Below are 57,671 nucleotides of genomic sequence, written 5' to 3'. Positions count from 1 at the left end.
GACTTTTGCCTAATAATGCAGTTTATAGTCAAGAAAGTAGAGTAAATATTAATAGAGAAGATTTATTAGCTCTTCCGGAACAGCAAATGCGGCAATTGCGTGGACAAGAGATAGCAATTGTTTTTCAAGAGCCAATGATTGCTTTAAATCCTGTTTTACGCATTGGTGATCAATTAGCTGAAGCACTATTGCAGCATCAAAAATTGCCTAAGGCCAAGCTTAAAGAGCAAATGCTTGATTTATTAAGAAAGGTTGAAATAGTTGATCCAGAATTGCGTTTAAAACAGTATCCTCATCAACTTTCTGGTGGGCAGAAACAACGGGTTATTATTGCTATGGCTTTAGCTAATAAACCAAAAATACTAATTGCTGATGAACCAACAACAGCATTAGATGTAATAACACAAGCACAAATTCTGACTTTACTTAAAAAATTACAACAAGAAAATCAAATGAGTGTTTTACTTATTACTCATGATTTGACAGTAGTCAAAGCAGTAGCAGATAGAGTTTGTGTTATGTATGCAGGTCAAATTGTTGAAGAAGCAGCTATTGTTGATTTCTTTCGGCAAGTTAAGCATCCTTATTCTCAGCAATTATTAGCTTCATTACCACATTATCAAAAGCGAAATCAGGCTTTATTAAGTATCGCAGGCAATGTTCCATCTATGGATAATTTGCCTTCTGGTTGTCGTTTTCACCCGCGTTGCGCGCACGCTTTTTCACGTTGTTCCTATGACACACCGTTATTACAACAGTCAGACACGAGTCTTGTGCGCTGTCATCTTTATCCTAAGCATCATAAAGTTCCACCTTTGCCGCAAAAAAATAAAACTAATTTTTCACTACCAATTGAGAATGAACTGCTACTAGAAGTTAAAAATCTTAAAGTCTATTTTCAAGCTGAAAAAGCGTTATTAAAGCGGAAACGTAAATGGATTAAAGCGGTAGATGATTTATCTTTTAATTTATACAAAGGTAAAACACTGGCCTTAGTCGGTGAATCAGGTTGTGGTAAAACTACTGTAAGTCGAGCGCTGCTGCATTTATTACCTATTACTGCGGGTGAAATTATCTATCGCGGTCAGTCTTTAAAAACTCTACATAGAAAAGCATTAAAGGAATACCGTAAAAGAGTACAAATTATCTTTCAAGATCCTTATTCCTCGATGAACCCTCGATTAACTATAAGCGAGATTTTAGCGGAAGGTATGGTGGCTCAAGGTATAAATAAAACAATAATTAAGCGCAAACTTTTACAATTGCTTGAGTATGTTAATCTACCTCAAACCAGCCTTGAGCGTTATCCACATCAGTTTTCTGGTGGGCAACGTCAACGTATTTGTATCGCACGTGCGCTAGCGACTGAACCTGAAATTTTGGTTTGTGATGAACCTACTAGCGCTTTAGATGTTTCGGTACAAGCACAATTATTAAATCTACTAAAAAACTTGCAAGCTGATTTAGGAATAGCTTATTTGTTTATCACTCATAATATGAGTGTTGTTTCTTATTTTGCAGATGATGTTATAGTGATGAAAGCAGGAAAAGCGCTTGAACAGGGTTCCTGTGAAGCTGTTTTCAAGCATCCAAAAGAGAATTATACTCGTCAGTTATTAGATAGTGCTTTTGTTGAACTCCTTTGATTTTAATGCTCTTTTAAGCAGGAGTTACCTTTAAATTTATAACGCTAGAAGTTTCAAATATTGTTTATCTAATCTCAATTTTTTTATTGACAATAATTTTGCTTTTAGTTTCAAAAGTTCAAAAATAAAACAAATTGTTAACGTTTAAGGCTGCTTTAAGCTTTAGAATGTTATAATAAGATTTTAATTCTTAATTAAGTTTTACTATATGAAAAAGCAAAAGTTAATAAAAGCCCTGGAAGAATTAAAAGAATTATTAAATAGATTAAAAATCATTAATATTGAACCTTTTCTAATTGAAATCAAGAAGATTCAGCAAGAAAACATAAAAGATAGTAAAATTTTAAAGGAAGTAGCTAATTTACTTAAAGGAATTATAAAAAAAAGTCAGACGCAAGCCAATTCACAAGATTTTCAAGCGCTTCAAACTAATATAGCTAGTTTACAAAGAAAATTAATCAAACAGCAAATTGATATATTAGATGATCCTCTATATGCCCAAGAGAAAGCTCTCACGTTGAGTTTATCAAAATTTGCGAAGCCTACTCCAGATACTAAGGAAGAAGCGAATACTATTTTGCAAAATTCACCTGCTTATACATACTTCCTTAAATATAAAAAGTTTCTAGAAGATTTGGAAGAAAAGTATTCAAAACAAGTTACTAACCCAGATTTAAAATTAATTTTGGAGCAACAAGGAATTTTAGATAAATTATGTAGTAATAAAATGAAAAATAGGGTTGCTAAGGTTGAGGTTGGAGTTAAGACGTTAGTTTCTGATCTTAATAATCTATTTGATGCAAAAAGAAAGATATTAATCCAAGAATATACAGAGATTATTGAATTTTTACAGGAAATAGGTTTTTTGGGTAGAAAAGATGCAGAAAAAAGGATTAGTGAGTTAAATTATTTACAAAGCTTACCTAAAATTGAAGACTTTCTTGCTAAATCTAAATTAAAAACAGAAGTAGCAAGCGTAAGTAATGATTTAAAAGAGCTCGATGAGGAATACTGTAAAACATTCATAACTTTTAAATGTCCTGTGATTAGTAATAATTATTTAAAACAAGAATTAGAGTATAGATATAAACAAATTGATTTAAAAATTAATGAAGCAATAAACGAGTTTGAATTAGTAAGAGCCATTACTTATCTCTCACTATTGGTAGATCCAGAATCTGCCAATTTCAAACCTTATTTAGCCTGTAGAGAAAAATTAAAAGATCTTAAAGAAGAACGAGATGCTTTTTGTAAAAAATTAGAAACTATAAATGAACCGACAAAATGGGAATCTCCAAAATTTAAAGCTACTCTAAAATTTATGGAAATAATAAAGACAGAGTATCAACGAATTATAGTTAAATATGGTAAAGACATCATTCCTGATATTGATGAAAATTTTAATTGCAGACGATGCCATCATGAAAAACCAAAGCCACAATTACAAACTTTAAAAGATGTAATGATGTTAGATATAGTAGATGTAGAAGATAGGCTTCAGGCAAAAGCACTTGAAAATATTGCTAAAATAGACCCAAGGCTCGTTCATTTAAGAAATACATATATAGCACTTAAAAGCGTTAATGATACCTATTTTAAAGATACCAGAGTAGATGCTCACCATAATTATACCTTGCGATTAAACGATATTATTAATAATGAAGTGGCAGAAAATATCAATGAACTTATTAACTGTACTAGCTCTAAAATTACTAAAGCTCTTAAGGCAGCATTTAACGTATTTAAGATTCATTTAGGTATAAAAACCAAGCCGCCAATTGTGGGGCAAGTCCGGGTAGGGGAACATCCTTATTCCTCTTTTACGAAGCCTCTTGGCAGTTCAAAAACAGTAGAGGCAGTTGTTAATAGCGCCAATCAATTAATTACGACGCTTAGCAAGCCTTAATAAAAAGCCTTTCAGTACGAAGGGTTAAGCTATTAAACTTAATAAGTTTACCGAAAATACAGTTAATAGCCAAATCTCTCACCAAGATTCAAGCATAATCTGTAAACAGTTACGTTTAACCTAGCCACCTGAGCTATTAAATTAAAATTTGCTAAACTTCTTTGTTTATTTTTTATCAAGCGGTTTAAAAAATTTAGTTAAATCATTCAAGTCAATTAATTCTACTTCCTCTTTGTTTCGCGCTTTATATTCAACGACTTGTTGTTGTAAATGACGTTCACTAACCACAATACGATGAGGAATACCAATTAAATCGCAATCAGCAAATAAAACACCTGGTCGTTCATTCCTGTCATCTAATAATATTTCAAAGCCTAAATTGGTTAGTTCTTGATAAATTTTTTCTGTCATTTCGGCAACAGTGGGCGCGCGATGGGCATTAATAGGGATAATAGCAATTTGAAATGGGGCAATTGGTTCAGGCCAAATTATTCCTCGCTCATCATGATGTTGCTCAATAGCTGCAGCAACAACGCGGCTAATACCAAGTCCATAACAACCCATTGTCATGGTTTCTAATTCGCCTTCTTCATTAAGTACGGAAGCATTCATGGTTTTAGCATATTTATCACCTAATTGAAAAATATGACCTACTTCTATACCGCGACAAGCATGCAATTTACCGTGGCCATCAGGGCTTGGATCACCTTCTTTAACTTGCCTTAAATCATAAGCAACTTGATAAGAAGCATCACGATTCCAAGCTGCATTAATAAAATGTTTATCAGCTTGGTTTGCGCCACAAACAAAGGATTCAAGTGCTAAGGCATTATGATCAGCAATAATTGGAATTGATAAATTAACTGGACCTAATGAGCCGACTGGAGCGCCTAGGGTTGATTCGATCATTTTATCATCTGCAAATTGCAGTGGTGATTTAATAATTGGATTTTTACTGGCTTTTATTTCATTTAATTCATCATCGCCACGTAAGATTAAAGCAACTAAAGGATGAGTGCTGCCTTCAACAATTAATGTTTTGATAGTTTGCTCTGGTTGTATATTCAAATACTCTGCAACCTCTTTAATTGTTTTTTTACCAGTAGTATCTACAATAGCCATCATTTGTTCAGGTAGAGTGGTGGCAGGTGGTGGCGTTAAGCTGGTTGCTTGTTCTATATTGGCAGCATAACTACTTTCATCGCTATGGAAAATAATATCTTCACCTGAGTCAGCCAAAACTTGAAATTCATGCGAAACAGAGCCACCAATAGCCCCAGTGTCTGCTTCAACGGCACGGTATTCTAAACCTAGGCGATCAAAAATCCGACAATAAGCAGCATACATAGCGTTATAAGTTTCTTGTAATGACCCTTGAGTTAAATGAAAAGAATAGGCATCTTTCATAATAAATTCTCTTGCGCGCATTACACCAAAGCGTGGGCGTATTTCATCACGAAACTTAGTTTGAATTTGATAAAAATTAACGGGTAATTGTTTATAAGAGCGTAACTCATTTCTCATTAAATCAGTAATGACTTCTTCATGTGTAGGGCCGAAACAATAATCACGGCAACTACTATCTTTCATCGTTAACAATTGTCCACCGAAAGTTTCCCAACGGCCTGTTTCTTGCCATAATTCAGCAGGTTGTACTGCAGGCATTAAAACTTCTATAGCATGGGCACGGTTCATTTCTTCTCTAACAATTTGCTCAACTTTTTGTAAAACGCGTAGCCCAAGGGGCAGCCAGGTATACAAGCCTGCACCTAGCTTGCGAATCATTCCTGCTCGTAGCATGAGTTGATGTGACACAATTTCAGCATCACTTGGTGTTTCGCGGAGGGTAGCTAAAAACCATTGAGATGTGCGCATATCCGTTCCTAATTCCAATCAAATTGCTCATTATATATGTATTATTAATAATTTGCGAAGACGTCTATTTTTATTCTTTTTACAGAACCAGTTAAAATAAAAGTAAGCTACTTAATTAGAGATAAAGTGAATACTCTTAATTTAATCCAAACCTTTTGTAAGGTTGCACAACATTGTAATTTTACTAAAGCTGCAAAAGAGTTAAGTATTTCAGCCGCCGCTATTAGTAAACAAATTTCTTTATTAGAAAAAGAATTAGGGGTTGCTTTATTTGAGCGGACTACGCGTAAAGTGACACTAACTGCAATAGGTGAAGTCTATTATCAGGAAGTACAAAATGTATTAATCTCTTTAGAACAAGCGACCAATAAAGTCGGACAATTTAAAACGCAACCAGCAGGTTTAATTCGTGTTAAGAGTGCGCGCTTTTTTGCTGAAAAAATAATAATACCGCGAATGGTGGATTTTCAAAAACACTATCCTAATATTACGCTTGACTTGCAAATTGCAGAACAAGTTCCTCATTTACCTGCAGAAGATTTAGACGTTGTTTTTGGTATGTCTATGTCAGTTGCTTCTAACTCTATTCAAAAGAAAATTGGTACTACGCGCTACATTTTTTGTGCTGCAGAAAGTTATTTTAAGCGAGCTGGAATACCTAAAAAGCCTACAGATTTAATTAACCATTCATACATAACACACAGTATGCGTGTACCGAATGATACTTGGACTTTTGCCAATGGGGAGACTATTTTTTTACAGCCAAGCTTTTATTTAAATGATGCATCAGCTATGGTTGACTGTGCTTGTCGCGGGCTAGGTATTGTTGCTCTTCATTCTTATCAAGTAAAAGAGGCCTTAGAAAAAAATTTACTAAAAGAGGTATTAACTGACTATCCAATGCCTCCCATACCTGTTTTTATTTTCTATCATCCAGCCCGTTACATTCAGCCCAAAGTTAAAGTTTGGGTTGAGGCTATGACTAAGTCAATTAATTTCTAATACAGAGTTAGTTTGACTTATAGCTGGAACGCGCAAATAGAGTGCAAAATTCCAGCAAGTTAAAAGATTTCTTATTTCTGTTTTATACAACGAACAAGTATCAACAACTTTTAGCTAGAAATATTAATTTTCTTAGCTTGTTCGATAATGGGTCGTGCCTTATCTACTAGTTTGTCATCATTTAATTCATCTAGATGCGCAATATAATTTGAATAATCCTCAAAATGAACCTGACCGCTTTCAACATTATAAATTGCACCAACTATAGCGATATTTTCTTGATTAATTAGTAATTTAATAATTTCACTATCTTGATAAATCTGATGCATAGTATTAGCGATATTTAAGGCAGTAACATTACTAATAAACTTTTTATTCGTACTATTACGATCTAATTTGGTTTCTACTTCAGCATTTATAGCAGGTTTAATTTTTGCTAAGAGCTGGGTAATATGTCCTTTTTCAAAATTATCACATGCAGCTTGAATAGCACCACAACGCGTATGCCCTAATACAACAATTAGTTTCGCACCTACTACATGGCAAGCATATTCAATACTTGCTAACACATCTTCATTGACTACATTCCCTGCTACTCGAATGCAGAACAAATCACCAAAACTCATATCAAAAATGGTCTCAACAGGCACACGCGAATCAATACAGCCTAGAACCACTGCCATAGGATGTTGAGTCTGTGCGGTATGCTTAATATCAATTTTAGGACTACGATGGATACGAGTATCATTTAAAAAGCGCTGATTACCTTCTTTTAAAAGCTTTAATACTTCAACAGGTGTCAAAGTAGTTTGCACATCATAGGTCGTTACAGTAATAAAATCGATATAATTGTGAATATCATAATAATCTTTAAATCCGATTAGATTTAAAGAAATACGCTTATGAGGTGCTTTTTCTTGCTTAAATTCTTTAATAAGCTCGACAATTTCTTTATCAATAAAATGAGTATAACGAGCATCAATAATTAGTTGAGAATTATCTGGTATTGAATCAAGTTCAGCAACCAACGAAGCTTTATTAAGAAAGGTAATTTGTTGCGGCAAGACTAAGCGATTAGTAATACCATTTGGATAAACTTCTTTGATGATATCTAAACGTGCTTGGCTATTAGTTTTTAAAATATAAAATAAACTAATGGCTAAGCCAATTAAAATACCAGCTAAAAGATTAAAGATAACAATACTAACTACGGTTGCAATAAAGGGGAAGAATCGATCAAAGCCTTGAGCGTACATGGATTTGTAGATTGCAGGCTTAGTTAGTTTATATCCTGTAAAAATTAAAATTGCCGCAAGCGAAGATAAAGGAATTTTATTAAGCCAACCTGGGATTAATACTACTGCAAAAAATAATAATAACCCATGCAAGACGGTTGCTATTTTAGTTTTTGCACCAGCTTGTATATTAACTGAAGTACGTACAATAACTGAGGTAACTGGTAACCCTCCAATCAGACCTGCGATAAAATTACCAGTACCTTGAGCCAATAGCTCTTGATCTTTCGAGGCCATACGCCTTTTTTTATCTAATTTTTCTGCCGCTTTTACGTTTAATAAACTTTCTAAAGAAGCAACAATCGCAATAATAAAAGCATATAAGTAAACTTTTGGATTAGTCCAAGCTAACCAATTAGGTACTTGAAATTGATTAAAAAAGTCACTAAAGCCATCATTCTCAGGAATATTAACTAAATGTGAATCATTTTGTGCTAGAAGAGAGTCGGTCATAAGAAATATTTCATTAATTATGATACCGGCTATAACGACAATAATCGGCGCTGGAATGCTTTGTAAAAGTTTAATTCTGGTTTTTTCAAAATAAATTAAGATGGCAAAAGAAATTAGGGAAATAATAGTAGCCCCGGTATTAATATGATGTGATAGTCCATATAGTGGACTTAATGTTAAGCCTTCTGTTGTTTCTAGTAAGTGCGTCTGCAACTCTTTAAAATCTTTTGATATAGTAAATGCTAGAGGAATTTGTTTAATAATCAGTAAGATACCAATAGCGCATAATAAGCCTTGCACAACATTAGAAGGAACATATTCAATAATAAAGCCAGCGCGAAATACGCCTATAAGGCCTTGAATTAATCCTGCTAGCGCTAAAGCTAGAAGAAATGTTTGAAAATCACCTAATTGAGTGATTGCTGTTAATACCACAGCAGCCATACCTGCTGCCGGACCGCTAACACTTACCTGAGATCCACTTAATAAGCCGACCACCACGCCACCAACAATACCACTGACTATGCCAGAGAAAAGTGGTGCTCCAGAGGCAAGTGCGATTCCCAAACACAGTGGAATAGCTACTAAAAAAACTACAATTGCTGCAACAAAGTCAAATTTAAAATGACGTTGCTGGTATATTTTGGCTTTACGAAAAGAGGTCAACACAGCATCATTCATGATTATTTTGTAAATTAATTACCCTAAGGTGGATACTAGCTTATATTATTCAATTTGTGAATCTTTACACGAAAGAAATATTTCTTTACTTTATCGATAAGCTTAAATTATAAGAAATTCAGAGCTGATTTAAAAAAAAACAAAATAGCGAAATACAAAAGGTAATGAGTTATTGCAGCGACTATTTAAGTAACGTGTAAAATGTTTAATGGGTTGCTAACTGTATTTAGAAATGTATCCTATTAATAATAGGTTAAAGAGTCTGAATTAAATTTAAGATAATTATTTTTAATAAATGATTATTTTATAAATTATTCTAATTCTAAGTTTTCAAGCTCTTTTTCTATAAAGACGGGGGCAGTGTCTATTTCTTTCTTAGTTAATAATTGCGTTTCTAAATTTTTAAATGGCCATAAATCTTGATCCATTAATTGACTTGGTTTAATGCTTTGTAAAGCGTGAAGGATATTACTGGGGATTTTTGGATTTTCTTCTGCCAGCTTATCAATTAATTTACCAATTCGTTTGCGAGCTAAATTTTCTTGAGAGCCACATAGAGTACAAGGAATTATAGGATAATTTTGCTCATTAGCGTAGGTAATTATATCGCGTTCTTGTACATAACATAACGGTCGAATAACAATGTGTTTTTTATTATCGCTAAGTAATTTAGGCGGCATAGAACGAATATCGCCGTTGTAGAGAATGGACATCATTAGAGTTCGAATTAAATCATCGCGATGATGGCCTAGGGCAATTTTATTAAACCCATTTTCCTCAGCATAGCGATAAATAATACCTCTACGCAGTCTTGAGCATAGTGAGCAATAAGTTTTACCTTCAGGAATTTTCTCTTTAACAATACTATAGGTGTCACGTGTTAAAATTTCGTAAGGAATTTTTTTATCTTTTAACCATGCATGAACCTTACTATCATCCCAACCTGGCTGAGCTTGATCAAGAGTAAATGAAAATAGCTCAAATTTATTATTTGAACGCTGTTTTAATAAATGAAGTAATGTTAGCAGCGTGAAAGAATCTTTACCCCCTGATAGGCACACCATAACCCGATCACCACGTTGGATCATGTTAAAATCAGCAATAGCTTTGCCCGTATAATGAAGTAACTTTCTTTCAACAGCTGTAGGATTAAATGCCATACTAACAACCTAAAAATGGTAAAGACTTTATGTTTTAATACCGTTTAATACATTTACTAATAAATAAGCGTTATAAATTTATTGTCTGTTTTATTAGAAGTCTATTATAAAAAGTAGGGGATTATAAATAGTTTCGATTTAAAATGCATTAGCTAGGGTGGTTTAATTATGAAAGGACTTAAAAGAGGAAAATAGAAAGCAGCTTTTTAACCTTTGTCTAGGTCGGTCTCCAATTGATTTGCGAGCTCTAGATTGTTTAGTTATAGCATTAAATCTCATAAACAAACTGCAGTACGTCAGCTTTTTACAACAAACAGCCTTTCAACAGATGGCAATTTTGTTATGTATAAAGGCTAAAATAGTCTATTACTTAGTTACCGTTACCGTAGTTTTTATTGTTTTCTTAACAATGCGTTTGCTTTTTATTTTGCCTTTATGCGGTAAGGGTGGAGGAAAACGACTAATACGGGTAGTTGCTAACCAAGAATTAATTTCTTCAAGATCCGTAACGCTTAAAGTACCAGCTAGGTATTTAAGGTTTAAATCAGCATTAATTAAATCATACTGATCGGCGGCTAATTGACGTTGTGCCTCAAATAAGCGTTCCTGGGCATTAACAACGTCAACCATTGTACGAGTCCCCACTTGAAATTGCGCCTCCGTACTTTCCAACGTATTTCGTTGAGAAATGACAGTTTGTCTATCTGCTTGGACTTTACTAATCCCATCAATAATTGTATTGAAGGCAATACGACTATTAACAACGACATCGCGATAAGCGCGTTCCAGACGCTCGCTTGCTGATTGAAAATTAAATTGTGCCTGTCTTGTTTGTGCAACGACTAATCCACCTTGAAATACTGGAAAGTTTAATGCAAGAGCAATATTAGCATTAGTTTGTTTTGAAGGTGCAAAAAAATTCCCACCACTACTACCACCAATGCCATTAACATCACTATTAACTTGATTACCATTCGCTTGGATAGCCAATGTTGGCCAGCCGGCGGCAGCCTGGACACGTATGTTTTCTCTAGCAGCTTGTAAGCTGTATTTAGCTGAATATAAATTATAATTTTGTTTAAGGCCTGTATCGACCCATTCATTGACATCATTAGGTTCAGGCCGGATAAGGGGAATTCTACTATCTCTTAAAGGTGCAAGGTATTCGTAAACATGATTGGTTAGTTTACGTAGATTTTCACTTTGATTAATTAAATCATTACGAGCTGTTATAACTTGTGCTACGGATTGATCATAAGCTGAGCGAGCTTCATAAACAGAAGTAATAGCATCCAATCCGACTCGAAAACGCTCTTCAGCTTGTTCAAGTTGCCGCCTATTAGCGCGTCTTTTAGCTTCAGCGAAAGTTAAAGTATCTCTAGCAAGTAAGATATTAAAATAAGCTCTTGCGGTGCGTAACATTAAATCTTGCGCTGCATTATTAAAAGTTGCCTGAGCTGCTTTAACAGTAGCTTTGGCCTGTTGTACCTGTGACCATGCTCGGTAATTAAAGACAGCTTGAGAGGCGGTAATTTGCCATTTATTGCTATTATAAGTTGTTTCAAAATTAACATTGGCTGTTTTTGTTTGTATAATATTTCTGCTAACTTGAGCATTGACATTTAGCTGAGGATAAAGTGCTGAGCGTGCAATTGGTATAGACTCACTAGTAGCCATGTAGGTGCTATAAGCTTCTTTAAAAGTTGGGTCATTTTCTAATGCTTGTTGGTAAATATCCATTAAATCTGTCGCATGCAATTGACCAGCAAAGCAAATAGCAAATAACAGAAACAGCATTTTTTTCATGCGAACGCGTCCTAGAAAATAAATTCTTTAGGCTTAAATTTATTAATTAACGGCGAAACACTAGTTTCAAAAAGTAATTCTTGAGTCCAAGTGCCATCTAAGCTTAAAGTAAAAAGCATTGCCTGCATGACAGGCTCTTTACCAATAATTGCAAAAATTCTACCACCGGGTAAAATTTGTAAGCGCAAAGCATCTGTTACCGAATCAATTGCTCCTGTCATAATAATAACGTTATAAGGTGCATTATCAATCCAACCATTATAGCCATCGCCGGTGATTAATTCGATATTATTACACTGATGACGTTTTAAATTAACAGCAGCCATATCTGTAAATTCTTTAAAGTAATCAATACTAATTACTTTTTTACACAAGCCACTTAACAAAGCCGTAAGATAACCTGTTCCTGTACCAACTTCTAAAACAGTTTCGTCTTTTTTAAGTTGTATAGCTTGTAAAATTTTTCCTTCTTCTAAAGGATTTAACATCCGTTGTTCGTGAGCTAAAGGTATTTGCATATCAGAATAAGCAAATTGCTGCATAGCTCTAGGAACAAATTCATCCCGAGGAAATTTATCATACAGCGCTAAGATATTCTCATCAAGGACATCACCAGTTCTTAACTGCTGCTTAATCATATTAATACGTGCATTTTGACTAATCATTTGCGAAATACCATTACACGAGTCATATATATACTAATTACTTCAAAGGTAAGAAGTATAGGTTAAAAGGTTGTGGCCATTTTAGCAAGATTTGATGAAAGGTGCGATTGATTCAGAAAAAGATTTGTTAAGCATTTATCATTTAATAGTGCAACTGTGTAAAATTTGTTATTATTATGCCAATTTCCGATTTTAAGTTTAGGAGTGCATAATGCAAGAGCGATTTCTTGACCACTTACATAGTGAGTTAGAAACACTAAAAAGTGAAGGCTTATATAAATCAGAACGAGTTATTAAAAGCCAACAACAAGCAAGTGTGCAAGTACAGGATAAAACCGTTATTAATTTATGTGCTAATAATTATTTAGGCCTAGCTAACAATCCAGCTTTAATTCACAAAGGCCAAGAAGCACTACAAAAATACGGTTATGGTATGGCGTCTGTACGCTTTATTTGCGGCACTCAAACACCACATAAAACTTTAGAAAGTAAAATTAGTCAATTTTTGAGTAAGGAAGATACCATTCTTTATTCTTCTTGCTTTGATGCCAATACTGGTTTGTTTGAAACGTTATTGGGTCCTGAGGATGCTATCATTAGTGATGCTTTAAATCATGCTAGTATTATCGATGGTGTTCGTTTATGCAAAGCAGCGCGTTTTCGTTATGCTAATAATGATATGCGTGATCTTGAAGCACAATTAATTGCTGCTAAAGATGCGCGTTTTCGCCTAATCGCTACGGATGGTGTTTTTTCAATGGATGGTGTTATCGCTAATTTACCGGCTATTTGTGAATTAGCTGATAAATATGATGCTATGGTTATGGTAGATGATTCGCACGCAGTAGGATTTATGGGTGAAACAGGTAGAGGTACGCCGCAATACTGTGGTGTTACAGATAGAGTTGATATTATTACAGGTACTTTAGGCAAAGCATTAGGTGGTGCTTCAGGTGGTTATACAGCTAGCCACTCACTTATTATTGATTGGCTTCGTCAGCGCTCACGACCTTATTTATTTTCTAATACATTAGCACCGGTCATTGCAGAAACCTCTATTGCTGTTCTTAACTTATTGGAAGAATCTAATGAATTATTAGTAAAGCTAAGACGCAATAGTAATTATTTTCGCCAAGGTATGACTGAGCTTGGATTCGATTTAATTCCAGGTGAACATCCAATTATTCCAGTTATGCTGGGTGATGCAAGTTTAGCTGCAAAAATGGCAGATCTATTATTAAAAGAAGGTATTTATGTTGTAGGCTTCTCTTACCCAGTCGTTCCTAAAGGAAAAGCTCGTATTCGCACGCAAATGTCAGCAGCTCATGAACTGGAGCATTTAGATCAAGCGTTAAAAGCATTCTCTAAGGTAGGAAAATTACTTAATATAATATAGGTATAAGCTTATCTGGTTTAGTTAGTGAGATTTATAAATTTTTCTATATAAGGTTAACAATACTTAGGAGGCTCATGAAATCATTAGTAAAAGCTAAACGTGAACCTGGAATTTGGATGCAGGATGTGCCGATTCCTGAGTATGGCGTAAATGATGTTTTAATTAAAATAAAGAAAACTGCTATTTGTGGTACAGATATTCATATTTATACTTGGGATGATTGGGCAGAGGCGACAATTCCTGTGCCTATGACGGTAGGACATGAATTTTATGGAGAAATCGTTGCTTTAGGTCGCGAAGTTACAGGGTTAGAAATAGGACAGCGCGTTTCAGGCGAAGGTCATATTACTTGCGGTATGTGTAGAAATTGCCGTGCTGGTAAACGCCACCTTTGTCGTAATACATTTGGCGTTGGTGTTAATCGACCAGGCTGCTTTGGTGAGTATTTAGCATTACCGGCAACGAATGTTTTAGCTTTACCCGACAATATTACTGATGAACAAGCTTCCATTCTCGACCCGTTTGGTAATGCTACCCATTGCGCGTTAGCGTTTGATGTGGTGGGTGAAGATGTTTTAATTACCGGAGCAGGTCCAATTGGTATTATGGCTGTTGCTATAGTAAAGCATATAGGCGCACGTCATGTGGTTATTACCGATGTTAATGATCACCGTTTAGAATTAGCTCGCAAAATGGGCGCCACGCGTGCTGTTAACATAAAGTATCAAACGATTGATGATGTGGCTAAAGAACTAGGAATGTTAGAGGGATTTGATGTAGGCCTCGAGATGTCAGGTAACCCCATAGCGTTAAATGATATGATAAAAGCTATGAATAATGGTGGTCATATTGCTATGTTAGGGATTCCACCACAAGAAACGGCAGTTGATTGGAATCAAGTTATTTTTAAAGGACTAACTATTAAAGGTATTTACGGGCGAGAAATGTTTGAAACGTGGTATAAAATGATTGCGATGCTACAAAGTGGCTTAGATATATCGCCAGTTATTACCCATCAATTTCATGTTGATAAGTATCAAGATGCTTTCCAAATTATGGCATCTGGTCAATCTGGTAAAGTAATACTTGATTGGACTTAACCAGTTATTAACTGCTAAGTAATTCAGAAGATTTATCTAGAGTATAGGTTGGGCCACTCGGCCCACCTCTATTTATTTATCTGCTGAGTTAGGGTCTGTGTGATAGACACCATCAAGAATAAATTTGCTTTCAGATAAATAGGCCATTCAATCTAAAGAGGGTTGAGCTTTCAAGTTAGCAATAAACCATAGGCTTTTTCCGAAAAAGTCTCTTGTATAGCATTCAGCTTTAGTTTATTTTCTGCACCAATTTCGTTAAAGAATGGAGTATTCATGTCGCAATATATTTTCACAATGAATAGAGTAAGTAAAATAGTTGATAATCAACGAGTAATCCTTAAAGACATTTCTTTAAGTTTTTATCCAGGCGCAAAAATTGGAGTTTTAGGGCTAAATGGTTCAGGTAAATCAACTTTGCTAAAAATCATGGCTGGAATTGATCAGCAATTTAATGGTGAGGCAAGACCTCAGCCAGGTATTAAAATAGGTTACTTAGCTCAGGAACCTAAATTAGATTCAACTAAAACAGTTCGCGAAGTAGTTGAGGAAGGTGTTGCTGATATTAAACATAAATTAAAAGAATTTGATGAGATTAGTATGCGTTTTGCTGAACCTATGAGTGATGACGAAATGACGGCATTACTTGATAAGCAAGGACAACTACAAACAGAGATTGAAGCGTGTAACGGTTGGGATTTAGATCGCCAACTAAATATTGCAGCTGATGCCCTAAGGCTACCTGATTGGGATGCAAAAATTAGTCAGTTATCAGGCGGTGAATTACGCCGAGTAGCGCTTTGTCGATTGCTCTTATCTAATCCAGACATGCTTTTATTAGATGAACCTACAAACCATCTAGATGCGGAAAGTGTTGCTTGGCTTGAGCGTTACCTTGAAGAATTTCCTGGTACAGTCGTTGCTGTAACGCACGATCGCTATTTTCTTGATAATGCAGCAGAATGGATCTTAGAATTAGATCGAGGCGAAGGAATTCCTTATAAAGGTAATTATACCTCTTGGCTTGAGCAGAAAGAAGCGCGTCTTGCTATGGAGGAAAAACAGCAAGCTGCACATCAACGTGCGATTAAAGCAGAATTAGAGTGGGTTCGTACTTCACCTAAAGGACGACATGCTAAAAATAAAGCGCGCCTTGCCCGTTTTGAAGAAATGAACTCTAAAGAATTTCAAAAAAGAAATGAAACTAATGAGCTTTATATTCCCCCTGGTGAACGTTTAGGTGATTTGGTCATCGAATCTAACCATCTTCGTAAATCATTTGGAACACGCTTATTAATTGAAGATTTAAGTTTTAAATTACCTAAAGGCGGCGTATTAGGGATTATTGGGCCTAATGGTGCAGGAAAATCAACGTTTCTTAAAATGTTAACTAATCAAGAACAGCCTGATGATGGCGAAATTCGTATTGGTGAAACGGTTGACCTAGCTTATGTCAATCAAACTCGTGATCACTTAGATGATGATAAAACTGTCTGGCAAGAAATATCAGATGGGCAAGATATAATTCAAGTAGGCTCATTTCAAATGCCTTCTCGTGCTTATGTTAGTCGGTTTAATTTTAAAGGCGCAGATCAACAAAAGAAAATGGCGCAACTTTCTGGAGGTGAGCGTAACCGAGTGCATTTAGCAAAGCTATTAAGACGTGGCGCTAATGTCATATTATTGGATGAGCCGAGTAATGATTTAGACGTAGAAACGTTACGATCACTGGAAGAGGCTATATTAAATTTTCCAGGTTGTGTTATTGTTGTTTCTCATGATAGATGGTTTTTAGATAGAATTTGCACCCACCTTATGGCCTTTGAAGGCGATTCACAGGTAGCCTTTATTGAGGGGAATTATAGTGATTATGAAGCAGATAGAAAAAGACGATTAGGTGATGAGGCAAATCGGCCGTCACGAATTAAGTATCGTCGATTAAATACTTAATTAAATAAAGCAATATTTATTAAAGCTTTTAGCTGATTAATATAGTTTGATATTTAAAAGTGCTTTATTTTTTGTTATGGAGCTAGTTTATTTTAAATCGATCTCGTATAAATGTGCTGCATTGATGGGATAACGTTCATTTACTAAAGCTAAAAAATTTAGGTTTGATGAAGTTAAATTCACGTTAATTAAGATGTCTTAATAATTTGTCCGATAGCGGAGATTATCATGAATAAGTTGTTCTGGGTTGGTCTAGCTGTTAGTGCTGGGCTTTCAAGTTGCGTTGAGTATGATGAATCAACGTTAATTACGGATGATAATGGTTATGTGCATAGGACGACACATTATTTACGTGATAAACGAGGACGTGATTATTTTCCATTGCAAGTACCTGCTGTTGGCAGAAAACAGTTTATCTTTGACCCAACAGCGTATGCTTGGGCAGCTTATGATGCTGAAGGCCATCGTGTAATGACTGGGAGTGCTTCAGGTGGCAAAGACTTTTGTGAGGATGTTGGGCAGCGCTGTCGTACAGTTACAGGTACTTTTCGTGTCTATAATAAACGTGGCGTTGATTGTCTTTCCGGTGAATATCCTGTAGAAACGACTGGTGGTGCTAAAATGCCTTATTGTATGTATTTTCATCAAGGCTATACCATTCATGCGGCCTATGAAGTACCTTATGCTAACTCAAGTCATGGCTGTGTTCGGGTCTTACCTAGTGCAGCAAAATGGTTAAATGAAGAATTTATGACAATTGGTACGCAAGTAACGGTGCTACCCTATGCTGATGCAGCCCGATAAATGTGAGATTATCTCCTTACCGAAAAGCTGTATTTTGCGCAGTTTGAACTAAAATAACGCATTCAAAATGCGCATGTATTTCATATACACTGCGCTTTTTCAGCCTGATTTTAGTCCAAACTGCACTCAAATCCATCCTTTCACCGAATTTCAGGATATTCACCTGAGCTAATACTTAACTAATGGTGTCAACTGAAAAAATCTGTCATTTCCGCATAAGCGGAAATCTATTCTAATAATGGTATTGGACTAGATAGAAATAGATTCTCACCGGCTGGTTAAACAAGTAGCCTGGGTGAAACGAAGTGAAACCCGGGTTTCGGCCCGCAGGCCTACACCCAGGCTACATCTACTGAAGTTATACCCTTTAGGTTCGTAACGCCACCTTTTTTTATCTATTCTTTGTTTTAACTTAACCTCATATACATGCAACAAAGCCGGCCTGACCGAGGTGACAGAAATAAAATGTTATTAGACTTGCACCAGCAATCTTAAGTCAACGACATCAGCATTAATTTGTACTCTACCTGTTGTAAAGGGAATGCTGTTTCCACGAAAATTTGTTCGGTTTCCAATAATAGTGTTAGAAATAACATGGGCATATAAAAGTTGCAGTGACGTTGTTGCGGTAGCTTTATAGTCAGCTACGAACCCAAGTAAATATTGTTTATCTGAGGGAAAGTTCAGCGGGCGATATTGCGGTTGCTCAGGACCATCATCATAAGCACTTATAAGCGCTAAGCCAGTTTTTTCACTAATTTGATGCCGTACTAATCCTACAAAGGCCCAAGAAACATCATATTTCATGTTGAAAGCGAAATCCTTAGGCGTAGGTGGCGGTGCTGCAGTATCACGTACACGAGCTATTTGATTGGCATTCCACTCACTACGATAAGCTAGCAAGTTAATTAGCCAATCTTTAGAAAATAAATGGGTATAGCTAAGAATAGTGGTTGCGGGCATGCGAAAGTAAAATTTATGATTAGTGTTAATATTAAGACCAAATAAACTTTCCCCGCGTGCTTTTTGCTTAATAGAAGAATAGTAGGCTGCGCCAAAAAAATTAGTTTTATTAAACATATAATAAAGACCTATATCAGCGCCTAAACCAAATCCATAAGACCGATTAATTAACGTATTATAAGTGGTCTCGCCAGAAGGTAGGGCCCAATTAGCTTCATTATTTTTTAAAAAATTAAAATTTAAACCACCGCCAATATAAACGCTTTGACTTAAACTAACTGACGCTCGCGGACTTACATCTATATCTGTCATTAGTGTTTCAGTTGACGCATAACGCGTAACGGCATTAGGGCCCCACTTCAAATTTGAATGAAAGGGTTCAGTCACATCGACACCAAAAACCAATTTATCATTAAGTCGATTAGCTATACGGCCATAAGGTAACAAACTAGTTTGTTTACTATCACTAGAACCTACGTCATAGTCTGAAGTATTAAAGTTAAACTGACGTCCTTTAAAATCTATGTCGGCATACATTACTGTGCCGCCAATAATAAAATCATTCTTCTTAACTTTGAATAGCTCAGCAGGGTTGCTATAGCTTAGCCCGGTAAAATACTGCAGTACATTGGCATGAACATTAATACTAGCTACACATAAAAAAGTTGCAATTGAATAACGCATAATCATCCTGAAAATTAAATAACCGCAGTTTTACCTGCGGTAAAAATAAAACATTTACTAAAGCCAACAGTTTGTTATTTATGGTGCTTGCTTTATTATAACTGTGGTTGGCTTGGTAGTTGTCGTAGTGGGAACAGTAGTGGTAACTGCTTGTCTAGGTGATGCAATCATTTGCATGATTCCCAAATCACCTGAAATCTTACGGCCTATAACTAAGTCTACAGTAAGTAGCTGGGTTAATTTCTGTTTTTCATTTTGATAAATAACTTGTAAGGGAACACTTACTCGCCATTGATTTTCTTTGATATCTGTTACAGCAATATTCCCATCAATAGTGCTTGTCACCATAAGTCTTTGTGTTTTAATAGCACTTAAGTTTCCAGATTTATTAAGAGCATCATTAAAGCTTTGCCAGCCCTGGTCAGTATAACAAGGTCTTAGAGTAGTTAATTGTTGGGCAATATTAACATGATCAAAATCAAATGATTGCCGAGTAGCATTATTTGCCCATTCGGTAATGATTGAGTGATCAACGTGGGTATTTTCAGCTGGAATATGATAATTACAATTTATGGGCTGCGCTACTGAGGTTGTTCCATTTGTTGTAGGTACAGTAGCTGTAGTGGTAGTTGTAGTTGGCTGAGGCTGCGTGACAACAGTAGTTGTAGTTGGCGCCGTGGTTGTAGTGGGCACGGTTGTAGTGGTTGGCACAGTTGTAGTGGTTGTAGTTGGTACGGTGGTGGTAGTTGGTACAGTTGTAGTAGTTGGTGCAGTTGTGGTAGTAGTTGGTGCCGTAGTAGTAACGGTATTGGAGGTAGTTGTTGCAGCAGAGGCATATACTATTGCCGTATCATTTTGAGCAAGATTAATTTGTTTAGCAAGAGAATTAGCTGCAGATTTTGCATAATTATCTAAATTTGCATTAACTAGAGAATCAATAGTTTCAGCGTAAATAAAACCGTTTAGTAGAGTTAGTAATCCACTAAACAACATAATTTTTTTCATTCGTGGTGCTCCTTGCATGAATTCTTCAAAATACTATAAGCTTCATTGTTATATTAATAAATAGTTTATTTATTCATTCTCAATAATAGACTGATCGCAAGTTTAATATATTAAGCATATTAATAAAACTCTAGTAATTCTGCTATTAACATTGCTGCTAAGCGTGCTGTTTTTTGATCCTCATCTAGAGGAGGTGAGAGCTCAGCAATATCTACACTAACTACTTTGCCAGTTTGAATAATGTATTTCAACAGGGGAAGTGCTTGCCAAGGTAATAAACCAAGTGCTTGCGGTGCACTTACACCGGGTGCATAAGCTTGTGCAAAAACATCAAGGCAAATACTTAAGTAAATATAATCTTGTTTCTTGATAAAATGATCGATAAATTTAAGCTGCTGTTTAAATGACTGTTCATACATTTGCTGCGCAGTGAGAAAATAAACATGAGAATCATCTGCGATTTTAAAAAGACTTTCGGTATTGGCATGTGGCTGAATACCTAAACAACAATAGTTGAAAGGAAGTTCTTTAGACTGGCAATATTCTTTTATTTGATAAAATGGGGTACCTGAGGTGCTTTGCTTTTGTTGATTAACGGGACGTAAATCAAAATGAGCATCAAAATTAATAATACCGAGTTTATTATATTTTTCACTTAAGCCTAAAAAATGTCCCCAGGCAATTTCATGTCCGCCCCCAAAGACGATAGTTTTACATTCGTGTTGATGACAACAATTAATTATTTTTGTTAGCTCCTGTTGAGATTCTTCCAACTTTTGTTCTTCACAACTAATATTACCTAGATCATAAAGTGGCTGTTTAGCATGCCAAGGTAATTTACCTAAATGTTCGCGCAAAACATTAGGACCTGTTTTAGCACCTAATCGGCCTTCATTTCGTCTGATTCCTTCATCACTATTAAAACCTAAAAAAACAATTTTTGTGCGAATATTATCAAGTGAGTGGATACGTATATCATAAGGTTTAATAGCTTGAAAAAAGCGCTCGTTAGGTAAAGTGTCTTTACGTCCTTGCCAAATAGTTGCTATAGGTGGTTCATAATAATTAATCTCTGGCAACATATCATTCTCCTTGAAAGCAATATTGACATAAAGAAGTCTTTTTAAGAATAAAAAATTACTGATGATAATCAAAATTTCATTTTAAATATAATTTCTAATTATACGTTATTTATAATTTCCTATCTCCTGTAAGATCCAGTAAGAATTCTGCTTAATTCCGACCCGTTGTTCAGTGACAAGCATTCATTAGCAAAAAATAAAAGGCAAAAAAGAAATTATCAAGCTGTTGTTGTACTTAAGAATTAGTAATATACAAATAAAATAGGGTAGCCGTTCATATAAATATAAATAAGTCAGTTTAAAAAGAACAAGAGTCAGAACAAACATTATGCTAGCTATCAAACAAAATTAATCTTTTGTATAAGGGAAATATGTAATGCTGAAAAACAATCTAAGTAAAAATGATAAGACAAATGATACATTGCATAAAATTTTTATTCAGGCTGAACACACTTTTGATGTTCTTAGGCCTAGTAAAAGTGGACAACCTTATTCTGTTGCTGAAGTCAATAAAGCCGTTAAAACAAATAAATATGATATCAATCAACAAGATGATGAGGGCAATACTTTACTGCATTTAGCTGCATCAATTCATATGTCAAACCGCTGCAGTCCAGCCCTAGCTAGCGCGAATATCAGGCCTTACAAAAATCATTAACTTATATCAAGGTTACCAACATGGAACCCTTGACTGTTCGTGAACAGGGGCTGGCTTATTCCATTTATAGCGCTGATTTTTTACAACCTTATTTAGATGCAAAAAACCATTTTGAAAAACGAAATCCAGCGATAGCTTCTAAAGAATTATGTGATCGATATGCTCAGTATTTAGAAACAGACAAAACAAAAAGAGTAAGTGTATTTAATGAAATTAACCAGCTAGAAAGTGTTATTGCATGTGGTGAATACTTAGGTAATAACGGTTTTTTTGCATCACAATCTCGTAGAAATAAATGTTCACAAGCGGCAGAAGCACGTCAATTAATTATGTAATGCCATGTAAACGTTTAAAGATCTAATTGCAATATTTCTACTTTTTGCTCTGGTGGAGAATTTGGTAAATTCCATTTCTCACAGAAAGCTGTGATTGCAAGAGTAGCTTGCACTTGGGTAGAATTTTTTAGAGAAGTAAGTAACGTATAAAATTCACTCGTTATGTTTGATCTTATACCGGTATTTTCAAGAAACGAAAACTTAATACTTTTTTCTCGTTCCTCTGCGATTTCTATTAATTTATTAAGGCCAAAATGACTCAATTCACGCATTTGTCCTATACCTTCTGGTAAGGATTTCCAAAATACGCCGCTTTCTTTATTCCATCTTTTATTATTGATTAAGTTAATAACTAGCTTTTCTAGCTCTACCGAAGTATATAAAGGAATATTGTCTTCTTTGTTAGTGCTTAACACTTCCAGAAAGTCAGCTATTGGTAGTTTACCTTGCTGGTATAATTTTTTACTGTACTCAAAAATGCTACCACTTTTTGTGACACATTCACTAAATTTTTCTCTACGTTGTGCATCAATTGTATCTGAATAAAAGGGATCTATATCCCGATGTACTATCTCATATAATAATGATTCCGCATCTTGATTAATTGATGGCTTAATAAATTCAAAGGGTTTAAAGTCAGGACGGCGCTCTGTATTTAATACAAAATCAATAAATAATAATCTTTGGTTTAGGCTTCCTCGAGGATAACCAGCTTGGCCATTTTTTATATGATAGTTAACAATTTCTTGTCGCAGGCCAGTCACTAAATCATTTACATTCTTTTGTTCCGAATCAAATGAGTCAAGAAAATTTTGAACGACTTCGCGATAGGTCCGCCCTGGATGAGCGAGCGAGCTCCCGTTTTGATAATCACGCAGTAAATAAATTGCTTTTTTTAGTCTAATTTTCTCATCTGAATCGTTATCTTCTATATCAGGAGTTTTCTCAATAAGTTTAAAATAAGAGGTATTAAGTTTATATTTTATTTTATCAATAATGGTTATATTTTCAGGCCATACCCATGTATTTAATTCATTACTAGATGAGCTCTTGTTAGCGGTTTTTTTATCTTTACCATAGAAAGCATAAGTAGAGAAATTTTCATCTTGTAACAACTGTCCTGGTACTTGCTTTCGCTCTAATATAGTACGCGTACTACTATCTCGTGGTGGTAGAATACAATTGATTAAATCCTCATCATGTATTCCAAGAAAAGATAATGTTGCAATAACGAAATTATGACAATTACGCGAAAACTCACTAAAAGAATAGATGTCTCCTCGTTGCTTCTTAATAAAATTTAGTAAACCTTTGGCTTGTGCATTCGTAACTTTATAATGTTTCGCATATGCAGAAGCAGCATCGCGCCCTGGATTAATTAGTTCATGGATAGCTCGAACCTCACGTGCAGCATAATCACGATTACTTATATTTTGATTAACCTGCATTAAACCAATACTATTTACTAAAACATACTGATTTCCAACTTTTTTGCTTATTGCAAGCAATGCGTGCATAGTGTGTTCTAAGCTAATATAGGAAACGATATATTCATCTTCTGAAGGTAATAAAAATTTTTCTAACATAAAAATCTAAAAATAATAGTCACTTATCCTATTATAGTAGATTGATCTTAAGATTTTATTAGCCCTATAAAGGCATATAAGATTTTAATGATATATAAGAGAAAGGGTTTTTTTATATATAGTATTATTGATTTGATAGAGTCCGGTATATAATTCTTTATAGTCTAGATTAATGATAGTAAATCCATTAGCTTTTAATACAGTCAAAAAACGGCCCTGTTTTGAGATTTGCTCATTCTAACTAAAATTAACCAAAATTCTTACTGTATGACATACTGACCTGTAAAGTAACCTTATATGTTTAAACAGTCTTGGCAAAACCTAATATACAGATTTAAATAAGTAGCGGAATGTGGAAGGTAAAGTATTTACTCCAATATCCTATAGCTAATTTTAAATGACTATTAGCATTGTTAATTGATTCCGGTAGAATAAGCTATTTTATTTGGACCTTTATACTGAGTTAAGGAGTAGCCGTGTTTATTATTACTGGTGGCGGCACTGGTATTGGTCGTGCATTAGCGCATTCATTGGCTGAACAAGGACAAGATGTATTAATCGTAGGTCGTCGCGAATTTGCATTACAAGAAACAGCCTCTTATTCTCCATTAATTTCTTTTCTTAGTACCGATGTTTCCACACTAACAGGGCAACAAGCTATTTTAACTTTCTTAAAAGATAAATCTACTATTAAAGGTTTAATTCATAACGCCGGTATTATTGAGCCTATTGCACCGATTAGTGAGATTACAGAGCAAGCTTGGCAGCAAACGCTCGCAACAAATTTAAATACACCTTTATTTCTTACTCAATTATTACTAGATAAGCTTCAAGGTGGGCGAGTATTAACTATTAGCTCTGGAGCTGCTTATTTTCCTATTGCAGGTTGGGCAGCCTATTGTGTTTCTAAAGCAGCTCTAGCCATGCTTACACGTTGCTGGCAATTAGAATGCCCAACGGTCGCTTTTGCAAGCGTAAAACCTGGTATTATTGATACTGATATGCAAACTCTAATTCGTCAAAGTCAGTTTATGCATGATGAAAAACTACAATTTTTTAAAACGCTTAAATCGGAAAATCGCTTATTAACAACGCAAACAGTTGCGCTTTTTTTAAGTTGGCTATTACTTAAAGTAAAAGCGGAGCATTATAACGCCGAAGAATGGGATATTTATGATAACCGTCATCATTCTTCATGGTTAAAAAGCCCTCATGTGGTGCCAAATTTGGAATAGTATATGTTGACATGCGATAGACTTCTTACTAATGCTAGAATCCTTAACGTTGATGGTAATATAACTACTCAGCAAGCCATTGCAATTTACAAAAAAAAAATTATTTGGTGCGGTGATGAAACTAAATTACCTGCTATTACAGCGACTGTTAAAGAAAATTGTAATGATGAGCTCATTACGCCAGGATTCATTGATTGCCATACTCATTTAATTTATGCTGGTAATCGTGCGAATGAATTTAAACAGCGCCTAGAAGGAGCTACTTATAGTGATATTGCTCGTGCAGGCGGAGGTATTTTATCTACAGTTAGACAAGTTCGTGCTGCAACTGAAGATGAACTAATTGTTCAGTCACTCTCTCGCTTATTAGCTATGCGTGCTGAAGGCGTTACTACGGTTGAAATTAAGTCAGGCTACGGTTTAGACTTAGCTAGTGAAATTAAAATGCTTACTGTTGCACGCCGACTTGAATCCTTAAGTGGCATGCGTATTAAAACTACCTTTTTAGGTGCGCATGCAATTCCTCCTGAATTTATTAATAATTCCCAAGGATATGTAGATTACCTTTGTCAAGAAATGTTACCTGCTATTGCTGAATTAGGTTTAGCTGACGCTGTAGATGTATTTTGTGAAACTATCGCTTTTTCTTATAAACAAACTGAACAACTGTTTTTAACAGCAAAAGAATTAAAGCTACCTATTAAATGTCATGCCGAACAGTTATCAAATTTAGGTGCCAGTAAACTAGCTGCAGCAATGGGGGCTTTATCCTGTGATCATTTAGAATATTTAGATGAAGCGGGTGCTAAAACCATGGCTACTATGGGAACTATCGCAGTATTACTTCCTGGCGCTTTTTATTTTTTACGTGCCCTAAAAAAACCTCCTATTGCTTTACTGCGTCAATTAAAAGTTAAGATAGCTATTGCAACTGATTGCAATCCTGGCTCATCTCCAACCACGTCTTTATTACTTATGATGAATATGGCTTGCCAATTTTTTGATCTAACAGTAGAAGAAGTTTTACAAAGTGTTACCACCAATGCAGCACAAGCATTAGGTATTGCTGAGGAAACAGGTAAAATTCAGCCAGGATTAGCTGCTGATTTGATACGCTGGCCGCTCAAAGATGCTGCAATATTATGTTATCATTTCGGTTATCCGTTACCGCATGCGACGATGATTGCAGGACAATGGATTGATTAAAACATTGGAGAAAGAAATATGTATCTATTGCGCATGTTTATTTTGGGTTTAAGTATTGTTACGAATCCTCTTTGGGCGCAACCTAAAACGGTAACCGTTAAGAAAGAAACTAAAACATTTATTCTTGAGCTTAAATATCCTCAAGGCTTTAACCAAGGGCAAATTGATCAAGTTATACAAACCTTTATAACAACCACCAAGAATGCCCAAAATATGTCAGATAGTGATTCATTTACAGAAACGCTTCCAGGTAAAAATAGCTTATATATTGACTATAGAATAGCTTTTCAAAACAAACATGTAGTTAGCCTAGAATTTGATGTTTCGACTTATTCAAGTGGGGCTGCGCATCCAAATAATACTATAAGAACGTTTAACTTCATTGATGGTAAACAAATTAATTTAAAAGATATTTTTAAACCCAATGTTAATTATTTAACAACAATTGCTAATTATTGTCGCGCTGAATTACTTAAGAAAAAAGATTTTGATAAAAAGTGGATTAATGATGGTACAGAAGCGGAGATTGAAAATTATAGCGATTGGACCTTTGACAAAAAAGGATTAGCTATTATTTTTGATACTTATCAAGTGGCTGCTTATGTTTATGGTCCGCAAACCATTATTATTCCACAGTCCTTACTAGAGACGGCATTGCGTCCTGAAGTTAAAAAGATAATTTGGGGCAATGCATGACTAAGTCTGTAGCAAAAGTAAATGAAGAAAAAAAAGTAGCTGAGTTAACAGCACGTAGTATTATATTAGCAATTATACTGACTGTATTGCTGGCAATGTCGAATTCTTATTTAGCTTTAAAGTTAGGAATTTTGACATCAGCCTCTATTCCAGCAGCAATTATTTCGATGGGAATTTTACGCTTATTTAAAAATTCTACTATTTTGGAAAACAATGCGGTCCAGACTGCAGCTTCTGCTGGAGAAGCTGTTGCAGGCGGTATCGTTTATACAATCCCTGCTCTAATTATTATTCATTATTGGCAAAGCTTTGATTATTTAACAAATTTTTTTATTGCTGTATCTGGCGGTATTCTTGGGGTTTTATTTTCTATTCCATTGCGTCGTATTTTAGTTCACGAGCCAGCATTATGTTTTCCTGAAGGCAAAGTGATTGCAGAGGTTTTAAAATCTTCAGATGAGCGAGTAGGAGTTAAAGAGATTTTTTTAGGTGGCGCTGTTGGTGGATTAATTGAACTTTTGCAAATGGGTTTTAAGATTATTGCAAGTAATTTTAATTTTTGGTTCGTAGTTAAACGTTCTATTTTTGGTTTTGGGGCAGGCTTTTCGGCCACTATGATTGGTGCCGGCTATTTAATAGGTCATGAAATGGCAGTCAGTATTTTTATAGGGGCTGTTATTTCTTGGCTGGTTGCATTGCCTATTGTTAGCCAATTTTATCCAGATTTTTTAGCTCATTATCCATTAAATCAAGCTGCCTCTTTGCTTTGGGACAGTGAGCTACGCTACTTGGGTATAGGTGCTATGTTATTTGCAGGCACTTGGACGTTTTTACTTCTTGTTAGGCCACTAATTAAAAGTATTACGCAGTCTTTTAGTGCTTTTACTACTAAGCGTAATTGGGCAGCGCAAGTACCAAGAACAGATAGGGATATTCCAATTCCATTTATTGTAAGCGGTATTGTGATTATAGCCACATTATTATTTTTATTTTTTCAATATATTTTTCCCATTGAAGCAACAGGGTTAGATGGAGATTTTGCACCAACTTTGGTTTTTGCGGCTGTTATTTATGTGCTGGTTATTGGCTTTTTATTTTCGGTTATTACGGGCTATCTATCTGGGATGGTCGGTGTGACAGCAAGTCCTGGGAGCTCTGTGGTTATTGCAGGTATGTTATTTGCTGCTTGGATGCTGTTGACTATTATTAACCAATTTCTACCATTGCCATTAACTCCTAATCAAATTAAAGCGGCAGAAGCCATTACTATTATTATTGGTTCTGTCGTAACAGGTATTGCAGCTATTGCTAATGATAATACGCAGGATCTTAAGGTAGGCCAATTAGTAGGTGCTACACCTTGGCGGCAGCAAGTAATGCTTTTAGTTGGCGTTGTGGTTTCATCTTTGGTTATTCCACCGGTTATGCAGCTGCTTTTTAATGTATACGGCATTGCGGGTGTTATGCCGCATGAAGGTATGGATATTAGTCAATCTCTTCCAGCTCCTACTGCTGCATTAATGGCTGCCATTACGGAAGCTGTTTTCCGTAATACGCTACCTTGGACTATGATGTTATTTGGTGCAGGCATCATCATTGTACTGTTAATTAGTATTAAACTATTTAAGCTAACTCGTTATATGAGGTTGTCTATATTAGGAATAGCAATCGGCATGTATTTGCCAATTTCTTCTTCTTTTCCCTTATTTTTAGGGGGCATGATAGCGATGTATGTGCGAAACCGTCTCGAGAAAAAAACATCCTTTACTAACGAACAAAAAACTGAGCGTAGACAAAAAGGAACTTTAATTGCTTGCGGATTAGTCGCAGGTTCAGCCATTGTTGACGTTTTACTAGCTATTCCTTTTTCTATTTTACATACGCCAGACGCTTTAAAAATAGTAGGTGAAAGTTGGCATACATATGGCATTTTACTGGGTATTTTATCTACTATTATGTTAACGCTTTGGATAGAAAAACGAGTTTGTAAATTAGAAAAATTCTAATAGGTTAGGGCTAAACAAATTTAGCCCTAACCTAACTTTTATTTAGGCTGAATTAAATTAATTAAATTAGCATATTCTTCTGTTTTTATTTTATTTAATAAGCAACGAGGCTTAAACAGTTTAGGCGTATAATGAATTTTCAGCGTGGGTACTGTTGCTTTAGCATTAGTATTTTTTGGTCTAGATAGGGATTCCTCGCCGCTTAAAGTTACTTCAAGATCTTCTACGGCTTTATCAATAGTTTGATTGATTATAGTTGACTCTTTCTCAAAGGCTGCTTTTAATGCTTTATATTCTTTATTACTTTCAGCTTTTAATCGCGTTAATATAATAGATGAAACGACCGTATAGCTTAATTCTCTATTACTGTGAATATCATACCATTCTAAATATAATAGGTTTAATTTGGTTGTATTGTCTTTTTGCGCTTGTATCTCTTCAGAAGTTAAAAGTCCTTTTTCTTTTTTGGCTTGATAAAACTTATCTATTTCAATACACGCTTGAATGGTTTTGATATAGTAATTTTTTACTATGTAAGCCGTACTAGCTTTACCAAAGGCAGCTAGCATACGTTCATTAATTTGAAACTCAGGTATTTCATAAGAGCCCTCATAATACATTTCACGCAGTGCATTATAGAGCTTATCTTTTACCTGAACGTATTTTGTTGCAAGAGCTACCCCAATAAATAACGTCGGTAGAAAGACAGCAGCAAATGCTAATTCAGGTAACCCTAAAGGAGATAATAAAGCGGCAATAAGTACAATAAAACTTACTGCAATGATTACAGGCATTACAGTGCGATAGAGTTTCCAAAAAAAACTTTTTTCGTATAAAGCTACCTCTTTATATTCTGAGTAAAGTGGAAGAAACGGGTTAAATAAACTACTCAATATTGATTTTGCTTCCGCAACCTGCCCTGCAAAACGATTATAATTATAGAAATCAAAAATTGCTAAAAATGAACTTTCATTTTGAGTGGCAAATCCTGTTGCTTGAATAAAAGCATGAGCGTCAGATAAACGGCGCAGAAATTCATTTGTCTGATTTAAAAGAGGATTACTTAATAAATAGGAAAGCGAATTTAATAAATTTGGTGGTTGAGGCAAAGTATCTCGCTCTAAATTCTTACCATTAATTAGTAATAATTGCTTATTAATATACTGTTTTAAGCTTAAATGATAATGGTTTAATAATTCGTGAAGATTAAGTGCTAAGTCATTAGCAAATGCTTCTAAAATAGCTGTGGTAAGTAAGTTCGCTTGTTCTTTATTAAACTGTTGCAAATCAATAAATTGGATATCGAGCATGCTAACTTTATCCATGCAGTAATATATTATATTGCTTAAATGCTCGTATTTTAATTTTGCAATTGTTTCAGGCATTTTATTGGAGAGGTTAACTGCTGCAATTAAATTATCAAGCTCGATTTTAATACTAGTTGGCTTAAGCCGATAATTAAATAAGTTAAAATAATGAGCTAAACGACTTAGATTTTCTCTAATTTCTTCTTGGGCTATATTATTTCTTAACTCTGTTAATTCAGCATCATTATGAAAATGTTCAAGCCAACTAGTTTTGGCATTTAGGCATTGCTGATTTAATTTAGTAATTCTAGCTTCATTTGGCCAAGTTCGGGTTGTAGCAAATTCATTTCTAGCGGCAGTGAGTGCTTTTTCTAATAGGGTTTTTTGTTGAATATAAGCCTTAGAATAATCTTTAGTGGTAATAAGTTTTCGGTTTTCTTCTTGGACAAAATGCAATTTATAACAATCTTCTGCTAACAAAAGAAAATCACATTTTTCTTTTACGAGTTTATATGTCTCATGTTCTTTAAATGTTTCTGTAAATTCATAAACGAGTTTTTCAATCTCTTGTAATAACTTTTCTTTCTGTATTTCCAGTGATGAAAAAAGCATATTTAAAAGCGTGATTGAACTTTGAAAAGTAGCAGCTTTATGGTTAATTTTTGCTATAAGATTAACAAAATTCTGCCCAACAGTAGTGGCATGAAAAGCATGTTGGTCATCAAGAGATAATAGAGAATAGCCAGGAATAATTTTATCTGCAGTATCTAAAAATTCCATTACTTTTTATTATTTTTAAGCTGACCTACTTTTAACATAAAAAACTTAAGGGAATCTTAAGTGAAAAACATTTTCTTAACTACGGTCTACTACGTCCTGCGACTTGTTCGCAGGATCAAGTTCGCTAGTTAAATTGCTGGATCCAGCGCGCTATTTAGATTGCTGGGTCCTGTGGACAAGCCACAGGACGTAGATTGAGTGGAGAGTCTTTGCAAGCATAAAAGTGAAAAGCATTTTTTGACCACCCCACCGCCTACGTCCTGCGACTTGTTCGCAGGATCCAGTTTGCTAGGCAAATCGCTAGATCCTGTAGACACGCCACCGGACGTAGGTTGAGTGGGGGAGTCTTTGCAAGCATAAAAGTGAAAAGCATTTTTTGACCACCCCACCGCCTACGTCCTGTGACTTGTTCGCAGGATCCAGTTTGCTAGGCAAATCGCTAGATCCTGTAGACACGCCACCGGACGTAGATTGAGTGGAGAGTCTTTGCAAGCATAAAAATGAAAAACACTTTTAACCACCGCCTACGTCCTGCGACTCGTTCGCAGGATCCAGCACGCTAGTTAGATTACTGGGTCCTGTGGACAAGCCACAGGACGTAGGTTGAGTTGAGAGCGTCTTTGCATGGGACGTAGGCTTGGTGAAAAGCGTTTTTAATAGGCTTTCATTTCTTTCTGTACAAAGGCTATTAATTATAAGCTTGAATTTTATTCAAGCTTTTCAATATTAGCTTTATGGTTTAACAATTTATTTTTAATAAGTTCTGCTTGCGCTAATTTTTCTTGTTCCTTAGCAATGATTTCTGCCGGCGCTTTATCTGTAAATTTAGGATTATTAAGTTTGCCTTGAGCTAGCATTATATCTTTATCAAGTTTTGCAAGTTCCTTATTTAAGCGATTTAATTCAGCTTCTTTATTAATAAGGCCTGCCATAGGAATTAATAATTCAAGTTCTCCTACTACAGCTGAAGCTGATACTGGCGCTTCTTCATCTTTTTCTAAAAAATGAATATTAGCTAACTTACCTAAAGCCATCAGAATAACTTGGTAATTTTTAAAACGTTCTATTTCTAATGCTGACGCATTTTTAACTTGTAAGACAATTAATTTAGCAGGAGAAATACTTATCTCACTGCGAATAGTGCGAACTGATTGAATAACTTCTTTAACCCAAGAAATTTCATTTTCCAAATTTTTATTAATAAACTGTTGATCAGCCTTAGGATAAGGACTAAGCATAATACTTTCACCATTTTGGCTAGTAAGTTTACTTAGGCGCTGCCATATCTCTTCTGTTATAAACGGCATGATAGGGTGGAGCAATTTCAATATTTGATCTAATACATGAACAAGGGTGCGACGTGTCCCTCTCTTCATAGCTCCTAATGCCTGTGGGTCATAAAGAATGGGCTTAGATAGCTCTAAATACCAATCACAATATTCATGCCAAACAAATTCATAAAGTGTATGGGCTAATAAGTCAAAACGATAAGTAGTCAAATAATGATGACAACTAGCTATAGTGTGTTGTAAACAGGATAAGATCCATTGATCAGCAGGACTATATTGAAACGCACCATCTTCCAAATCAATTTGTTCTTCTGTATTAAGTAGAACATAGCGCGCAGCATTCCATAATTTATTACAGAAATTACGATAGCCCTCAACACGATTTAAATCAAAGCGGACATTGCGGCCAAATGATGCAAGAGAACAAAAAGTAAAACGTAATGCATCAGTACCAAAAGCAGGAATACCATCAGGAAATTCTTTACGTGTTGCTTTGGCAATCTTGTCTTTTAAAGAAGGCAACATCATATTTGAAGTACGTTTAGTGATTAGGCTATCGAGATCAATGCCATCAATAATATCTAAAGGGTCTAAAACATTGCCTTTAGATTTAGACATTTTTTGGCCTTCACTATCACGAATTAAACCAGTAATTAAAACTTCCTTGAAAGGGACTTTGCCGGTGAATTTTAAGCCCATCATAATCATACGAGCTACCCAGAAGAAAATAATATCAAAGCCAGTTATTAAGACAGAGGTAGGATAAAATTGTTCAAATTCTGGTGTACGTGCCGGCCAGCCTAAGGTAGAAAAGGGCCAAAGTGCAGATGAAAACCAAGTATCTAGTACGTCTTCATCTTGTTTTAAATGCAACGAGTCATCTAATTTATATTTAAAGCGTACATCTTTTTCACTATAGCCTACATAAATATGGCCATGGCTATCATACCAAGCAGGAATACGGTGTCCCCACCAAAGTTGGCGACTAATACACCAATCCTCTATATTTTCCATCCATTGAAAGTAAGTTTTAGTCCAATTTTCAGGAATAAAGCGAATTTCACCTTTTTTAACTGCTTCAATGGCAGGCGTAGCTAACGGTTTTATTTTCACATACCACTGATCAGTTAATAAGGGTTCAATAATTACATTAGATTTTTCCCCACGTGGAACTTTTAATTTATGGGGTTCAGTTTTAACAAGCAATTGAGCTACCGTTAAGTCCTTAATGATTTGCTCACGTGCAATAAACCTATCCATGCCTTGATAGTTTAAAGGTGCATTTTTATTAATTGCCCCTTTTTTAGTAAGGATATTAATAGAAGGGAGATTGTGGCGTCTACCAATTTCATGATCGTTAAAATCATGAGCCGGTGTGATTTTAACACAACCTGTCCCAAACTCTTTATCAACGTAATCATCAGCAATAATAGGTATTTGGCGATCACAAAGAGGAAGATTAACCTGTTTGCCAATTAAATGTTGGTAACGTTCATCATCTGGATGGACAGCAATAGCTACGTCACCTAACATCGTCTCAGGTCTTGTAGTAGCAACAATTAAAGAATCGTTTGAGTCTGTAAGAGGATAACGAATATGCCATAAAAATCCGTCTTCTTCCTGAGAGATAACTTCTAAATCTGATACGGCTGTACCTAATTTAGGATCCCAATTAACTAGGCGAGTTCCTCTATAAATTAAACCTTCATCATAAAGTTGGACAAAAACTTTTTGCACTGCTTGAGAAAGGCCTTCATCCATAGTAAACCGTTCACGCTCCCAATCTACTGAGGAACCAATGCGTCGCATCTGTGAGGTAATTTGATTACCAGACTCTTCTTTCCATTGCCAAACATACTCAAGAAATTTTTCACGCGTCATATCTTTACGAAATACGCCCCTACCTTCTAGTTGACGTTCTACTACAAGCTGAGTAGAAATACCGGCATGGTCTGTGCCTGGTTGCCATAAGGTTTTATCCCCTTGCATGCGGTGGTAACGTATCAGTACATCCATTAAAGTATGCTGAAAGCCATGACCCATGTGTAAACTACCCGTGACGTTAGGCGGCGGCAACATAATACAATAAGCTGAGCCTTCACCTTGTGGTTGGAAGAAATGGTGATTTTCCCATTTTTGGTAACGTGATTTCTCGATAGTTTGGGGAGAATAAGTCTTATCCATGGTATAGCCTGTAATCATTAGTAATGCATAAAGTAGATGATTTTAACATGTACAGAACTGATAAAAAACCTTAAGGTTTAAGCAAAAAAAGTTTTTAGAGAAAACTTAACTAAGGCTAAATAATTAAATTATAGTCTTGTTAATATTCTTATTATTTAATATTTAAATAAACTTTAAGAGGCATTTATTGAGTTTTCTAAAGGTTCTGCTGAGTCTGCTTCTCTAGGCCTATGATCAGCTGCAAGATAGGTATACATAGTCGGTACAACAAATAAAGTAAATAAAGTTCCAACTAATAAACCTGCTGAGATAACAAGACCAATATTAAATCGACTTACAGCGCCCGCACCATTAGCCATTAGAAGCGGGATGACCCCAAAAACCATAGCAGCTGTAGTCATTAAAATTGGCCGCAGGCGAATAGCAGCAGCTTCTTCAACGGCGGTACGCTTATCTAATTTTCTTTCTCGTTGTAATTGATTTGCAAAATCAACAATTAAAATACCATGTTTACTAATTAAGCCAATTAATGTAATAAGCCCGACTTGAGTATAAATATTGATAGAAGCAGCACCTAAGTTAAGTGGAATTAAAGCACCACAAATCGACATTGGCACACTAATTAATATGATTAATGGATCACGAAAGCTTTCATATTGAGCGGCTAAAACAAGGAAGATAACAATGATTGATAAGAAAAAAGCAAAAATTAAAGCACTACCTTCCTGCATAAACTGCCTAGATTGGCCACCAAAATCGTAAGTATAACCTCGTGGTAAAATCGAAGCTGCTTCTTTTTCTAAAAATGCTAAGCCTTGGCCTAAGGTTACGCCAGGCAAAGTAACACCTTGAATAGTTGCTGAATTTAATTGTTGAAAATGAGTAACTGCATTGGGTCGTATTTTTTCTAGTGGAGTAACTACGGTTGATAGAGGAATCATAACACCAGTTTTAGAGCGAACATAAATTTTTTCTAATTGTTCTGGTGTTAATCGATAGCGTCTATCTAACTGGGGGATAACTTGATAACTGCGGCCTTGTAAGTTGAAATAATTAACATAGTTTCCAGATAAGGCACTAGTTAAACTACTACCAATATCTTGCATATCTAAACCTAAATCAGCCGCTTTAGAGCGATTAATTTGTAATTCAATTTCAGGTTGGTTAAATTTAAGGCTATTGTCTAAGAAAATAAAATAACCACTTTTTTGTGCTTTATCCATTAACTGATTTGAAAGTTCAAATAAAGTTTGAAAATCATTAGTAGTTTTAATTACAAATTGAATAGGAGCGCCACTGCCACCACCAGGTAGAGGAGGGGGAATAATAGCAAATGTTTTCAAACCGGCTACTTGATCTAATTTATCTTGTAGTGGCTTTTTCATGGCAAATTGAGATCGTGTGCGTTGATCCCACGGTTTTAAAACCATTCCGGAGACAGGATCACTCGAATTAATATTGAAGTAGTGTGCCGCTTCAGGAAAACTTTCATAAATTTTATTAAATAAATTTGTAAAGGCGGCAATGTAATTAACCGTTGCATATTGGGGTGGGGTAGCAATAACAAAAAAGAAACCTTGATCTTCTTCAGGTGCAGTTTCTTTTGGGGTGGTACTATATAAATAAGGTAGCATTAATAAAATAACTACTGCAAGCACAAGCATAATGGCTCGAGTTTCTAGTAGACTATGTAGCTTACGCTGATAATAAACTTTAAAAGAGTTAAATTTTTTATCAAGAAATTGTACAAACCAACCGGCATTCGCTTCGCTAGAAAATAATTTAGAGCACATCATTGGTGTTAAAGTAAGTGCAATAATACCTGAAATAATGACGGCACTTGCCAAAGTAAAGGCAAATTCTTTAAAAAGGGCCCCAGTTAAGCCACCCATAAAGCCAATAGGGGCATAAACAGCTGCTAAAGTAATTGTCATTGCAATAACAGGTATAGCAATTTCTCGTGCCCCAATTAGAGCTGCCTCCCAAGGTGTTTTTCCTTCTTCTAAATGGCGGTGTACATTTTCCACAACTACAATAGCATCATCGACCACTAAGCCGATAGCTAAAACAAAGGCGAGTAAAGTAAGCAAATTAATCGAGTAGCCAAGAAACAACATAAAAGTACATACCCCAATTAATGATAGAGGAATGGTGACTACAGGAATAATGACAGAGCGAATTGATCCTAAAAAAAGAAAAATAACTACAATAACAATCAAAGCAGCTTCAATAATAGTTAAAATAACCTCTTTAATAGAAGCTCGAATAAAATCGGTAGCATCATAAACGATAGTACCAGTTAGTGAGGGTGGAAATTCATGAGTAATTGAAGGAAAGATTTTTCGTACCTGGCTAATTACAGTTAAGGGATTAGCAGTAGGAGTAGGGGTTATTGCAATAAATACAGCTTGTTTGCCATTGAAAGTCACATTGGTATTATAATCTTGTGAGCCTAATTCTACTTCGCCGATATCGCTTAAGCGAATAATAGCTGTTTTATTACTTCTTACAATTAGTTTACTAAATTCTTTCGCATTGTTTAAATCCGTTTTAGCGGTGACATTTATAGCAACATATTCACCTTTTGTATTTCCGGCAGCTGTTAAAAAATTATTGCGAGTGAGAACATTTGTGACGTCAGCGGGTGTAACATTTAAAGCTGCCATTTTAATAGGATTAAGAAAAATACGCATAGAGTAAGTTGCCCCGCCTAAAAGTTGGGCCTGAGCTACGCCATCAACGGTTTGTAACTGAGGTTGTACTACTCGCACCGCATAATCGGTAATCTGCTGCGGGGTCATCTCAGTACTATCTAAGCTAATATACATTAATGGTGTTGAAGTATCAGAGCTTTTAATAATGATAGGCTGCTGAGCTTGAGGCGGTAATTGATTTAAAGTCTGCTGCACTTTACTCATAACATCGGTAAAGGCAACTTGAGGATTAAAATTCAATTTAATAGTTAAAGTAATAGTACTTAACCCCTGAACACTTGAAGAGGTCATATAATCAATGCCCTCTGCACTTGCAACAGCTGCTTCTAAAGGTGTAGTAATAAAACCAGCAATTAAATTAGCATCGGCACCTGGATAACTTGTTGTGACCGTAATAACAGTATTATCCATACGAGGAAACTGGCGAATTTGCATAGTAGTTAATGAATTTAAACCGAATAAAAAAATCAACAAACTAACCACTGTAGCAAGTACAGGACGTTTAATAAAAATATCGGTAAAATTCATCCAATTTCCTAAATAGCGCTTCAATTAGTTTAAACTAAACTACAATTTTGTTTACCACTGCAGCCACTGTAATTTGTTTACTATTAACAGGGTCTATGAGGTTAAATAATTTTCTCTTAGTTACAGTGAATTAATAACTTCATTAAATTAATTAATTTATCTATCACTGTCCTAAAGTATCTGGGTTACTAATAGCGTTGAGCTTAACATCATTGTTGATAATAACTCGAGTACCATTTTGTAATTTAAGTTCACCAGAACCGACTACTGTTTGGCCAGGTTTTAGACCATCAGTAATAATAATGTAATTGCCTTCTTGCTCGCCAGTGTGAACAAAGACTCGCCTTACTTGAAGAATATCTTCACCTTTATCATCTTTTTGACCATTTTTTTCAATAAGAAAGACCGAGTTTCCATATAAGCTATAAGAAATAGCGGTTGTAGGTAGAACTACTAAGTTAGATATAGTTGGCTGTTCAACTGAAATAGCTGTAAACATGCCAGGAATAAAAGTAAAGTCTTGAATGTGATTTCTAGTATTTAAAGCCGTATTACACCTTACAATAGTTTTATTTCTATCTGGATCTTTAATAAGGCTAATTAATTTTGATTGTGTTGGGTTTTGCACAGCTTGAATGGGACAATTAGGAACAGTGGCTTGAACTAAAATATTATGGGTATTTGGATCTACTTTAGCATTAATTGCCGTAATTTCACCTTCAAAGAGCACATTTGGAAATCCTTCTACACTAAATTGTATTCTTTGTTTTAAATGTAATTTTTTTAAAAGCTGTTCGGGTAAATTAAATTCAAGATAAAGCGGATCTAATGATTGTAAAGTGACAATAGCGGTTTGGCCTGGTGTAATATATTGGCCTAAATTAACTTGTCTAATACCTAATTTTCCAGAAAAGGGCGCGGTAATGTGTTTTTGTCTAATTTGTGCTTCGATTTTGTCTACATTTGCTTGCGCTTGTGCTAAATTTGCTTTTGCTTCATCTACACTTGAGCTGGGCGTAGCTCCTCGCCTTGATAATTCAGCTTGTCTTTTATAACTAAGCTCTTTTAAATCCCTATCAGATTGGTTAAATCTTAATTGCGCCTGATCCACGCTGTCATCTATATCAATTAATGGTTTTCCTTGCTCTATGTATTGTCCAGAATCAAAATGAATAGATACAACATTACCTGAAGCTTCTGAATTTACCTCCACGCCATTAGTGGCAAGGAAGTTACCCACAGCCGTAATACGTGGCTCCCAGTTTTTTTGCATAACTTTAGTAGAAGATACAGTGACTGGCGCAGTTTGAAACTGGCTAACAAAGCGTTTAATCATTATACCCTTAATAAAATTAAAGGTGATAATACCTCCAAAAACAATTATCAACGCGATTATCATAATGGTCATGCGTTTTTTCACTGTTGTTCCTTAAAATAGTCATATAGCGAATATGGGAGGTTAAAATTAATTCGCTATTTTGTTATTAGAATAATAAAGCCAAGCTAATTAGAACTATAAGTGCGCTAATATACCACAAACAGTTAAGAGTTGAAGTAGAGAAAAATAGTTATGATTACAAAAAAAACCTATTGACTAAATGGTATCCTTTGCTACCATGCCCTTTGTTTTTAACATAAAAGGGGTAATTATGAAAGTGAAATCTGTATTGCTTGCCTGTTGTTTAGGGTTATTATCGACTGCTTATGCAGAGAATCGTCATGTTCATCCAAAAGCAGAAGCTGTTAAAAATGAAGCTGTAGCAGCAGCGAAAAAGGCAATGGCGCCTGGCTATTGTGAAATTGAAGTTATTAACAATAGTTACGACAATGTTACCGTATATGGCCGTTTTGATGATGGTAGTGCTTTAGTACCTTTTAATGTTTATAGTTTTGAAACACCACACTATATTGATTTATATTACTATGGTTATTGCCACCGTGATATGTATTTAGATATCGTAACCTTTAGCGGTTATCATATTTACTCTGGTTACACCCGTGCAGAAACAACTGTAAGAATAGTTCCCTATCTTCAAAATCAGGTAAAAGCTGAAGTGCGTGCTAAGGCATAACCTTAGGACCTATCTTCAGAGTTGTTAGAGTGAGGCAAAAGGTTTTGACATTTGAAGGTCTTAGCAGGTGTTTAAATAGAAGTATCTATGTAGCAGACCAAAAGAAGTTAACGCTTTTTACCACTTTAGCAGAGCCTTAAGCCAGGTTTTTAAATTAAAATAGGCACAATATTGCTATTGTGCCTTTACTTCTTTACTGTGGAGGTATTATGAAACGTTTTTTTCTAACTCTGCTGCTATTACCTTCTATTGGAATTTGTGCAAATAGTCATTATCATGACTATCCTTTTCCTGAAATTGCCCAAGCAGCTACTTCCCGTATCCATAGCCATGAAAGGCTAAATAATCCGCAAGTAATAACTCGTAGTAGGCAACACCGGACACATATCGTACATGCGCCTTCTTATCGACGCTATTATTATAGACACTATAGGCATTACCCACGTTATTTGCCTCCAGTGCCATACTTTAATCATTACCATGAACATATGGGCTATCCTATTTACAATAACCATGTGCATGGGCATGAATAATTTTTAACAGACAATGAGTTATATTTGAATTTTAAATTATTTGTAAACGCAACTTCTGGATAAGAGTTAGTTAAACTTGACAAAAATTAAAGCCATAATGAAAAGAGCCTTAATTTAGCGAACGCTTTGGGCGTTACTTGTCTAGAATTTGCGTTGTAAAATAACTTAATTTAAGACATGGCATGATAGGGGTAAAATACCTTGTCGACAAAGACTCTACTATAGGATAAGTCAAAAAAATGTCTTAAAATTTGTAAGCGTCTTATTCATAAAGATTATTCGTTAAAGCTTTTGCTATTTTCAACGCTAAAAGAAATTTTATTATTTTTTTGGCAAATTAATCTGTAAAAAGTGGCAAGAACCATTGAAAGTTGCTTTTTATCCTTAAATTTAAGTAAGATTTTAATTTTAACTATTCAAGCTTACCTGTTTTATCTACACACTAACTAAAAATAAATCTATAATTACTTCATTTCTGATGATAAAGAGGACTGCAAATGTTTGATAAAGACTGCACCATTGCTAATTTTGATAACGAACTTTGGCAAGCGATACAAGCGGAAAAGAAACGACAAGAAGAACATATTGAACTCATTGCTTCAGAAAACTATGCTAGTCCTTGCGTTTTAGAAGCGCAGGGTTCTGTTTTAACTAACAAGTATGCAGAAGGCTATCCTGGTAAGCGTTACTATGGTGGTTGTGACTATGTTGATATTGCTGAACAGTTAGCTATAGAACGTGCTAAACAATTATTTAAAGCAGATTATGTCAATGTTCAGCCACATTCTGGTTCTCAAGCTAATGCGGCAGTAATGATGGCGCTTTTAAACCCAGGTGATTTAATTATGGGAATGGCTCTACCACACGGAGGTCATTTAACTCATGGTTCAAAAGTTAATTTTTCAGGAAAACTTTATCAAGCTATAGAATACGGTCTTGATGTAAAAACAGGCCTAATTGATTATGACGCTTTAGAGAAAGCTGCAAAACTTCATAAACCTAAATTAATTGTGGCTGGTTTCTCAGCTTACTCGCAATATTTAGATTGGGAGCGTTTTCGGGCTATCGCAGATGAGGTTGGTGCATATCTCCTAGCAGATATAGCTCATGTGGCAGGATTAATTGCAGCAGATTTATATCCTTCACCAATTCCTTATGCAGATGTTGTAACAACAACTACTCATAAAACATTACGGGGTCCACGCGGTGGTTTAATTCTAGCAAAAGCTAATGAAGAAATTGCAAAAAAATTAAATTCTTCTGTATTTCCTGGCATGCAAGGTGGGCCACTGATGCATGTTATTGCGGCGAAAGCAGTTGCATTTGCCGAGGCTTTGCAACCTGAATTTAAAGTTTATCAACAGCAAGTGATAGATAACGCTCGCGAAATGGCAAAAGTTTTACTAGAAAGAGGTTATTCTATTGTTTCTGGTGGCACAAAAAATCATTTATTGTTAGTCGACTTAATTGCAAAAAATATAACTGGTAAAGAAGCTGATGCTGCGCTAGGTAGAGCTAATATTACCGTAAATAAAAATTCCGTTCCCAATGATCCACGCTCTCCTTTTGTTACAAGTGGCCTACGTTTAGGAACGCCAGCAGTGACTACGCGTGGTTTTAAAGAAAAAGAAATAGGCATGATTAGTCATTGGATTTGTGATATTCTTGACGACCTTAATAATGAAGAGGTGCTCAAGCGAGTTAAGAATCACGTTTTACAATTGTGTCATGACTTTCCTGTTTACTCTAACTAATTAATTATTATGTACTGTCCCTTTTGCCATGCCCAAGAAACTAAGGTTATTGATTCTCGTCTAGTTGCTGAGGGTGCACAAATTCGACGACGTAGGCAATGTTTATTTTGTCATGAACGTTTTACAACCTTTGAAACTGCTGAGCTTATTATGCCAGTGATTATTAAGCGTGATGGACGTAGAGAGCCTTTCAATATAGATAATTTGCGCTCGGGTATGCAAAGAGCACTTGAGAAAAGACCTGTGAGTGTTGATTCAGTAGAAGCCGCTATTGCTAATATTTTGCAAGATATTCGTCGTCGAGGAGAGAGAGAAATAGAAGCTAATTTAGTTGGCGAGCTGGTTATGAAACAATTATATAATCTTGATCATGTTGCTTATGTACGCTTTGCATCAGTTTATAAACGATTTAAAGATATAAGTGACTTTAGACAAGCAATTGATGAAATGAAAGATGACTAAGAGGTAATGGTGGAAAAAAATGCTATTCGGGGCAAACGTCGTGCACGCAGGCTTTTATTGCAAGCCTTATATCAATGGTTAATGTCAGGACACGAAATCTCAGAAATCGAAACCCAATTTCGAGTTAATCATGATATGGATAAAGTAGACGCAGACTACTTTTGTAAGCTTTTATATGGTATTCCTAAATCACTACAAGTAATTGAAGAAAATTTTTCACCTTTCTTAGATATTCCAATTAATAGTTTAAATCCTATTGAACTAACGATTTTACGCTTAAGCACTTATGAGCTACTGTTTTGTTTAGAAATACCTTATCGTGTTGTACTTGATGAAGCGGTTTCATTAGCTAAAGAATATGGTGCTCAAGATGGACACCGGTTTGTCAACGGTGTACTTAATAAGCTAGCTAAACAAGTACGTTCTGCTGAAATTAATTTAAATTATGAATGAATTTAAATTAATTGATGTGTTTTTCAAAAAAGATGTCTTAGCAAGGAAAGATGTCATTTTTGGCATAGGTGATGATGCTGCTTGTATAGAAGTTCCTGCAGGTCATCAAGTGCTCATTAGCACTGATACCTTGGTTGCAGATGTTCATTTTTTAAGTAGTTGGGATCCTTATATAATTGCTTGGAAAGCGGTGATGGTTAATGTAAGTGATATCGCTGCTATGGCTGCAGAACCATGTTGGGTTTCTTTAGCGCTAACTCTTCCGACATTAGATCTTAAATGGTTAGAACGATTTTCCTTAGGGTTTCATGCTGCTTTAAAGCAGTATAATATTGCTTTAATTGGAGGAGATACTACAAAAGGGCCATTAAGTATCACCCTAACGATTCATGGCCTTGTGCCAAGTGGTAAATTTGTAAGACGATCTGGTGCAAAAATAGGTGATGAAATCTGGGTCACTGGTCAATTAGGCGCTGCTGCGCAAGCAGTTAAATGTTTAGAAGGATATTATCAAGTAGCAGCAAACGATTTTGCACAATTATTGTATAAACTACAATATCCCAAACCAAGAGTTGATTTTATAAGTTTACTGCAAACATTTGCTACAGCAGCTATTGATATTTCAGATGGTTTAAGTGGCGATCTTAATCATATTTGTGAAGAGAGCAATACTGGCGCATGCTTAGATTTAGTCGCTATCCCTAGCCATCCTTTAGTCAAAAAATATCAAAAGGAAAAAACAATTGATTTTGTACTTCAAGGCGGAGATGATTATGAGTTATGTTTTACTATACGACCTGATAATCATGATTCTTTTTCTCAGGCCTTAAAAGAATGTCAGTTAACTTGCTATCAAATTGGTGTAATAGAAAAGGAAAAAGGACTTCGCGGTTCTTACAATGGCCAGATAAAGGCTATATCAGTGCAGAGTTATAGTCACTTCTAGGAAAAATTATGCAAACAATCAAACCTTCAGTACAAGTATGGCAAGACCCAGTTTATTTTGTTGCATTTGGATTTGGTACTGGCTTGCTACCTATAGCGCCTGGCACTTGGGGAACGCTTGCTGCTATTCCGCTTTATTTATTAATTAGTACTTATTCTCTTCCTATTTATTTATTATTTACTTTTTTGTTTTTTTTACTTGGCGTTTATGTCAGCGATAAAGTTGGTAAAGATTTGGGCATTCATGATTACAGTGGTATTGTCTGGGATGAAGTTGTAGGTTATCTTTTAACCATGGCAGGTTTACCGCTAGGAATATTTTGGATGTTAGGTGGCTTTATTTTATTTCGCTTATTTGACATCTTAAAACCGTTTCCTATTTCATTTATTGATAAAAAAATAAAAGGTGGTTTAGGCGTAATGCTTGATGATGTACTTGCTGCAATTCCTGCCTGGCTAATTTTAAAGAGCTTAGCTTGGGTTTTTAGTCTATGAATGAAAATCATAAAGAATTAATTAATATTGTTCTAACACTAAGTATCATTGGTTTAAGTATATTTATTATTCATCGTTTTATTCCCTCAATAGTTTGGGCTGGGATGATTGTAATAGCCACCTATCCCTTATATCAACGTTGGCGAAGATTTTTTGGTAATCATGATAATTTATCAGCTTTATTGTTTACGACTATCTTAAGTTTATTGTTTTTACTACCCTTAAGCTGGTTAATAGGCATACTAGTTAAAGAATTGCAATTGTTTATTAATTATTTGCAAGTTATTAATCGTGATGGGGGCGAGGCGCCTAACTTTATTAAACAATTTCCATTTATGAGTAATGATTTAATTAATTACTGGAATACTCATATAGGACAACCCGGCAACGTACGAAGTTTTTTATCTAACTTGCATTTATCATTAACACCAGCAAGTTATTACATTAAACAAATAGGTTTAAATTTAGCGCACCGTGGTTTTCAAGTAGGTTTCACTATGCTTACTTTGTTTTTCTTTTATCGAGATGGCGAAAAATTACATGCACAAATTAATGAAGTGGGTAAATTTTGTTTAGGTAATCGCTGGTATCGATATGCAGATAGGCTTCCCTCTGCTTTGCGCTCTGTTGTAAATGGAACTGTAGTAGTTGGTTTAGGTGTTGGTGTGTTAATGGGTTTTTGCTATATGCTTGTTGGTTTACCGGCTCCTACTCTAATAGGTTTTATTACGGCATTTGCTGCTATGATCCCTTTTGTAGTACCTATTGTGTTTATTATCGTCGCGCTCGTTTTACTTTCATCCGGTGGCTTAATCGCTGCTATTGTCGTAGTAGTCTGGGGTACAATAGTTATGTTTGCTGCTGACCATTTTATAAAGCCAGTTTTAATTGGTGGCGCAATTAGACTTCCATTTTTAGCGGTATTATTTGGAATTTTAGGTGGAGTAGAAACTCTAGGCTTATTAGGTTTATTTTTAGGCCCAATTATCATGGTGTTATTTGTAACTCTTTGGCAAGAGCCAGTATTAAATAAACCTAAATATGAATTAAGAGTAAAACGTCCAATATAATACTTTTATACTAAAATTTCGCTCGTAAATTTATTAATACTTGTATTTTAGCTATTTGCCCCAATCTATACCCAGTCACCGACAGCCACCCGTTTTTTCATGATAGCGAAAACTCCGTAGCTGCCGATTGAATGGGCATACAATTACCGTTTAGAATAGAATGGCCCACAGTATAAAAAAGGGGGGTTTATGAATAAAAATTGGCCTACTAAGGAAAAAGATATTTATGTAGCCGAGCAAATTATGGAAGAATATGCTAACCAAAGTAATAGTGAGTCGTTAGGATTATTTGAGCTGTTTGTTAACCCTAAAGAAAAGCGAATGAATTTTAGATTGTCTAATTGGGTAGTTACATTAGCGGAGCACTTTAAATCAGTTTACGGTGAGACGCAGGGTGATTTTGTCACCAGAAAAGTTATTACTCGTTGTTTAGTAAATGGACAAACACTACATTAATTTAAATTATAATCTCAATTAATTTTTAAGTTTTTAGTGCTGTGAATTCTTTAACAAGGAAGTTAATGATAATTTCAGCACTAAGAAACAGGGTCTATTTAAAAATAAACTTCTAATTCAAAGCATATACTTCTACATAGTGTTAAGATAGCCTAAAAACTTATCATAATCTCCCTTAAAATCTGCTCCTTGTAAGTATTGCTCTAAGGCGTTATTGACTTCCTTTAATAAATCGTTTTCATTGCGGTTAATAGCAATGCCTATTCCGTAACCATATTTAAAGGCTTTACCTAGCGCTATTAATCGACCTGAAGACTGTTGCTGCCAATAAAGTGCATTAGCATTGTCCATAATTGCTATATCTATTTCACCATCATTTAAGGCATCAATCATAAAATCTAGTCGTTCAAATGAAGTTATTTTGGGATTTTGAATACCTAATGACTCTAATACTTGCGGAAAAATGGTTCCTGCAACAACACCAATATTGTAATTTTTTAACAAATTTAGATTAAACTCAGTCGGCTTAATACTATTATTGCCTAAGAAGCGAGCTTGGCTATCTAAATAAGGTTTAGAAAAAGCGACACGGGCTGCTCTATCTGGAGTAATTGTAATAGCTCCAAGAGCGACATCAATATCTCCCTTTTCTAACATGTTTAGCAATTTTGCAAAGGGCATAGGGTAAAAGACACATTGTCTATTAATGAGTTTGCAAATCCGCTCCATTAAAGTAATGTCAAAGCCAAATACCTGATTATTTCCAGCACGCATCACATTTGGTGGATAAAAATTATCTACACCTACACGGATAGGATTATTTTGAGCAAAAACCCAAATATTAATGAATAATAATAAGATAAATAGCAAAGTCCTTTTCATAATAATCACCTTAGTTTTTTTACATTATAGCTATAATTAGCAGGGTGTCGTAAAGTAATAGACTTAAATCGTGGTGGGGTATTAAATTTTAGCGCAAAATGTGCCGGGTATAGACTTTTGGAGAGAAGTGAGCTTTAACTAAGCCCAATGCAAGTATGAAGATGGATTTCCGCCTACGCGGAAATGACAGGTGTCTTAGAAATGACAAGATGTTTGAAAATGACAGAGCTCTTGGAAATGACGGACTCTTACAGTTTACAACTATTAAGCTAAATTTTTATCTTGTCATTCCCGCGCAGGCGGGAAGCTATTGTTATCTGGGGACAGTGCGAGTATTAAGATGGATTTCTGCCTAGGCGGAAATGACAGAATTTTTAAGTTAATGTTATTTGGTGTTCTTTTACTCGTAAACTGTATTAGACTTCTTATATAAGCCTGCCTATGATTACTGCAATCTAATTTATTTAAATTTATGAGCCTTTAGTGTTAATAATTCCTGAAATTTTACAATCTAATTCTTTATTTGATAAATATTTTGCTAATTTAGATCATCCATTGCAAGAGGCTGTCCGAAAGTTACTCTTAGTTAGTGATTATGCTTGTCGGCATATTGTAATTTTACGTCTAATATTAAGTCAGGATGATTGGCAGCGCCAATTTGATTTTAAAGATTATTTAAATTCTTTGCAGGAAATAACTAATAAATCAAGTCAACAATTTGCTCAAGCTATTCGTAAATTCAGACACTATCATTTTTTAAGACTTTTGTTACGTGAGCAAGGTGAGCTTGCAGATACTTCAGAAACGATGACATCTTGGTCTGCTTGTGCTGATGCATTAATTATCTATACATTAAATTATTGTCAACAATCATTAATCTATCGTTATGGTCAACCAATGGATGAAGCAGGCAAGCCTGCTGAACTTTATGCCATAGCAATGGGGAAACTAGGCGGCAGAGAGTTAAATTATTCATCTGATATTGATTTAATTATGGCGTATTCGGCAGCTGGGTATACTATAGGCGATGAACCAGTTACCAATCAGTATTTTTTTACCAAAGTAGTGCAGTTATTTATGCAATTAATGCAAAACATTACTGAAGATGGCTTTGTTTTCCGCGTTGATTTAAGGTTAAGGCCTAATGGAGAGAGTGGTGCTTTAGTATCTTCTTTGCAAGCTTTAGAAACTTATTATCAAGAGCAAGGTAGAGACTGGGAGCGTTACGCTATGGTAAAAGCTCGTGTAATTGGCCAAGCTACAACCAATTTAAATTGGCTGCAAAAACTGATTACACCATTTGTTTACAGACGTTATATTGATTTTAGTATTATAGAATCATTACGAAGTATGAAGGCAATGATTGAGCGCGAAGTCCAATTAAATCCAGCAAGAGATGATATAAAAAGAGGTTTTGGAGGCATTAGGGAGATTGAGTTTATTGTACAAAGTCTGCAATTAATTCGCGGTGGACGGTTACCCAGATTGCAACAAACAAACCTTCTAAAAGCACTTACTATTTTAAAGGAAGAAAAGTTATTTTCTCGTGTTGCTATTTTAAAACAGGCTTATCTCTTTTTAAGAAAATTAGAAAATTGCTTACAAAGTGAAAATGATCAACAGGTGCATGCTCTACCTACAGACTCTATAAAGCAAGCTAAAATAGCATTAGCTATGGGGTTTTCAAGCTGGGAGCCTTTACTGAAAGTATTACAACGTTTTCGCAAAATTATTCGTCATTTATTTCTTTCAATACTAAGAGAAGCAGTTGATTATGAGGACAATAATAAGCTACTTGATTACCAGTTAAGCAACCTTTGGCAAGGCCATGCTGAAAGCTCCATGGCGATTAATTTATTAGCAAGTCTAGGTTATGAAGATGCCACACGTTGTTATCAGTTGATATCTAATTTTAGACATAGCCCTCGCTGCCGCCGCCTCAATCAAGCAGCAAGGTTACGACTAGATCGTTTTATGGTACTACTCTTAAGGGAGCTTGCTAACGTTAAAAATACTAACGAGGTATTACTTAATGTTATTCATTTATTAGAAAATATTGTCAATCGAAGTGCTTATATAACGTTATTTACTGAAAATCCACAAGCCTTAAGAGAATTATTTATTTGGTTTAATAATAGCTCGTTTATTACTTCATTATTAGTAAATTTTCCATTTTTATTAGAAGTATTAATTGATCAACCACAGTCCTGGCAGCCTTTATCACAGAATCAATTAAAAACTCAGTTACAACAATTGTTAGAAAGTAACGATTTAGAAGTACAGGAAGAAATCTTGCGGCAATTTAAGCTTACGAATTGGATGCTTGCTGCTCGTGCTGAACAACATGGTTACCTCAATGCAGTGCAAAGCGCGCGATTTTTATCAATACTTGCAGAAGTTATTGTAGAGCAGGTAGTTAATTTAGCTTTTAAAGAGTTATCTAAACGCTATCCACAAATTCAAGCTATTAAAAATCATTTTGCTGTCGTTGCTTATGGAAAACTAGGTAGTCAGGAGATGAATTATAATTCTGATTTAGATTTAGTATTTATCTATGATAATCAAGTACAGGAAGAAAGTTTAGTAATTCGACTAACCCAAAAGATCTTACATATGTTAACAACACGTTCACAGGCAGGCGTGCTTTATAAGGTGGATACACGTTTAAGGCCTTCAGGTGAAGCAGGTCTTTTAGTAAGTGCTGTAAAATCGTTTATTGATTATCAAGAAAATCATGCGTGGCTTTGGGAACATCAAGCCTTAGTTAGAGCCCGTATTATTATAGGTGAGGCTAAAATTTATAAGTTGTTTAAACAATTAAAGCAAACGATATTGTCAATAGAGCGCTCAAAAGAGTGGGTTTTTGCAGAGATAAAAACCATGCGTCAAAAGATAAGTCGTCATATCAAGGAAGATAAAATTAAATATATTCCTGGAGGCTTAATTGACTTGGAATTTTACGTGCAATTTTTAGTTCTAACAAATCCAACAATATGTTTAAGTAGTACTACTCATACTTTAAAGTTAATTAGCCAGCTAGCTAAACATAAAGTTATTAATACAGAAGAATTTAAAACCTTAAGTAGTGCTTACAAAATTTATCATAAAGTATTGCATCAGGCCATTTTAGACGCAACTAGAGTCATTAATTATGAAAAAATATGCAGTAAAGTACAATTGATTAGCCAATTTCATGAGGCTAGTCATTCATCTTTGCATAACACAAAAAATTAAAAAATTCTGGCTTAGCACCAGCTTGTCGTATGATCTGCATGCTGTATTACCTAGTTTTTCAATACTTCAGGCCAAAGCACCATACACTGCCTACGTCCCGCGACTTGTTCGGCGTTGTTGCATATATTATAAGATTTAATTAAAACAAAGAATAGGTAAAAAAGGTGGCGTTACGAACCTAAAGGGTATAACTTCAGTAGCTAGCCTGGGGTAGGCCTGCGGGCCGAAACCCGGGTTTCACTTCGTTTCACCCAGGCTACTTGCTGGATCCTGCGGACAAGCCGCAGGACGTAGGCACAACCAGAGAGTGGCAGGTATAACAAAAGAGTGGCAGATATCAAAAAGAGCTACTTATCATGTTGTAGGTTTTTCAATACTAAAATCGAGCGCCTTTAAGCAGGAAAAAATGTTTAATCTATCTTCTTTTGCTTAAGCCAGTACTTCATACACTGCCTACGTCCCGCGACTTGTTCGCGGGATCCAGTATTTTGAGTAAGTTTATTTTAATCTCATATACTCAATAAAAACTTTAGTAAAATAAAGTGCAAATTTATATATAATGAATAATTCAATCGGTTACTTCAGCATATAAATCATAATCGTCGCTATCGGTAATTTGCACATCAACAAAGTCCCCAACTTCTAATTCTTGATAAAAAGGTAAATAAACTAAACCATCTATCTCAGGAGCGTCACTTTTACTACGTGCAATAATTTGCTCGGGTGTAATCTCATCAATGAGAACAGTTTGTTTAGTACCAATTTTATCTCTAAGTTTCTCGTGACTAATTTCAGCTTGAACTTGCATAAAGCGGTGATAACGTTCCTCTTTTACTTCTTCTGGAATAGGAGAAGCTAGCTCATTAGCTTTAGCACCTTCAACTGGGGAATATTTAAAGCAGCCTACGCGATCAAGTCTAGCGATTTTGAGAAAATCAAGTAATTCTTCAAATTCTGTCTCTGTTTCGCCTGGGAAACCAACAATAAAAGTAGAACGTAAGGTAATGTCAGGACAGACTGCACGCCATTTAGCAATACGTGCTAAAGTATTTTCACTATTTGCCGGACGCTTCATGGCTTTTAAGACACGTGAATTGGCATGCTGCAAAGGGATATCTAAATAGGGTAAAATGAAACCATCACGCATAAGAGGAATAATGTCATCTACATGAGGGTAAGGATAGACATAGTGGAGGCGAATCCAAATACCTAATTCACCTAACTGCTCGCATAAATCATAAAAACGGGTAGTTAATTGCTTATCTTGCCATTCAACAGGCTGGTAACGTGTATCGACTCCATAGGCACTAGTATCTTGCGAGATAACTAATATTTCTTTGACGCCTGCCTCTTTTAGCCGCTTAGCTTCAGTCAGTACTTGCGCTAAAGGGTAGCTTTGTAATTTGCCACGCATTGTTGGAATAATACAAAAAGTACATTTTTGATTACAGCCTTCTGAAATTTTTAAATAAGCGTAATGCCTTGGTGTAAGCTTAATACCTTGTGGGGGAATAAGCTGGATAAAAGGATTTTTAGGCGGTGGTAAATGTTGGTGTACAGCATTAATAACTTCTTCATAAGCATGTGCACCACTAATATGTAGCACATCTGGACAATTTTGACGAATTATATCAGCTTTAGCGCCTAAACAACCGGTTACTATAACACGGCCATTTTCAGCCATTGCTTCCTTAATGGTATCTAACGATTCAGTAACTGCGCTATCAATAAAACCACAAGTGTTAATAACAACTACACCTGCATCTTGATAAGTGGAGACAAGTTCATAACCTTGTGCTCGTAACTGTGTAATGATCCTTTCGGAATCAACTAAGGCTTTAGGACAGCCTAAACTAACAAAACCTACTTTATGATTCATCAATTGTTGTAACTCTTAATTTACCCTCATAGCGTTATCTACTAAGTATTAATGCATTGCATTCATTCAGTGCCGGTCATGTATAAGCTACATTCCTTAGTTTCACTTGCTCCTAATCTGTCTATAAACTTAGTGAATAATTCCGTATTAAATGGGCGTCTTGTAAAAAAAGTGAATAATTATATCTTTTTTAGCTTAGAAATGTCTATTTGCTCGCCTCTATTTTAAATAATAGATAAGAGGTAATAAAACTAGTTATATCCGTTTCAACCTTATGCAACCAGTCTATTATACAAGCATAATTTTTTTGTGTTTAATAATTCCTTAATGTAAATATTTTATTATATCGGCTTATTTTTTAATCAAATTTGATTATTTTTAAGTCAATTTAGTGAGCTAGATGCATATAAAATAATCAACAAAAGAAGATTGATTATTTGTTAAATTTAAGAGGAATATTAAAATGCCAAGTCCCCAGACCATCGCGATTCTAAACATTTTGTCAAAACATCGAAGGATTCCTGAAGCCGAGGAGAAGCTTGGCGCTAATACCTTTTCAGATAAACTTTGTGAAAAGTTAGATACTATGGTCAAACAGGGGAAAAAAATAAGAATTGTTTTACCAGCTTTCCCAGAAAAGTCTCCTGTTAGAGACAAAACGCTTAGTGATTCTCCTGACATGGCAGAATTAATTTCTTTAAAGTTTTTAAATGAACTTTGCCAAGAAATAGCCGCTGTTTATAATTTTGGTGCTGAAATTGTTATTTATACGGATGGATTTGCTTTTGCAGAAGTATTTCCTGATATTCATACCAAAGCAAAACGCGAAAACTATTTGATTCAGTTAAATAATATGATAGACAACAATAACTTTAAAAATATCAAAATTGTTAATTTAGATGGTAAAGTTAATTTAAATAATTATGCAGAAACTGATAAACACTTTGAAGAACGTGTTAAAAAGCCTAAAGATGATAATGATATAAATAGCCTTAATTTATATCGTGGGCAAATTAAATTTTTTATGACCGAATTGAGTATGGGCTATCCAGGTAAGTCAAATTCAGCAATAAAAAGAGAAGCTGCTATTGTTTCACGAGGCGTGGCTCGAATGAGCGAAGCACTTAGTGAATATCTATCTATAATTGAACCAGAAGCACTTCGATTATCCTGTCATCCTAAAACAGTATCTTCTGATAAGATTGGCTTATGGTTCACTGAAGACCATTCCCTTGGTGGTACTCCCTGGCACAATGCTGCTGTTTATAAAATTCAAGGAGAAACTAATAAATGTACTGTAGAGTTTATGAAATCTTCGGAAGCTAGGCGTAATGGGTTTATATTAAAGTCCGACAAAAATGGAAATCCTAGCCACTTTGTATCACAAGATGTATATCGTTATGCTTGTAGCTTACAATCTTTTTTTCGCTCTATTTGTGCTAAAGCGAATGATACTAGTTCTGGAGCAGAGAAGCTGCCAAGTAAGAATCAAATTTAAATAAGTAGTTTAATAGTATTGGGATATATTATTTTAAATAATGTATCTCAATACTAAATTGGTAAGTAAGCAATAACTTAAGTAAAATTTACTGACTCGTTTGCTCTTGTATGCTTTGTAAGCGGCTAATGAATTCTCGCAGCGTAACCTCACCCACTAAACGAAATTTCTTCATCTCATCGCCTTCTTGATTAAAAAATAGAAAAGTAGGTGGAGCAACAACGTTGTATTGATGCAATAAGGCCTGATTGGCAGCATTATTAGCTGTAATATCTGCTCTTAAAAAAACAAAGTTTTTCAAAAGCCCTTTGACCTCTGCATTTTGTAAAACATTAGATTCTATAGATTGACAAGTAACACACCAATCGGCGTAAAAATCTAACATGACCGGCTTGCCTTGTGCATTAGCAATAGCTTGTTCTACTTCAGCAACTGATTTAACAGGTTGATAAGCTATCTCGTCTTTCGCTTTAGCAGTTGACCAGTGTGCTAAGGGTTGTAGGGGATTAGTTTCACCCATGCTAGCACCAATTAAAATTAACAATCCATAAACAAGAATAATTAGACCTAAGCCTTGGCAAAATTTTGCATAATTTGTGGTAGCTCGAACTAAAGCTCCTAAATAAATACCAGAAAAAATAAGCAAGGCTGCCCATAACACCATAATTAAAGTTCCAGGAAGAATCCGACTTAAAAGGTAGATAGCAATTCCTAATAATAAAACGCCAAAAAAGGATTTTACGGTATTCATCCAGTGTCCCGCTTTTGGCAGCCAGCGTCCAGCTGAGGTGCCAATTAAAATCAAAGGGGTGCCCATTCCTAAACTTAGAAAAAATAGACTTAAACTACCTAAGATAACATTACCACTATTAGCAATATAACCGAGTACGCCAATAAGCGGTGCTGTAACACAAGGTGATAGGATTAAAGTAGATAAGCAACCCATAACTGCGGCGCTTAGGTAATGACCACTCGCTTGACGACGATTTATTTGAGCTAATTTAGTTTGCCATGAAACGGGTAATTTAAGCTCAAAAAATCCAAACATAGATAGAGACAATAGTATAAAAAGAATACTAAATAAGCTAATTGCCCAGGGAGCTTGCATAATAATTTGCAAATTACTTCCTAATAATGACACTAAAGCGCCAACGATGGCATAAGTTATTGACATACTCAAAACGTAACTTAACGATAAGCGAAAGGCTTTACCAGTAGTCATCGTTTGACTATGGCCAACTATAATGCCTGACAAAACCGGAATCATAGGTAAAATACAGGGTGTAAAGGATAATAATAATCCAAAGCCAAAAAACATCAGGAAAATCATAAATAAATTATGATTAGCAAAAATGGAGTCTAAGTTAGTATCACTTTTTTCATCTAATCCCTTATCATCTTGAGTTAACGTAGCGTCTTGAGATAACTCAGCTTTACTTAAAGATAGATCAGGAGCAATGGTTAATTTAATTTGCTTTGTTTGTGGCGGGTAACAAAAACCATCATCGGCACAGCCTTGATAATATAACTTAATAAGCGTTTCTCCAGGCTCTTTACCTAAAACGCCAATCGCAAGATTTAATTGATTGCGATAAATAGTATAAGTCCTGCCTTGTGAATCGGTTTTGGTTAGCGTGGGCGGGAAAGGAATATCCCCTAACTGGATAGTATTATTGTCTGTTGCATTAAGACGAATGCGATCACTATAGAGAAAGTAGCCTTTTTTAATATTCCACTGAATTAGAAATTGATTTGGGTTAAGACGGTTGACATGAACTTGAAAGACGTCACTTACTGGCAGAGGATCTGCTTTGACAGGTGAATCTTCTGCAAAGCATAGTACAGAAAATAGGCAGATTAATAAAAATAAAAGCCGTTTTTTCATGAATATCTCTGAATGCTTAATATACAATTTCCTATTGTAGTGCGGGAACTAAAAAAACCAAAATTTTTTTAGTTATTCCCCTTGAAATAATTATTATTGTCCCCATATGGCTGACATCGGTAATCTATCGTTAACTGGATTACCACAAGGTCAGAGTAATCTGAAAATTATAGGTGATTAACCAATCAGGAGAAAGAGAAGTATGAATATTCGTCCTTTGTACGATCGAGTAGTTGTTCGTCGTCTGGAAGAAGAACGTACCACAGCTGGTGGTATTGTTATTCCCGATAGCGCTACTGAAAAACCCATGCGGGGAAAAGTTGTTGCAGTTGGCGCCGGCAAAAATTTAGATAGTGGTGATGTTCGAGCATTGGCTGTTAAAGTTGATGATATTGTTCTGTTTGGTAAGTACTCTGGTACTGAAGTAAAAGTTAATGGCGAAGAACTAGTGATTATGCGCGAAGAAGATATTTTAGGCGTAATCGAGAAGTAAGCAAACGAATTAAAGGAGACTTAAATGGCTAAAGAATTACGTTTTGGTGACTCAGCGCGTCAGAAAATACTTGCTGGTGCGAATGGGTTAGCTGATGCTGTCCGTGTTACGATGGGTCCACGTGGACGCAATGTTGTTATTGAACGATCTTTTGGTGCACCTACTATTACTAAAGATGGTGTTTCTGTTGCAAAGGAAATTGAATTTGAAGAGCGCTTTGAAAATATGGGCGCCCAAATGTTAAAAGAAGTTGCTTCTAAAACTTCTGATACAGCAGGTGATGGTACAACAACTGCTACAGTTCTTGCTTGTTCAATTATGGTAGAAGGCCATAAAGCAGTTGCTGCTGGTATGAATCCAATGGATTTAAAACGCGGTATTGATAAAGCGGTTATTGCAATTACCAAGCAATTACAATCTATGTCTAAGCCTTGCAAAGATAGCAAAGCTATCGCACAAGTTGGTACTATCTCTGCAAATTCTGATGAAGCAGTTGGTGCTATTATTGCTGAAGCAATGGAAAAAGTAGGTAAAGAAGGGGTCATCACTGTTGAAGATGGTAACGGTCTTGAAAATGAATTATCTGTTGTTGAAGGTATGCAGTTTGATCGTGGCTATATCTCTCCATACTTTATTAATAACCAACAAAATATGAGTGCTGAGCTTGAGCATCCATTTATTTTATTAGTTGATAAGAAAATTTCTACTATTCGGGACATGTTGTCTGTTTTAGAAAGTGTTGCGAAATCTGGTCGTCCTTTATTGATTATTGCTGAAGATGTTGAAGGTGAAGCCTTAGCAACTTTAGTAGTTAACAATATGCGTGGTATTGTTAAAGTTTGTGCCGTTAAAGCACCAGGCTTTGGTGATCGCCGTAAAGCAATGCTACAAGATATTGCTATTTTAACTAATGCTCAAGTTATTTCTGAAGAGATTGGTAAGAGCCTTGAAGGTGCTTCTTTAGAAGATTTAGGTACTGCAAAACGCGTAGTTGTGACTAAAGAAAACACTACTATTATTGACGGTGAAGGTCGAGCTGAAGATATTAATGACCGCATTGTTCAAATTCGTGCACAAATGGAAGAAACTACTTCTGATTATGATCGCGAAAAATTACAAGAGCGTGTTGCAAAACTCGCTGGTGGTGTTGCTGTAATTAAAGTTGGTGCAGCCACTGAAGTTGAAATGAAAGAGAAAAAAGCACGTGTAGAAGATGCTCTCCATGCAACTCGCGCTGCAGTTGAAGAAGGTATCGTTGCTGGTGGTGGCGTTGCTTTAATTCGTGCTCAAAAAGCGTTAGAAGGTATAAAAGGCGATAACTCAGACCAAGATATGGGTATTAATATCCTTCGTCGTGCTATTGAATCACCTCTACGTCAAATCGTAAGCAATGCTGGTTATGAATCGTCTGTAGTTGTTAACAAAGTTGCTGAAAGCAAAGATAACTTTGGTTTTAATGCTGCAACTGGTGAATATGGCGATATGATTGAGTTTGGTATCTTAGATCCAACTAAAGTAACTCGTACTGCTTTACAAAACGCTGCATCTATTGCTAGCTTAATGCTT

General features: G+C 35.3%; 42 protein-coding genes (2 of these 42 running past the window's edge). 26 read left to right on the top strand and 16 right to left on the bottom strand.

Translation table 11 applies throughout. The features are described from left to right. Positions 1–1,646, top strand: the 3' portion of a protein-coding gene (locus ACNVED_RS11085; RefSeq protein WP_419419085.1) for a dipeptide ABC transporter ATP-binding protein. It extends 166 nt beyond the left edge of the window; only the last 1,646 of its 1,812 coding nucleotides appear in the window; its start codon lies beyond the left edge, outside the window; the stop codon is at positions 1,644–1,646. Between the two features lie 208 nt (positions 1,647–1,854). After that, positions 1,855–3,552 carry a hypothetical protein gene (locus ACNVED_RS11080; protein ID WP_419419084.1) on the top strand — a complete coding sequence of 566 codons (1,698 nt, stop codon included), beginning with the start codon at positions 1,855–1,857 and terminating at the stop codon, positions 3,550–3,552. A 165-nt stretch (positions 3,553–3,717) separates the two neighbouring features. Here the strand turns inward: ACNVED_RS11080 and ACNVED_RS11075 are convergent, their stop codons facing one another. Further along, entirely contained in the window at positions 3,718–5,427 is a 1,710-nt protein-coding gene (locus ACNVED_RS11075; RefSeq protein WP_419419083.1) for a proline--tRNA ligase, read from the bottom strand. Positions 5,428–5,553: 126 nt separating this feature from the next. Between ACNVED_RS11075 and ACNVED_RS11070 the strand changes: the two genes are divergently transcribed. Then, on the top strand, positions 5,554–6,429 hold the full coding sequence (locus ACNVED_RS11070; RefSeq protein ID WP_419419082.1) for a LysR family transcriptional regulator: 876 nt from the start codon (positions 5,554–5,556) through the stop codon (positions 6,427–6,429). A gap of 110 nt (positions 6,430–6,539) precedes the next feature. Here the strand turns inward: ACNVED_RS11070 and ACNVED_RS11065 are convergent, their stop codons facing one another. From ACNVED_RS11065 to ACNVED_RS11050, 4 genes are all read right to left on the bottom strand, one after another. Then, positions 6,540–8,858, bottom strand: coding sequence for a SulP family inorganic anion transporter (locus tag ACNVED_RS11065; RefSeq protein WP_419419081.1), 2,319 nt, complete (start codon positions 8,856–8,858; stop codon positions 6,540–6,542). A 311-nt stretch (positions 8,859–9,169) separates the two neighbouring features. Further along, positions 9,170–10,018 carry a tRNA 2-thiocytidine(32) synthetase TtcA gene (gene ttcA, locus ACNVED_RS11060; protein ID WP_419419080.1) on the bottom strand — a complete coding sequence of 283 codons (849 nt, stop codon included), beginning with the start codon at positions 10,016–10,018 and terminating at the stop codon, positions 9,170–9,172. Between the two features lie 366 nt (positions 10,019–10,384). Beyond that, positions 10,385–11,824 (bottom strand): TolC family outer membrane protein, encoded by a 1,440-nt coding sequence (locus tag ACNVED_RS11055; protein WP_419419079.1) that lies wholly within the window; start codon positions 11,822–11,824, stop codon positions 10,385–10,387. Between the two features lie 11 nt (positions 11,825–11,835). After that, positions 11,836–12,489: a protein-L-isoaspartate O-methyltransferase family protein gene (locus tag ACNVED_RS11050; protein WP_419419078.1), complete on the bottom strand. Its 654-nt coding sequence runs from the start codon at positions 12,487–12,489 to the stop codon at positions 11,836–11,838. A 211-nt stretch (positions 12,490–12,700) separates the two neighbouring features. Between ACNVED_RS11050 and ACNVED_RS11045 the strand changes: the two genes are divergently transcribed. From ACNVED_RS11045 to ACNVED_RS11030, 4 genes are all read left to right on the top strand, one after another. Then, a complete protein-coding gene (locus ACNVED_RS11045; protein WP_419419077.1) occupies positions 12,701–13,885 on the top strand; it encodes a glycine C-acetyltransferase in 1,185 nt (394 codons plus the stop codon). Between the two features lie 74 nt (positions 13,886–13,959). After that, positions 13,960–14,985 carry an L-threonine 3-dehydrogenase gene (gene tdh, locus ACNVED_RS11040; RefSeq protein WP_419419076.1) on the top strand — a complete coding sequence of 342 codons (1,026 nt, stop codon included), beginning with the start codon at positions 13,960–13,962 and terminating at the stop codon, positions 14,983–14,985. A gap of 273 nt (positions 14,986–15,258) precedes the next feature. Further along, positions 15,259–16,932, top strand: a complete 1,674-nt coding sequence (gene ettA / locus ACNVED_RS11035; protein ID WP_419419075.1) for an energy-dependent translational throttle protein EttA — start codon at positions 15,259–15,261, stop codon at positions 16,930–16,932. A 228-nt stretch (positions 16,933–17,160) separates the two neighbouring features. After that, the gene (locus ACNVED_RS11030; RefSeq protein WP_419419074.1) at positions 17,161–17,736 is read left to right on the top strand and encodes a L,D-transpeptidase; all 576 of its coding nucleotides are present in this window, start codon (positions 17,161–17,163) and stop codon (positions 17,734–17,736) included. A gap of 471 nt (positions 17,737–18,207) precedes the next feature. On the opposite strand, the gene ACNVED_RS11025 is transcribed toward ACNVED_RS11030, so the two are convergent. The 3 genes from ACNVED_RS11025 to hutG form a co-directional block, all read right to left on the bottom strand. Next, positions 18,208–19,383: an OmpP1/FadL family transporter gene (locus ACNVED_RS11025; protein ID WP_419419073.1), complete on the bottom strand. Its 1,176-nt coding sequence runs from the start codon at positions 19,381–19,383 to the stop codon at positions 18,208–18,210. Positions 19,384–19,461: 78 nt separating this feature from the next. After that, the gene (locus ACNVED_RS11020; RefSeq protein WP_419419072.1) at positions 19,462–20,388 is read right to left on the bottom strand and encodes a DotI/IcmL family type IV secretion protein; all 927 of its coding nucleotides are present in this window, start codon (positions 20,386–20,388) and stop codon (positions 19,462–19,464) included. 119 nt (positions 20,389–20,507) lie between these two features. Beyond that, the gene (gene hutG / locus ACNVED_RS11015) at positions 20,508–21,470 is read right to left on the bottom strand and encodes a formimidoylglutamase (RefSeq protein ID WP_419419071.1); all 963 of its coding nucleotides are present in this window, start codon (positions 21,468–21,470) and stop codon (positions 20,508–20,510) included. A 376-nt stretch (positions 21,471–21,846) separates the two neighbouring features. On the opposite strand from hutG, the gene ACNVED_RS11010 reads away from it, so the two are divergent. Together ACNVED_RS11010 and ACNVED_RS11005 are read left to right on the top strand one after the other, a co-directional pair. Next, on the top strand, positions 21,847–22,128 hold the full coding sequence (locus tag ACNVED_RS11010) for a hypothetical protein (protein ID WP_419419070.1): 282 nt from the start codon (positions 21,847–21,849) through the stop codon (positions 22,126–22,128). Between the two features lie 20 nt (positions 22,129–22,148). Continuing rightward, the gene (locus tag ACNVED_RS11005) at positions 22,149–22,463 is read left to right on the top strand and encodes a hypothetical protein (RefSeq protein ID WP_419419069.1); all 315 of its coding nucleotides are present in this window, start codon (positions 22,149–22,151) and stop codon (positions 22,461–22,463) included. Between the two features lie 14 nt (positions 22,464–22,477). Here ACNVED_RS11005 and ACNVED_RS11000 read toward each other — a convergent pair whose 3' ends face one another. After that, positions 22,478–24,049: a hypothetical protein gene (locus tag ACNVED_RS11000; RefSeq protein WP_419419068.1), complete on the bottom strand. Its 1,572-nt coding sequence runs from the start codon at positions 24,047–24,049 to the stop codon at positions 22,478–22,480. A 476-nt stretch (positions 24,050–24,525) separates the two neighbouring features. Between ACNVED_RS11000 and ACNVED_RS10995 the strand changes: the two genes are divergently transcribed. From ACNVED_RS10995 to ACNVED_RS10980, 4 genes are read left to right on the top strand one after another with little or no spacing between them, the layout of a single operon-like run. Next, positions 24,526–25,284 (top strand): SDR family NAD(P)-dependent oxidoreductase, encoded by a 759-nt coding sequence (locus ACNVED_RS10995; RefSeq protein ID WP_419419067.1) that lies wholly within the window; start codon positions 24,526–24,528, stop codon positions 25,282–25,284. A 3-nt stretch (positions 25,285–25,287) separates the two neighbouring features. Further along, complete coding sequence (hutI, locus tag ACNVED_RS10990) at positions 25,288–26,490, top strand: imidazolonepropionase (RefSeq protein ID WP_419419066.1); 1,203 nt, start codon at positions 25,288–25,290, stop codon at positions 26,488–26,490. An 18-nt stretch (positions 26,491–26,508) separates the two neighbouring features. Continuing rightward, complete coding sequence (locus tag ACNVED_RS10985) at positions 26,509–27,186, top strand: DUF3298 domain-containing protein (protein WP_419419065.1); 678 nt, start codon at positions 26,509–26,511, stop codon at positions 27,184–27,186. Next, positions 27,183–29,192, top strand: a complete 2,010-nt coding sequence (locus ACNVED_RS10980) for an OPT family oligopeptide transporter (RefSeq protein ID WP_419419064.1) — start codon at positions 27,183–27,185, stop codon at positions 29,190–29,192. Before ACNVED_RS10985 ends, ACNVED_RS10980 begins: the two co-directional genes overlap by 4 nt. A gap of 38 nt (positions 29,193–29,230) precedes the next feature. On the opposite strand, the gene ACNVED_RS10975 is transcribed toward ACNVED_RS10980, so the two are convergent. The 4 genes from ACNVED_RS10975 to ACNVED_RS10960 all read right to left on the bottom strand — a co-directional run bounded on the left by ACNVED_RS10975 (position 29,231) and on the right by ACNVED_RS10960 (position 39,414). Beyond that, a complete protein-coding gene (locus tag ACNVED_RS10975; RefSeq protein ID WP_419419063.1) occupies positions 29,231–31,279 on the bottom strand; it encodes a hypothetical protein in 2,049 nt (682 codons plus the stop codon). A 707-nt stretch (positions 31,280–31,986) separates the two neighbouring features. Beyond that, positions 31,987–34,752, bottom strand: a complete 2,766-nt coding sequence (locus ACNVED_RS10970) for a valine--tRNA ligase (protein ID WP_419419062.1) — start codon at positions 34,750–34,752, stop codon at positions 31,987–31,989. Positions 34,753–34,925: 173 nt separating this feature from the next. Then, positions 34,926–37,994, bottom strand: coding sequence for an efflux RND transporter permease subunit (locus ACNVED_RS10965; RefSeq protein WP_419419061.1), 3,069 nt, complete (start codon positions 37,992–37,994; stop codon positions 34,926–34,928). Between the two features lie 163 nt (positions 37,995–38,157). Then, positions 38,158–39,414, bottom strand: a complete 1,257-nt coding sequence (locus tag ACNVED_RS10960; protein ID WP_419419060.1) for an efflux RND transporter periplasmic adaptor subunit — start codon at positions 39,412–39,414, stop codon at positions 38,158–38,160. A 229-nt stretch (positions 39,415–39,643) separates the two neighbouring features. Here ACNVED_RS10960 and ACNVED_RS10955 point away from each other — a divergent pair, with 229 nt between their 5' ends. The 9 genes from ACNVED_RS10955 (at position 39,644) to ACNVED_RS10915 (ending at position 46,234) form a co-directional block, all read left to right on the top strand. Continuing rightward, complete coding sequence (locus ACNVED_RS10955; protein ID WP_419419059.1) at positions 39,644–40,066, top strand: hypothetical protein; 423 nt, start codon at positions 39,644–39,646, stop codon at positions 40,064–40,066. Positions 40,067–40,275: 209 nt separating this feature from the next. Then, positions 40,276–40,599, top strand: a complete 324-nt coding sequence (locus ACNVED_RS10950; protein ID WP_419419058.1) for a hypothetical protein — start codon at positions 40,276–40,278, stop codon at positions 40,597–40,599. 497 nt (positions 40,600–41,096) lie between these two features. Further along, entirely contained in the window at positions 41,097–42,353 is a 1,257-nt protein-coding gene (gene glyA / locus ACNVED_RS10945) for a serine hydroxymethyltransferase (RefSeq protein WP_419419057.1), read from the top strand. A gap of 9 nt (positions 42,354–42,362) precedes the next feature. After that, on the top strand, positions 42,363–42,815 hold the full coding sequence (nrdR, locus tag ACNVED_RS10940) for a transcriptional regulator NrdR (RefSeq protein WP_419419056.1): 453 nt from the start codon (positions 42,363–42,365) through the stop codon (positions 42,813–42,815). Between the two features lie 9 nt (positions 42,816–42,824). Beyond that, positions 42,825–43,268, top strand: coding sequence for a transcription antitermination factor NusB (nusB, locus tag ACNVED_RS10935; RefSeq protein ID WP_419421177.1), 444 nt, complete (start codon positions 42,825–42,827; stop codon positions 43,266–43,268). After that, positions 43,261–44,214 (top strand): thiamine-phosphate kinase, encoded by a 954-nt coding sequence (gene thiL, locus ACNVED_RS10930; RefSeq protein ID WP_419419055.1) that lies wholly within the window; start codon positions 43,261–43,263, stop codon positions 44,212–44,214. The genes nusB and thiL overlap by 8 nt, the downstream gene beginning before the upstream one ends. An 8-nt stretch (positions 44,215–44,222) precedes the next feature. Beyond that, on the top strand, positions 44,223–44,708 hold the full coding sequence (locus ACNVED_RS10925; protein WP_419419054.1) for a phosphatidylglycerophosphatase A: 486 nt from the start codon (positions 44,223–44,225) through the stop codon (positions 44,706–44,708). Then, positions 44,705–45,778, top strand: coding sequence for an AI-2E family transporter (locus tag ACNVED_RS10920; protein WP_419419053.1), 1,074 nt, complete (start codon positions 44,705–44,707; stop codon positions 45,776–45,778). The genes ACNVED_RS10925 and ACNVED_RS10920 overlap by 4 nt, the downstream gene beginning before the upstream one ends. A 189-nt stretch (positions 45,779–45,967) precedes the next feature. Then, positions 45,968–46,234, top strand: a complete 267-nt coding sequence (locus tag ACNVED_RS10915; RefSeq protein WP_419419052.1) for a hypothetical protein — start codon at positions 45,968–45,970, stop codon at positions 46,232–46,234. Positions 46,235–46,366: 132 nt separating this feature from the next. On the opposite strand, the gene ACNVED_RS10910 is transcribed toward ACNVED_RS10915, so the two are convergent. After that, entirely contained in the window at positions 46,367–47,116 is a 750-nt protein-coding gene (locus ACNVED_RS10910) for a transporter substrate-binding domain-containing protein (protein WP_419419051.1), read from the bottom strand. A 483-nt stretch (positions 47,117–47,599) separates the two neighbouring features. Here ACNVED_RS10910 and glnE point away from each other — a divergent pair, with 483 nt between their 5' ends. Beyond that, the gene (gene glnE, locus ACNVED_RS10905; protein WP_419419050.1) at positions 47,600–50,350 is read left to right on the top strand and encodes a bifunctional [glutamate--ammonia ligase]-adenylyl-L-tyrosine phosphorylase/[glutamate--ammonia-ligase] adenylyltransferase; all 2,751 of its coding nucleotides are present in this window, start codon (positions 47,600–47,602) and stop codon (positions 50,348–50,350) included. A 568-nt stretch (positions 50,351–50,918) separates the two neighbouring features. Here the strand turns inward: glnE and rimO are convergent. Beyond that, the gene (gene rimO, locus ACNVED_RS10900; RefSeq protein WP_419419049.1) at positions 50,919–52,229 is read right to left on the bottom strand and encodes a 30S ribosomal protein S12 methylthiotransferase RimO; all 1,311 of its coding nucleotides are present in this window, start codon (positions 52,227–52,229) and stop codon (positions 50,919–50,921) included. Positions 52,230–52,692: 463 nt separating this feature from the next. Here rimO and ACNVED_RS10895 point away from each other — a divergent pair, with 463 nt between their 5' ends. Then, entirely contained in the window at positions 52,693–53,727 is a 1,035-nt protein-coding gene (locus ACNVED_RS10895; protein ID WP_419419048.1) for an L-tyrosine/L-tryptophan isonitrile synthase family protein, read from the top strand. An 88-nt stretch (positions 53,728–53,815) separates the two neighbouring features. Here ACNVED_RS10895 and dsbD read toward each other — a convergent pair whose 3' ends face one another. Beyond that, entirely contained in the window at positions 53,816–55,612 is a 1,797-nt protein-coding gene (gene dsbD / locus ACNVED_RS10890) for a protein-disulfide reductase DsbD (protein WP_419419047.1), read from the bottom strand. A gap of 202 nt (positions 55,613–55,814) precedes the next feature. Between dsbD and groES the strand changes: the two genes are divergently transcribed. Further along, positions 55,815–56,105 (top strand): co-chaperone GroES, encoded by a 291-nt coding sequence (gene groES / locus ACNVED_RS10885; protein ID WP_419419046.1) that lies wholly within the window; start codon positions 55,815–55,817, stop codon positions 56,103–56,105. A gap of 24 nt (positions 56,106–56,129) precedes the next feature. Continuing rightward, positions 56,130–57,671 carry the 5' portion of a chaperonin GroEL gene (groL, locus tag ACNVED_RS10880; RefSeq protein ID WP_419419045.1) on the top strand. Its footprint extends 111 nt past the window's final position, so only the first 1,542 of its 1,653 coding nucleotides appear in the window; the start codon lies at positions 56,130–56,132; the stop codon falls past the right edge of the window.

This window comes from Legionella sp. D16C41 (assembly GCF_048541585.1).
In the GTDB taxonomy this organism is placed as follows: Bacteria; Pseudomonadota; Gammaproteobacteria; order Legionellales; family Legionellaceae; genus Legionella_C.
This window is presented reverse-complemented; position numbering and strand designations above follow the sequence as displayed.

What these genes read in the sequence shown, in the direction of transcription:
- ACNVED_RS11080 (WP_419419084.1), top strand. Translation starts at nt 1,855, where the DNA reads ATGAAAAAGCAAAAGTTAATAAAAGCCCTGGAAGAATTAAAAGAATTA.
- ACNVED_RS11075 (WP_419419083.1), bottom strand. Translation starts at nt 5,427, where the DNA reads ATGCGCACATCTCAATGGTTTTTAGCTACCCTCCGCGAAACACCAAGT.
- ACNVED_RS11065 (WP_419419081.1), bottom strand. Translation starts at nt 8,858, where the DNA reads ATGAATGATGCTGTGTTGACCTCTTTTCGTAAAGCCAAAATATACCAG.
- ttcA (WP_419419080.1), bottom strand. Translation starts at nt 10,018, where the DNA reads ATGGCATTTAATCCTACAGCTGTTGAAAGAAAGTTACTTCATTATACG.
- ACNVED_RS11055 (WP_419419079.1), bottom strand. Translation starts at nt 11,824, where the DNA reads ATGAAAAAAATGCTGTTTCTGTTATTTGCTATTTGCTTTGCTGGTCAA.
- ACNVED_RS11050 (WP_419419078.1), bottom strand. Translation starts at nt 12,489, where the DNA reads ATGATTAGTCAAAATGCACGTATTAATATGATTAAGCAGCAGTTAAGA.
- ACNVED_RS11045 (WP_419419077.1), top strand. Translation starts at nt 12,701, where the DNA reads ATGCAAGAGCGATTTCTTGACCACTTACATAGTGAGTTAGAAACACTA.
- tdh (WP_419419076.1), top strand. Translation starts at nt 13,960, where the DNA reads ATGAAATCATTAGTAAAAGCTAAACGTGAACCTGGAATTTGGATGCAG.
- ettA (WP_419419075.1), top strand. Translation starts at nt 15,259, where the DNA reads ATGTCGCAATATATTTTCACAATGAATAGAGTAAGTAAAATAGTTGAT.
- ACNVED_RS11030 (WP_419419074.1), top strand. Translation starts at nt 17,161, where the DNA reads ATGAATAAGTTGTTCTGGGTTGGTCTAGCTGTTAGTGCTGGGCTTTCA.
- ACNVED_RS11025 (WP_419419073.1), bottom strand. Translation starts at nt 19,383, where the DNA reads ATGCGTTATTCAATTGCAACTTTTTTATGTGTAGCTAGTATTAATGTT.
- ACNVED_RS11020 (WP_419419072.1), bottom strand. Translation starts at nt 20,388, where the DNA reads ATGAAAAAAATTATGTTGTTTAGTGGATTACTAACTCTACTAAACGGT.
- hutG (WP_419419071.1), bottom strand. Translation starts at nt 21,470, where the DNA reads ATGTTGCCAGAGATTAATTATTATGAACCACCTATAGCAACTATTTGG.
- ACNVED_RS11010 (WP_419419070.1), top strand. Translation starts at nt 21,847, where the DNA reads ATGCTGAAAAACAATCTAAGTAAAAATGATAAGACAAATGATACATTG.
- ACNVED_RS11005 (WP_419419069.1), top strand. Translation starts at nt 22,149, where the DNA reads ATGGAACCCTTGACTGTTCGTGAACAGGGGCTGGCTTATTCCATTTAT.
- ACNVED_RS11000 (WP_419419068.1), bottom strand. Translation starts at nt 24,049, where the DNA reads ATGTTAGAAAAATTTTTATTACCTTCAGAAGATGAATATATCGTTTCC.
- hutI (WP_419419066.1), top strand. Translation starts at nt 25,288, where the DNA reads ATGTTGACATGCGATAGACTTCTTACTAATGCTAGAATCCTTAACGTT.
- ACNVED_RS10985 (WP_419419065.1), top strand. Translation starts at nt 26,509, where the DNA reads ATGTATCTATTGCGCATGTTTATTTTGGGTTTAAGTATTGTTACGAAT.
- ACNVED_RS10980 (WP_419419064.1), top strand. Translation starts at nt 27,183, where the DNA reads ATGACTAAGTCTGTAGCAAAAGTAAATGAAGAAAAAAAAGTAGCTGAG.
- ACNVED_RS10975 (WP_419419063.1), bottom strand. Translation starts at nt 31,279, where the DNA reads ATGGAATTTTTAGATACTGCAGATAAAATTATTCCTGGCTATTCTCTA.
- ACNVED_RS10970 (WP_419419062.1), bottom strand. Translation starts at nt 34,752, where the DNA reads ATGGATAAGACTTATTCTCCCCAAACTATCGAGAAATCACGTTACCAA.
- ACNVED_RS10965 (WP_419419061.1), bottom strand. Translation starts at nt 37,994, where the DNA reads ATGAATTTTACCGATATTTTTATTAAACGTCCTGTACTTGCTACAGTG.
- ACNVED_RS10955 (WP_419419059.1), top strand. Translation starts at nt 39,644, where the DNA reads ATGAAAGTGAAATCTGTATTGCTTGCCTGTTGTTTAGGGTTATTATCG.
- ACNVED_RS10950 (WP_419419058.1), top strand. Translation starts at nt 40,276, where the DNA reads ATGAAACGTTTTTTTCTAACTCTGCTGCTATTACCTTCTATTGGAATT.
- glyA (WP_419419057.1), top strand. Translation starts at nt 41,097, where the DNA reads ATGTTTGATAAAGACTGCACCATTGCTAATTTTGATAACGAACTTTGG.
- nrdR (WP_419419056.1), top strand. Translation starts at nt 42,363, where the DNA reads ATGTACTGTCCCTTTTGCCATGCCCAAGAAACTAAGGTTATTGATTCT.
- thiL (WP_419419055.1), top strand. Translation starts at nt 43,261, where the DNA reads ATGAATGAATTTAAATTAATTGATGTGTTTTTCAAAAAAGATGTCTTA.
- ACNVED_RS10925 (WP_419419054.1), top strand. Translation starts at nt 44,223, where the DNA reads ATGCAAACAATCAAACCTTCAGTACAAGTATGGCAAGACCCAGTTTAT.
- ACNVED_RS10920 (WP_419419053.1), top strand. Translation starts at nt 44,705, where the DNA reads ATGAATGAAAATCATAAAGAATTAATTAATATTGTTCTAACACTAAGT.
- ACNVED_RS10915 (WP_419419052.1), top strand. Translation starts at nt 45,968, where the DNA reads ATGAATAAAAATTGGCCTACTAAGGAAAAAGATATTTATGTAGCCGAG.
- ACNVED_RS10910 (WP_419419051.1), bottom strand. Translation starts at nt 47,116, where the DNA reads ATGAAAAGGACTTTGCTATTTATCTTATTATTATTCATTAATATTTGG.
- rimO (WP_419419049.1), bottom strand. Translation starts at nt 52,229, where the DNA reads ATGAATCATAAAGTAGGTTTTGTTAGTTTAGGCTGTCCTAAAGCCTTA.
- ACNVED_RS10895 (WP_419419048.1), top strand. Translation starts at nt 52,693, where the DNA reads ATGCCAAGTCCCCAGACCATCGCGATTCTAAACATTTTGTCAAAACAT.
- dsbD (WP_419419047.1), bottom strand. Translation starts at nt 55,612, where the DNA reads ATGAAAAAACGGCTTTTATTTTTATTAATCTGCCTATTTTCTGTACTA.
- groES (WP_419419046.1), top strand. Translation starts at nt 55,815, where the DNA reads ATGAATATTCGTCCTTTGTACGATCGAGTAGTTGTTCGTCGTCTGGAA.